A 57,671-nucleotide genomic window follows, 5' to 3' on the forward strand; every position below is an offset into this window, starting at 1 on the left:
AAAGGTTGTGCCATCCAAGGCCATGATATTTAGTCCTAGCCCCTTATCTTTCACTAATGCGTTTCTCTCCCAAGCTGCCACAGAGGTTTTAAACAAAGCGGCGAGAGGAGCTTCATCTAAACGTCGCCTAGAGTCAGTAAGTACGCTAGRTGCAACACGAGACCAAGAATCCTGAGGCTTAGGTTGGAGAGCTAGGTCAAGAGAACTGCATACTTCTTTGATTGATTTATTTCGTTGTAGTCCCATCCAAATGACGAGCCAGACGGCTTGTTGCGCTGGTAAGCGTCGCCTTCTAATGCTTGCTTTAGACGTATCAAGCAAAGCTTGTTCTATCCATTCAAGCTGAATGGCATTAACTACAGACTCGTAATTTTTACCATCCTCGATAGTCTCATGTGCCAAAAGCAGCTCTTGAGCAAACATAAAAAATCCCCACTAACTTTGTTAGTGGGGATTATCATACGATCTCAGGATCGTTCAAGTCTCTAAACCGATCAGCATTACTCCAACTGGAGAGCGTTTTTGTTTAGCTTGCGGCTTGATAACTCTGGGCGACTTTACGTTTGACCCAGGTTTCATTTATCCATAGCGACAGCATGATGATCGCACCGCCAATTGCTAGGCGGGTGAGGTCAACGTCTCGATTCCAAATCACTATGTTGACGATGAGCCCAGCAGGAACCAGCGCATTATTCATCACCGCTAGTGCGCCAGCGTTCACCATAGTCGCCCCTTTATTCCAGGCAAAGTAGCCAAAACCTGAAGCGATCAAACCTAGATAAATCAGAATGCCCCACTGCGTGTTGGTGGTTGGCATCTTGTCGATATTACCCATCAGCGCAAACGCCACCAAAGCAACACATAGAGCACCTAAGTAGAAATAACCAAAAATCGTATGCTGGGGTAAATCAACCGGTTGCTTCTCCATCAGATATTTGTAGCCCACCTGACCGATGGCAAAGCATATGTTAGCACCTTGTACAACAAGGAAGCCGATCAAGAAGTTTTCATTGATACCTGCAAACTTGATGAAGGCCGCGCCCGCCACCGCGATGACGGCAGTTACTAGGTACCAAGGTGAGAATCGACCTTTGAGTAAATCGTAAATCAAGGTGACGTAGATCGGTGTGAATACGGTGAACAGTAGAACTTCCGGTACAGAGAGTAAAAGAAAAGACTGGTAGTAGAAGCAATACATTAAACCAAGCTGGAAACCGCCCACGGTCATCAGCTTAATGATTAGCGATTTATCAACTCCTTTAAACTTAAGGAATGGAATAAACACCAAACTGGCGAGCGCAACGCGCATTAGCACAGAGAACCAAGAATCAACCTGACCAGCGAGATAAACGCCAATCAGGCTAAACGAGAACGCCCACAACAGGGTGACTGCAGATAGATAACCCATGATTAATACTCATTATCAACAACTGTTCTGCAGTCTATACCAAAACTCAGCCGCGATCAGTCTTTAAGTGGCACGACCAACATGTCGACCGGAGAGCAATTGATCAGCTGTCGGGTGGAAGACAGCAGTTTGCTCCAAAAATCCTGATGATGACCACATACCACTAAATCGATGTTGAACTCTTTGATGGTATCGCACAGCTCATTACCTAGATCACCGCTACCAACTAAGGTGTGCTTGATAGGATGATTGGCGTGCTCAGCAAAGCTCTGAAGCTGCTGCTGAGAGGCTTCGATAGCCTGATGCTGAGTTTCAGCGAGGTTAATGTCAATCAAGCCGGTATACAGTTCAGCGTAGTTGACATCAATATGAATAAACGAGACATCGGCGCCGAGAGGTTTGGCAAGGGCTACCGCTTTATCTACTAAGATTTTACTGTCTTCAGATAGGTCTACAGCAACTAAAATATGTTGATAACTCATAGTGCTACCTCCATTTAGGTATCTGATTATAGGTTAGCACTAAGGTGAGAAAATTTTTGCCGTGGTGATCTCAGATCCACATTCATTCGTCAAAGTGTTATGGTGTGGAAATGATATAGTTCATTGAAGTTCATTGAAGTTCATCGAGTTAATTAGGAGTGATAAATGCTTTCACAGGCAATGGTTGATCAATTGAATGAGCAAATTAATCTCGAATTTTTCTCATCCAATCTATACTTACAAATGAGTGCTTGGTGTGAAGACAACGGTTTTGAAGGTGCTGCTGAATTTTTACGTGCGCATGCCGTAGAAGAAATGGAGCACATGCAAAGACTATTCACTTACGTGAGCGAAACAGGCGCGATGCCAATTCTTGGGGCGATTGATGCTCCAAAACATGAGTTCGGCAGCCTAGGCGATGTCTTCCGTGAAACCTATGAGCATGAGCAGATGATTACTCAAAAAATCAATAAGCTGGCTCATTTAGCGTTTACATCTCAAGATTACTCTACTTTCAACTTCTTGCAGTGGTACGTCGCTGAGCAGCACGAGGAAGAGAAGTTGTTTAAAGGGATTTTAGACAAGCTAGAGTTAGTGGGTGAAGATGGTAAAGCACTGTTCTTCATTGACAAAGACCTAGCAGCTCTAGCGAAAGAAGGTTCATCTTCTATTATGGATGCCCCTGCTGAATAATGTTCAGCTAAAGACTTTCTAGGCAGATCGTCTTTTTCTTCTGGGCTTCGTTATAGAAGGTGTAGGGAGGAAAAGATGATCAATGCTGATACTATTCTATTCACGCTGATGCTAGTGACTCTAGTCAATATGGCTAGGTATCTAACTGCGCTGCGTTCTCTTATCTACATCATGCGTGAAGCGCATCCGCTGCTCTATCAGCAAGTCGACGGAAATGGCTTCTTTACCACTCATGGTAATGTCACTAAACAAGTGAGGCTGTTCCATTACCTGAAGAGCAAAGAGTACCACCATCATCACGATGAAGTGTTTACCGGTAAATGTGAGCGAGTGAGAGAGCTCTTTATTCTCTCGACTTCACTGCTTGGAGTGACGCTATTTGCGGCGTTCATCTTATAACGGGTGATTTGGCAAGCGCTGCATTTGCCGTTAGAATAGCGCCGAAACTGGCTAAGGATGTGCTAAACGCACATCCTTTTTTATTGGATTTTGGTTGAGAAAAGGTCATGACGGAAAAGTTTGATGTGGTCGTCATCGGTGCAGGTGCGGCTGGCTTGATGTGTGCTGCAGAAGCAGGTAAGCGTGGGCGAAAAGTGCTTGTGCTGGATCACGCTAAAAAACCGGGCCGAAAAATCCTCATCTCGGGCGGCGGTCGCTGTAATTTCACTAACTACGATGTCTCAGCCAAAAACTACTTATGTCGTAATCCACACTTCGTGAAATCAGCATTGGCCCAATACACCAACTGGGACTTTATCTCGATGATCTACAAGCATGAAATCGAGTTTGAAGAGCGTGACCATGGCCAGCTGTTCTGTGTCGGTGATTGCGACTCGAAAGACATCGTCAAAATGCTGCTGGCAGAGTGTGACTTGCCGACGGTAGAGCAACGCTATCGTCAGGATATTCACCATATTGAAAAAACCAACACGGGCTTTGAGCTTCACGCTAATACCGAGGTGATTGAATGTCAGTCATTGGTGGTGGCGACTGGCGGATTGTCGATGCCAAAACTGGGCGCGACGCCCTTTGGCTACAAAGTCGCAGAGCAATTTGGCTTGCCTGTGTTGCCGACGACAGCGGGCTTGGTGCCATTTACCTTACACAAAGAAGATAAAGAGGATTTCGCTGAGCTGTCCGGTATCGCGATTCCTGTCGAAATCACCACACAAAGCAATACAACCTTCAAAGAAGCCTTGCTGTTTACTCATCGCGGATTATCTGGACCTTCTGTCCTACAGGTCTCGTCCTACTGGAAGCCAGGCGAAGCGGTAACTGTGAATCTCGTACCGGATGCAGATATTGATACTTTGCTGATCCGCTCTTTGGAAAAGCACCCGAACCAAAGCCTGAAAAATACCTTAGCCAAAGTTTTGCCGAAGCGCTTAGTGGAAGTACTGATTGAACGTAAAGTGCTGACAGATATGCCACTCAAGCAGTTTGGCGTTCATCAGCTGAAACAGATTACCCAGCAGCTAGAAAACTGGACCATCGCGCCCAACGGAACAGAAGGCTATCGCACTGCAGAAGTAACACTAGGTGGCGTTGATACTGATCACTTGTCGTCAAAAACGATGGAATGCAAGGATGTTAAAGGCCTGTATTTCATTGGTGAAGTAATGGATGTGACAGGTTGGCTCGGAGGTTACAACTTCCAGTGGTGCTGGAGTTCAGGCTTTGTTGCTGGCCAGTGGGTATAAATTCTCACGAATAAAAAACGGAAGAGCGGGGAGCTCTTCCGTTTTTGCATATTGGCCTATGGGCAAGTTATTTAGCTGGTGTAATGGTCAACTGAGCATCACCGAAGCCAAGTGCCTCAAGTTCTTGTGCATCGAAGTTAGTGGTGACTTCGATATCACCGATTCGTTCACTCACCAGAGCTTCCGCTGAGCGTTTGACGCGGCTGCTTTGCGCTGCAGTACCAATCGGTGTGGCTTGGCCGATTTCGATCGTGCCAGCAAATTGAGATTCGGCGTAGAAATCCCCAGAGACGTAAGAGTAAAACGGACGTAGGCTGGCTCCTGTTGCGTACTGCATGTTACCTAAACCATTCTCGTTGATGGCCCAGCTCCAATCCCACCATTTGACTTCACCAGGAATATAGCGGTGGTCCCATTGATAACGGATATCTGCGGAGTTTTCGCTACCGCGTCCCATCGTAAAGGTGTGTGCTTTGTAAGGGCGGTTGTCAGGATGAGAATGCCACGCGTTGCCACCCCAGCGCAGGAAGCCATTAAATTCGACATCGTAGCTGATATCCGCGCCAAAGCGATACGGATAGGAGATGCTCGAACGGTACAACTCGACACGAATTGGGATTTCCGAATTTGCAGGTACGGTTGGTCTTGCTTGAAGCGTCACCTGCTCGCTGGTGGAGCCACCATTCGTGTTAGCGAAACTTTGATTGGCTTCTAGAGTGATGGTCAGTTTGGTGTCACCGACCAAAGGCCATTTGAAGGTGTTTTCTGTCGATACCTTCTGAGCAAAACCATAGCTGTTGGTTTTAGACCAGTTGGTAGACTCATCCACTTTCAGATCGACCACGACCTGCTGTGGAATATCACTGTTGTTGCGAGCAACTGCCGTTACGGTTTTTACCAACTGACGATCCGACTCAGTCACAGTGCCGTGCCAGAAATCACTGTCGTTAAGAGTATAGGCAAAGTTATCGACGGTGATTTTGGTTTTCTCATCACAGCGATAGCCACTGCATGAGCCGTCATTATTGCCTTGAATTACCCAGCCGTCGCCTTCACGTCTGACATCCATATCTTCGCCGACGTATTGGCTATGGTTACCGCCAACCCAAGCGTATCCGAGATAATGAGCAAGGTAGCTTAATGGACGAACAAAGTTGGAGTGATTAGTTACCAGCTCATACTGAATGTCCAGTTCATCACCTTCTGGGATGGATTTAGAAGGGTAGTTTGGAATTTCAGACAAAGCGTTGTCAGGGTAGCACCAAGTGCTGCTATTGGGGTTATCCTGCTTGATTTGACCATGGTAACCAGAGCCCATTATCACCCAGTTGTCCTTTAGTCCTGCGATTTGCCACTGACCCATGCGAGAAACAATGTAGTCCTTTTGCTCAGAGGCTTCGAATCGATCGATAGGACGGTAGCCAGAACGGCAGACATCTTCACCCAGTTGATCAAGTACTAACTGATCAGGATAAATCTTGGCTTGTGCGCCTGCAGAGAGAACGGAAAGTACCGCTGCTGATAACACATGTTTTTTCACCGTAGACATAGACGTTTCCTTTCGTGATTTTTCTTAGTTTTATGAAGTTGTGTTGTCATTGTTGGCTGCTTATCAAAGCAACAGGTTTACCTTTCCATAGTCATGTAATTTACAATACTGAAAAGAGTTGAATTTTATTTCTATTTAAATTCAATTGGTTGAATTGTGTTGTTTGTCATTTTTATGTAATGAAAATCATCGCTGATTGATGGGTGTGATCTTGCTTCGATGGGATTTAGAAAAATTGTGATGTGTTTAGGTAGGTGGAAGAACAGGAGAGCCTGTTTTGGCTAAACCATGGGAAGATAACGCTTAGGCTGGTGAGCTTTGTCGATGTTTATCGCTTAGCAAGCAGCTGAGCTCGGCCTGTTTGCCTATCACGCACAATCACGAAACGGTCAGTGGAATAAAGAATATCGATATCAAGTGTGTAAGGGTCGTCATTGAGCAAGAGGTAGGGTGAAATGGTCGCATCGTTCATCACGGGGGTTAACGTTTGTACAGAGAGCAGGTTGATGATACCAGACAGTGAAAAGCCAAACTGACGGAATGATTCCGCTTGGCCCTGAAAACGAATCACAATCGGCTGATCCATATTCTCATCTTGAAGCGAGGCCAAATGCACCACTTGGTTGTTTTCAATTCGTGTCAATCCATCAGAGCGGAAGACTCGATTGTCAGGCTGAATATGAATTTCACTGTGTTGATAGCGATTATCTTCAATACGATTTGACCAAGGTAGGCTTAAGACAGTCGAGAAGACAATCGCGGCAATCACTAGTGTTAGGTATGGGATCATAGTTGCCCCTCCTGTACAAAACGTTCAATCTGAGCCGAAACTTGTTTGAGCTGACTGGGGGCGTAGAAGATATTGATGGACTGTCGGCGCTGTTTATCTAGCCATGAGAGTTCAGAAAAGTGCTCGTTTTTCTCGATATAAACCACGCAATCACACTGGTTCTTCGATAAAAGCTGACGCAGTGGCAGGCTAAGTCGAGTTTGTGGCTCTGTAAAGACTTGTAGCTGTCCTATGGTGTGCTGAGTCAGATACTGATCACTGGGAATGTCTTCCCAACGCCATCCGTGCAGCTTGCTTAAAGCCAGAATGCCTGATGCAAACAGTAGTGCAATCGCTGCAACATAACACAGTGGCGATTTACACTCCTCAAAAGACAGCTTGAATTTAAGAGAGTGACTTGATGGTGTTGCAGTTAGGGGAGTGTTTGCTTCACGACTGGTGGTTTGTGATGGAAGAGCGGCAGGTGCATACGCAATACAATGGCCTACCAGTCGGTAACCGACTTTAGGCACCGTCACAATCGGGGACTCTTTTGCGCCCAGTTTAACGAGGGCTTGCCTCAGTGTACTAATGCTTTTCGCCAGTGAAGTCTCGCCAATATACTCGCTGCCCCAAGCATGTTGAACGATGTCGTGTTTTTTGACGACCTCAGGGGAGTGCTTGAGTAGCAGGTCAAGTACCTGCGCTTCACGATAGCCAATTTTTATGACGCGTTGCTTAGTCGAAAGCTTATTCTGAACGGAGTGGAATAGAATCATACAGCCAGCTTTTTATAGTTATTGTTGTCATCTCAATTCTTATTGAGAGGATCAATATACTATTACGACAATGCGAACGCATGAATATTTTTTGATCAATTATTCAGTTTTTCTTATTGAATTTATCGCTTATTTTTCTGCCAAGCCCTCTTGATCGGGAAGCGCGATATTGTGGCTATCCCTCTTTTGCTGAATTTCTATCCTATAGTAAATGAGGACAGAACTTGCTTAAGGAGTGGTATATGAGCTATCAAGCGCTGATCTCAAGAATTAATGAATTACCCAGAATCGAAAGTGTGCTTCAGGAATTGCTGGAGATGGTGAACAGGGAGCAAATTGATTTTGGTGAATTGGCAAAGAAAATGGCCATGGATCAGGTGTTGTTAGCGCGTGTGTTAAGGATGGCAAACTCAGCGCAATTTGGTGGTGTAAAAGGAGTGTCGAACATCAACGATGCGATTGTGCGCATTGGTGTCGGCGCGATTCGAAATTTGATTTCATCATCTATTCTCGCCTCCACCTTTCCCAAACTGGAAACTCTCAATATTAAAGATTACTGGGCCAGTACCTTTGAGGTTGCAACTGTTGCCAGTACTATCGCTAAGGACGTCAAAGTGGACCCTAATGAAGCGTTTATTGCCGGCATACTACATAATATTGGAGAGTTGATGATCCACTCCTTAGAGCCTGAAAAAGCGTTGGAGATAAGCCGTCGGGTTGCAGAAGGAGAGAATCCAGTTGAAGTGCAAAGAGAAGTGCTCGGTACGGACGCACAGCAATTGGGGGCAGCCTTAGCGGAAAGCTGGAAGTTTCCCTCAGAATTGGTTGATGCTATCGCCAATGTGAATCATCCAAGCAAGGCGGTGGAATCAAAAAGGCTCGCCTGCTTAATGTTTTTAGCTCGCGATATTGACCGTAAATGGGATTCCATGCTCAGTATAGATGAGAAGCAAGGGTATTTGAGTCGACACAAAGCCGCAGCGGCATTGCGTGTTTCTCCTGACCTCACTGGAAAAATTGATGAGGTACGAGGTCAGGGAAGTGAGATGGCTTATCAATTGTTCTAATAATGTTAACTGGTTGATTGAGTGAGATCTTTTTTGCCCAATTTGATCTGCTGGATCACCAATCCTGTAATGATCAGAAGCAAACCTATCAGAGTGGTCGGGTGAATTTCTTCACCAATAACTGTGGCAAGCAGCGCCAGAGAAATGAAAGGTGAAGCGAAAATCAGGTTGCTTATCCGCGCGGTGTTTTGTGTCAGTTTGAGTGCGCTGAGCCAAAGGACGAAAGTCACTCCCATTTCAAACAAGCCCACATAAGTCACCGCTAACCAGCCTTGTAATGAGATGCCACGCCAATGAGCGCCTTCATACACACTCAGAGCAACTGCAAACGGGATCGCCACTAAAAAGCCAAGCAAGACGCCGACGATAGGGTCTGCCTTGTTTTTGGTATTCAGGATCCAATAACTGGCCCAAAGCAACGTAGACAATAGAGCTAACCCAACACCCACGGGGCTTTCAAAACTCAGCCCCAGTATGTCACCTTTAGTAGCGATCACGATGACGCCAAAATAACTCAATGTACACGCCAGCCAATCTTGTTTGCGGATCTTCTGACCGAGGAAGATGGCTGCCATCAAGGTCAGTGTAATTGCCCAGCTATAGTTGATCGCTTGTGCCTGTGAGGCAGGAAGTAAGTCATACGCTTTGAACAGAATCACGTAGTAAGCCAGTGGATTGATCAACCCGAGTAACAAGTAATACCAAGGGTTGGCCATGAAGGTGCTTGATAGCGAAGATAGCTTACCCTGAAAAAGGCATACGGCTGTCAGAGCCACAGCTGAAACTACGCTGGCAGCGGTTAGCATTTGTATTGGAGTAAATTCTGCGAGAGTTAATTTAAAAGCGGTGGCAACGGTAGACCACAGTAAGACGGCAGACAAAGCAAAACCTAAAGCACGTCGCTCGTTCATGATGTTCCTTCATTAAACCAACACTCGAGTTGTTGGTGATTGGCGGTGAGGTGAATTAAAGAGCGCTTAGTCTAGCTGTTCGATATCTGGTCGACAAACTGGACATTTATCCAGTGGTAAAATACCATTGAAACAGTACTTGAAATAAGAGTTAAACCTTGATTATGCAATGGATTCTGGACAACCAAGCCCTACTTATTAGTGTTATAGGCAGCGCTGCAATCAGCGGGCTCGGAGTTGGTTGGTGGATCAGGCAGAAAATGCGTTTTGATCAACAACTTCTCAAACAGCAGCTTGAGTCCAATCAACAGCTCGCTAATACGCAAATTACCCAGTTAAAAAAAGAGCTTGAGCAAGCCCATCAGGAGTTGGATGAGCTGGATAGTGAGCGAGACAAAGCTGCCTATGAGTTAAAACAGTCTCATGGCAAGCTGATGGCGGTGCTGGAAAAGTTACGCTACTTCGAGGCGGTTAAGCAAGAACGTGAGCAATACGCCAAGGAGTTAAACCACAGCCGCGATCAGAAAGCGCAACTCGAAGCTCAGCTTAGAGAGCAAGAAGCGCGTCATGAGGAAGAAAACAAAGCCAATCGCGACAAACTGCAATTGTTAGAGCAGGCCGAAACTCGTCTAAAGCAACAATTTGAACACCTTGCGAATCAGTTGTTTGAGGTGAAAACTGCCAAAGTTGATCAACAAAACCGCCAGAGTCTTGAAGGTTTGCTCACCCCACTCAAAGAGCAGTTAGAAGGCTTTAAGAAGCAGGTCAACGATAGCTTTACGGTGGAAGCGAAGGAGCGCCATACCCTAGTCCATGAGCTGAAAAACCTACAACGCCTCAATGAACAGATGACGCGTGAAGCGGTTAACCTCACCCAAGCATTAAAAGGCGATAATAAACAGCAGGGTAACTGGGGTGAAGTGGTACTTGCCCGAGTATTGGCTGAGTCTGGATTACGTGAAGGGCATGAATACCAGACTCAGGTTAGCTTGCAAAATGAAGCAGGTAAGCGCTATCAGCCGGATGTGATTGTCCACTTGCCGCAAGATAAACAGGTAGTAGTTGACTCTAAAATGACGCTGGTGGCGTATGAACGTTATTTCAATGCGGAATCTAACTCTGAGCAGGAACAAGCATTAAGTGACCACTTACTATCATTAAGGTCACACATTAAAGGATTATCACAAAAAGATTATCATCAACTGAAAGGGATCCAGAGTCTCGATTACGTGCTGATGTTTATCCCTGTTGAGCCGGCGTTTCAGGTTGCTATTCAGGCTGACCCCGATCTGGTGAAGGATGCGATGGAACACAATATCATCTTAGTTAGCCCAACCACTTTACTAGTGGCATTGCGTACGATTGATAATCTATGGCGCAATGAACGACAGAATCAAAATGCACAAATCATTGCCGAGCGAGCCAGTAAACTGTATGACAAGCTGCGCCTGTTTGTGGACGATATGGAAGGTCTTGGTGCTGCGTTGGACAAGGCCAATCAGAGTTATCAAGGCGCGATGAACAAGCTTGCGACTGGTCGAGGCAATGTGATTCGTCAAGCAGAAAGCTTTAAGCAACTAGGAGTGGAGGTCAAAAAGCCAATATCGCCGAGTCTGACGGAGCTATCTCAGTATGATGGGCTCACAGAAAATAATGCGCTGAGTGAAAATGATTCTATCGCGGAAAGACATCCGGCTGAGGATAAAGTAAACTAATCGCCCCGCAGCGCTCAGCCGTATTTATTCATAGCGTTGCTCGAAGAGGAATCATCATGACGGATACAAGCGTGCAGTCGAATACAGCTTTAGAATCAAATGAAACCACGCATTTTGGTTTCACCACGGTAGCCAAAGAAGAGAAAGTCGCCAAGGTCGCAGAAGTATTCCATTCTGTGGCCGCCAAATACGACATCATGAATGACTTAATGTCCGGTGGTGTGCACCGTCTTTGGAAGCGTTTCACGATTGATTGTAGTGGAGTGCGCCCGGGTCAACGTGTGCTGGACTTAGGTGGGGGTACGGGTGATCTGACGGCGAAGTTCTCTCGCATTGTCGGTGAAAAAGGTCATGTGGTTCTGGCTGATATTAACAACTCAATGCTCAATGTGGGACGCGACAAACTGCGTGACAAAGGCATTGTGGGTAACGTGCATTACGTTCAAGCTAACGCCGAAGAACTGCCTTTTCCAGATGATTACTTTGATGCCATCACTATCAGTTTCTGTCTGCGTAATGTGACAGACAAAGACAAAGCACTGCGCTCGATGTTCCGCGTTTTAAAACCAGGTGGCCGCCTATTGGTGCTGGAATTTTCTAAGCCAGTACTCGAGCCGTTATCGAAAATTTACGATGCCTATTCTTTCCATCTGCTACCCAAAATGGGCGAGCTGGTGGTGAATGATTCGGAGAGTTACCGTTATCTGGCAGAGTCTATCCGCATGCATCCAGATCAGGAAACGCTCAAAGGCATGATGGAAGAAGCGGGTTTCGACAAGACCAACTACTACAACCTGACTGGCGGTATTGTTGCGCTGCACCGTGGTTACAAATTTTGAGGTTAGAGGATTGCTATGCCATTTGAACCTCTTGTCACTGCTGCGATTGAATCGACTCTCAATACATTGATTAACGACGACCCAGAGTTAGGGCGTCGTCTTTCCCGCCTTAAAGGTCAAGTGATTCAAGTTTACCTTAAAGAGCTTAATAAGACATTGACCTTTGTGTTTAGCCAACAAATTGATGTGTTGGCTCATTATGAAGGGGAACCGGATTGCTATCTGTCACTTAACCTTTCTGTATTACCTGAACTGCGTGAGCAATCGAATATCACCAAGCTGATCAAACAAGATAAAGTGATCTTGGAAGGGGATATTCAGCTAGCTCAGAAGTTTTCTCAGTTAATGACTGATTGTAAGCCAGACATCGAAGAGTGGCTCTCTCGTGTGACCGGGGATGTCGTAGCGCACAGCTTAGTACAAGGCGTGTCGAACCTTGGCCAGTTGGTTAAAACCAAAGCAAACAAGCACCAAAACCATTTGGCACAGGTTATTACCGAAGAGTGGAAACTGGCGCCTGCACCACTGGAAATAGCCCATTTCTGCGATCAGGTGGACGAGGTTACAAGCCAAGCCGCTCGTCTTGAAGCTAAGTTGAATCAATTACTGGAGCGCGCATGACTCCGGCAGAATTAAAACGCCTCTACCGTATTATCAAAGTTCAGCTCGAATATGGACTGGACGAGCTGTTGCCTAATCATCAGTTAACCAAAGCGCCTTTGCTTGCTCGTAAAGCCCTATTCTGGATTAAAAAACAACACGCTGACAAAGAGTTAGGTGAAAGGCTACGCCTTGCGTTGCAAGAGTTGGGGCCAGTATGGATTAAATTTGGTCAGATGATGTCGACCCGACGTGATCTCTTTCCTGCTCACATTGCCGACCCACTGGCGTTACTTCAGGATCAGGTTTCTCCTTTTGATGGCCAATTAGCTAAAGAGCAGATTGAACAGGCGTTGGGGGGACCACTGGAAAATTGGTTTAGTGATTTCGATATTACACCAATGGCGTCAGCATCCATCGCTCAGGTCCATACTGCCAAGCTCAAATCAACTAACCAAGAAGTGGTATTAAAGGTTATCCGGCCAGATATTCGTCCGGTCATTGATGCAGATCTAAAACTGATGTATCGAATGGCGCGTATAGTCGCCAAAGCTTTACCTGAAGCACGTCGTTTAAAACCCGTCGAAGTGGTGCGCGAGTATGAAAAAACCTTACTCGATGAATTAGACTTACGACGAGAGGCGGCAAACGCGATTCAGTTAAGAAGGAACTTTGAAGGCAGTGAAGAACTGTACGTTCCTGAAATAATTACTGATTTTAGTAATGAAACTGTAATGGTTTCTGAGCGAATATACGGCATCCAAGTTTCGGACATTGAAGGCTTGAAGGCCAACGGCACCAATATGAAGCTGCTGGCTGAGCGTGGCGTGAGTGTGTTCTTCACTCAAGTCTTCCGTGATAGCTTTTTCCATGCTGACATGCATCCGGGCAACGTGTTTGTAAGCCCTGAGCATCCACATAACCCAAGATGGATTGGTTTGGATTGTGGCATTGTTGGCACACTAAATAGCGAAGATAAGCGTTATTTAGCGGAAAACTTCTTGGCGTTTTTCAATCGAGATTATCGCCGTGTTGCCGAGTTGCATGTTGAGTCGGGTTGGGTTCCACGTGAAACGAACATCGACGAGTTTGAATTTGCTATCCGCGTAGTGTGTGAGCCCATTTTTGCTAAGCCGCTATGTGAGATTTCATTCGGTCATGTACTACTGAATCTGTTCAATACTGCTCGCCGTTTCAATATGGAAGTTCAGCCCCAGTTGGTGCTACTGCAAAAGACATTGCTGTACGTGGAAGGTTTAGGTCGTCAGCTTTATCCTCAGCTTGATCTTTGGCAAACCGCGAAGCCATTCCTTGAAGAGTGGATGATGAATCAGGTTGGCCCGCAAGCCGTGATAAATGCGATCAAAGATCGTGCGCCGTTTTGGGCTGAGAAGTTGCCTGAATTGCCAGAGCTTCTATATGACAGCTTACGCCAAGGCAAGATGATGAATCAGCGTATGGACCAGCTCTATCAGGGTTACCGTACTACGAAGCGTCAGCAGGCAACGGGGAAATTTTTATTTGGTGTTGGGGCCACATTAGTCGTATGCTCGGCAATATTGGTCAACAGCCCGTACGAGCAGTTATCGATGGCCACGGCTATTGGCGGTGTCACATTTTGGCTGCTCAGTTGGCGAGCTTATCGTCAATAGACGTTAAACTCTTGAAATAATTTGTTTAATAAGACCCGAGGTATAGAAAATGGGTGGTATTAGTATTTGGCAACTTTTGATTATTGCTGTCATCGTTATTCTTCTGTTTGGTACTAAGAAACTACGTGGTATCGGTGGTGATCTGGGCGGCGCAGTGAAAGGCTTCAAAAAAGCCATGAGCGATGAAGAGCCAGCAAAAAAAGATGCGGACTTCGAGCCAAAAAATATTGAACAGCAGAAAACAGACACTTCTGCTGAAACTAAGAAAGACAAAGAGCAGGCATAACACGTGTTTGATATCGGTTTCTGGGAACTGGTATTAATATCTGTCGTCGGGTTAGTGGTTCTTGGCCCTGAACGTTTGCCTCATGCTATTCGTAGTGTGTCCCGATTTGTCGGCGCGGCGAAAAAGATGGCAAACAGTGTGAAAGATGAGCTTTCACATGAACTGAAAGTTCAGGAACTGCAGGAAAATTTGCGCAAGGCTGAGAAAATGGGGATGGAAGACCTATCACCAGAGCTGAAGTCTTCTGTTGAAGAACTTAAGCAGGCCGCTCAAGATGTGCAACGCCCATATGCGAGTAAAAGCGACTCAGCACCTCAAGGTGCTGAAACGGAAGCGGATAAAGTACAATCCATTCCTGACGCCAATGACTCAGTGGCTGCTGTAGAGACTCTTGATACTCAGGCAGCGCCTCAGGCAGATAAAAAAGCCGAATAGTCTCGCATTAGGGGAGCTGCTGCTGTGCAGCTCCTTTTCGATCTTTTAGAGTAGAGGTTTTCATGTCTTCTGTTGAGCAGACACAACCTTTGATCAGCCATTTGCTGGAATTGCGTAACCGCCTGCTTCGGGCGATTGTTGCGGTGCTGGTGGTTTTTGTTGGCTTGATCTATTTTGCGAATGACATCTATGAGTTTGTCTCCGCGCCACTCGTTGAACGCCTGCCGGAAGGTGCAACGATGATTGCAACGGATGTTGCATCGCCTTTCTTTACCCCACTTAAACTGACTTTAATAGCGTCAATCTTTATTGCGGTCCCCTTTATCCTTTATCAGGTCTGGGCATTTGTTGCGCCTGGGCTATACAAACATGAACGACGGCTGATTATGCCACTGATGTTCTCCAGCTCGCTGCTGTTCTATTGTGGCGTCGCTTTCGCGTACTTCGTGGTATTCCCACTGGTGTTTGGCTTTTTCACGGCGATATCACTGGGCGGTGTAGAGTTCGCTACGGATATTTCCAGTTACCTCGATTTTGTGCTGGCGTTGTTCTTAGCGTTTGGTATTGCGTTTGAAGTGCCGGTAGCGATTATATTGTTGTGCTGGACGGGGGCGACGGATCCGAAAAGCTTAAGCGAAAAGCGCCCATACATTATCGTTGCTGCATTTATTGTCGGCATGATGCTAACGCCACCAGATATGATTTCGCAAACCTTGCTCGCGATCCCGATGTGCTTGTTGTTTGAGGTCGGCCTGTTCTTTGCGCGCTTCTATGTGCGTAAGAATGATGAACAAGAGCAGGAAGAAGCTGGAGAATAGGCGTTCAAATCAGAAAAAGGCTTGCCAAGTGGCAAGCCTTTTTTGTACTACAACTGGAATAGCTTAGTCGCGTTGGACGTGGTGATGGCATCGACTTGGTCGACACTGATGCCACGTAAATCAGCGACTCGCTGGGCAACCAAGGATGTGTATGCAGGTTCATTGCGTTTGCCACGGTGTGGCACTGGAGCTAGGTAAGGGCAGTCGGTTTCAAGAATGACATAGTCCATATCCAGCGACGGAATGACTTTGTCCATGCCACCATTTTTAAACGTCGATACACCACCCAAACCGAGGTGAAAGCCTAATCCATTGATTGCTTTGGCTTCTTCTACACTGCCACCAAAACAGTGAAATACGCCAGACAACGAGCCATCTTGTTCCTGTTCAAGCAGCTGAAGTGTTTCTTCAATAGAGTCACGGGTGTGGATGACGACAGGTAGCTTCATCTCTTTGGCCCAGTTGAGCTGGGTGACAAAGGCCATTTCCTGCTCGGCTTTGTAGGTTTTATCCCAGTAGAGGTCAATACCAATTTCGCCTACAGCAATAAAGTTGTGTTTCTCAAACCAATAGCGAATCACCTGCAGTGTCTGTTCAACATTGCCATCGACATAACATGGATGAAGGCCCATCATTGAGCGACAAACTTGCGGATAGGCTGCCTCAGTCTTTAGCATCGGCTCAATCGATTCCAGATCGATGTTTGGCAACAGGATTTTGTCTATCCCCTGAGCCAAGGCTCTCTCGACGACTTGGTCGCGGTCACTATCAAATTCGCTGGCATAAATATGGGCGTGTGTATCGATCATGGTTTGTCTCTGTAAAGCTTGCTTGGCTTGAGTATACGGCAGTGTGAGCATTTGGTCATTTCTTGCATTTTTACTGCTTGCGGCTAGCGTCATTACGCAAGAGTGATATCATGCAAATCAAGCACTTTCACCACACAAGGAGAACAGAGTGTCAGTTTCCATTCAAGGTCAGTTCCCTGGCCGTCGTATGCGTCGTATACGCAAGCATGACTTTAGTCGTCGCCTTATGGCTGAGAATCAATTAACCACAAGCGATCTGATCTACCCAATGTTTATCTTGATGGGTAAAGACCGCCGTGAAACCGTTGAGTCTATGCCTGGAATTGAGCGTCTGTCTATCGACCTGATGTTGGAAGAAGCACAGTACTTAGCAAGGCTTGGGGTTCCAGCGATTGCGTTGTTCCCTGTGGTGAATCAAGATGCCAAAAGCTTGTGCGCAGCTGAAGCCTACAACCCTGAAGGGCTAGTTCAACGCGCGGTACGTTCTTTAAAAGAGCATGTGCCAGAAATTGGTGTGATCACTGATGTGGCTCTTGACCCGTTCACGACGCACGGTCAAGACGGCATCATCGATGAAGAAGGTTATGTTCTGAACGATGCAACGACAGAAGTTCTGGTCAAACAGGCTTTGTCTCATGCGGAAGCGGGCGCTGATGTGGTTGCGCCATCAGACATGATGGATGGTCGCATTGGCGCGATTCGTGAAGCGCTGGAAGAAGCAGGCCACATCAATACTCAGATCATGGCTTACTCTGCGAAATACGCATCTTATTACTATGGACCTTTCCGTGATGCAGTCGGCTCAGCGGGTAACCTTAAGGGTGGTAACAAGAAAAACTACCAAATGGATCCGGCTAACACTGATGAAGCGGTGCACGAGGTCGCGATGGATGTCAACGAAGGTGCGGACATGGTGATGGTCAAGCCGGGTATGCCATATCTTGATGTGGTGCGTCGTGTTAAATCGGAACTGCAAGTCCCGACGTTCGCTTATCAAGTGTCTGGCGAGTATGCGATGCATAAAGCGGCATTCCAAAACGGTTGGCTTAAAGAGCGTGAGACTGTGATGGAATCACTGCTTTGCTTTAAGCGCGCAGGTGCCGACGGTATCCTGACTTACTTTGCTAAAGATGTCGCTGAGTGGTTGGCAGAAGAAAATGCTCAGCCTGCTCAGTTTCTAAAAGACGCGGAATAACTCAGCTTACACATATTCAAAGGCTGGCTTGTGCCAGCCTTTGTTGTTTTAAGGAGAACCGATGAGCGTTGAATATCGACTTGGAACACTAGAAGAATGTGTCGAGATTGTCGCGACTATCGAAGAGTTCATACATAAAGAAAGCGTAGAAAGCTTGTCCGAACGATTAGACGGCAAGCGATACCTCATTCAGGTAGCTGAAGAAAATGGCCAGCTACTTGGGTTTAAAATTGGATATGAGATTGACGAAAACACATTTTATAGCTGGTTTGGTGGGGTATCACCTCTGGCTAGAAATAAAGGGGTGGCACAGAAGCTACTCGATTATCAGGAGATCTGGGTCAAAAAACACGCTTATTCTCAACTTAAGGTGAAATCTCGTAATCAATTTCCTTCTATGTTAAGACTCTTACTGAGAAATGGTTATCTAATTGAAAAGTTTGAAGTAAAAGAGCCTTTGATCGAATCAAGAATTCATTTCGTGAAGCAGTTGTAGCACTGTCATAAAAATTAAATGAGATTTTTTCTCATTTAGGGGTTGACGAGATAAATGAGAATAATTATTATTTATCTCGTCTTAGGGAATAAGAGAAGTTCACAAGGACGTCGAGTTACCAGATTCAACTTGGAGACGGTGATGACACTGAACTTAATTGAACTTGCACTAGTTCTTTTTGACACGACATTGCTCACATTGCTTCCAGTGTAATTTATAGCTTTATGGCAAAGCTAACTATTCAATTGAATAAGCTTTGACCCCTTTTTGCTAGGCGACATCGTTAAGATGTCGCTTTTTTTATGCTTAAAATTCATCGCTGGATAAAAGGACACCAATAGTCTTTTCCACAGTCAAGGATCGTTATTGGATCGATCTTATGGTGATCGATCTAAAACATTTGTATTATATTTCAATCGCTTGTGATGTTTGATTGCAGTTTTGTGACGAAATGTTGTGATAGTGGATAAATAGTATAAACAGAGTTATCCACAGGTGGAGGTGTCGATCAGGGGATTATTAACCAAATGTGTGAGTAGTGTACACAGAGTTAAAATGGATCCACTGAAAGAGTCATGGCATCCTAAGCAGATCTTAACTTCTTGGATGCTTAAAGACTATGGCTCATATTCCAGACAACCCGTTGATTTTGATTGACGGCTCTTCTTATCTTTACCGCGCATTTCATGCTTATCCGGGCACTATGAGTAATGGGGAAATTCCAACCAATGCAGTGTACGGCGTTGTGAATATGTTGCGCAGCATGATGCGTCAATTTGCTTCCGATCACATTGCTGTGGTCTTTGATGCCAAAGGAAAAACGTTCCGCGATGAGATGTATCCCGAATACAAGGCTAATCGTCCACCTATGCCTGATGATCTTCGCTGTCAGATTGAACCACTGCACAATGTCATTCGTGCTATGGGACTGCCTTTGATCTGCGTTCCTGGTGTGGAAGCGGATGATGTGATTGGGACATTGGCTCATCAAGCATCGCAAGCGGGTATGCCGGTCTTAATCAGTACTGGTGATAAAGATATGGCCCAGCTAGTCGATGATAATGTGACTCTGATTAACACCATGACCAACGTGGTCATGGATCGAGAAGGTGTGATTGAAAAATTTGGTATTCCACCTGAGTTGATCATTGATTACCTCGCATTGATGGGCGATAAGGTCGACAACATCCCTGGCGTTCCTGGTGTAGGTGATAAAACAGCGACCGCATTACTTCAGGGAATCGGTAGCCTAGAAAAACTTTATGAGAATCTCGATGATATTGCATCCCTTGGTTTCCGTGGTTCCAAAACCATGGCGAAAAAGCTGATTGATAACAAAGACAATGCTTTCATGTCTTATGAGTTGGCAACAATCAAGCTCGATGTCGAATTGGAAGAGAACTATGACACTCTAGTGAAGAGTGTGCCGAATAAAGATGAACTCGTTAGGCTTTATGGAGAGCTAGTGTTTAAGTCTTGGCTTAACGAGTTACTTGAAGGTGGGAATGGTGTGGTTGAAGCTGATGAAAAGTCGGGAGCGTCACAGCATGATAAGGCCCCTGAGCTCAGTGTTTCGGCCATTACGATTGATCGTAGCCAATATCAAACGGTTTTAGACAAAGACACGTTTAATGCTTGGTTAGACAAACTCAAGGCTTGTGATGTTTTTGCATTTGATACGGAAACGGACAGTCTCGATTACATGGTCGCTAACCTAGTTGGTGTTTCGTTTGCGACAGAAGAAGGCGTAGCGGCATACGTACCTGTGGCGCATGATTACCTTGATGCGCCAGATCAGCTTGATCGCGACTGGGTACTAGAGCAATTGAAGCCGATTCTTGAAGATGATGCTCAGGCGAAAGTGGGTCAGAATCTAAAGTATGATGCGTCTGTCTTGGCTCGATATGATATTGAGATGAAGGGCATAAAGCATGACACTATGCTCGCGTCTTACGTGTATAACAGCGTTGGCGGCAAACATGATATGGACAGTTTGGCACTGCGCTTCCTACAACATAGCTGCATTTCTTTTGAACAGATTGCGGGTAAAGGTAAGAAACAGCTCACCTTTAACCAGATTGAACTGGAAGAGGCGTCCCCCTATGCAGCGGAAGATGCTGATGTGACGCTGCGTCTGCATCATCGCTTATCGGCCAATATTGAGCAGGATGAAAAGCTTAAGACTATTTACGAAGAGATCGAAGTCCCGCTGGTGCCAGTACTATCACGTATTGAACGCACAGGGGTGCTGATTGATGATATGAAGCTGGCGGCTCAATCTCAGGAGATAGCGCTTCGTCTCGATGAGTTAGAGCAGAAAGCGTTTGAAATTGCTGAGCAAGAATTCAACATGAACTCACCCAAGCAGCTGCAAGCTATCTTGTTTGAGAAGATGGGGTTGCCAGTGGTGAAAAAGACGCCTTCGGGCACGCCTTCCACCAACGAAGAAGTACTGCAAGAGTTAGCGCTAGACTATCCATTACCAAAATTGATTCTTGAATATCGTGGTTTAGCGAAACTCAAATCGACCTACACCGATAAATTACCGAAGATGATTAACGCTGAAACGGGGCGTGTTCATACGTCTTATCATCAGGCGGTGACTGCGACGGGGCGTCTTTCTTCGACTGACCCTAACTTACAGAATATCCCAATCCGTAATGACGAAGGGCGTCGTATTCGTCAGGCATTTGTCGCGCCGCATGGTTACAAGATAATGGCCGTCGACTATTCCCAGATTGAATTGCGTATTATGGCGCACCTTTCAGGAGATAAAGCGCTGCTGGATGCTTTCCAGCAAGGAAAAGACATTCACGCAGCCACAGCAGCTGAAATCATTGGTGTGGACATAGAGCAGGTGTCAGCTGAACAACGTCGTCGTGCGAAAGCGGTCAACTTTGGTCTTATCTATGGTATGAGTGCTTTTGGTTTGGCAAAACAGTTGGGTATTCCGCGTGGCGAAGCACAGCAATATATGGATACCTATTTTGAGCGCTACCCAGGTGTGATGCAGTACATGGAAGACACACGCAGTGCCGCGGCAGAGCAAGGGTATGTCGAAACCATCTTTGGCCGCCGTTTGCACTTGCCGGAAATAAAATCACGCAACGGTATGCGTCGTAAAGCGGCAGAACGTGCGGCGATCAACGCTCCAATGCAGGGGACGGCAGCGGACATCATCAAGAAGGCCATGTTGTTGGTTGATCGGTGGATTGAGCAAGAAGGTCAGGGTCGAGTGAAATTGCTGATGCAGGTGCACGATGAACTGGTCTTCGAAGTTCAGGAGTCAGCTTTAGCCGAAATTGAAAGTAAAGTACAAGAATTGATGGAATCAGCCGCTCAGCTTGATGTGCCTTTGATTGCGGAAGCTGGCCATGGTGATAACTGGGATCAGGCGCACTAGGCAAAAAATAGCCAAAATTCGCTAAATAACATGAGCCAGCGCCCAATCGCTGGCTTTTTTTTGATTCTAAAAAAGCCAGTGCTTATTAGTGCTTCTTGTAGTTTAATAAAATTTTAATGAAAAAAAATTACGAAAAGAGTTTTCATTTCTGACCAATTGTTGTACATTAAACGGCGTAGGGTACAGAGGTAAGATGTTCTATCTTTCAGACCTTTTGTTTCACGTTATTGGATTAGGCTGATTCAGCCGCCCCAGTCAGCATTTGACTGGGGCGTTTTTTATTGCGCCACAGAAAATTACAATAAATATCATACCCTTACTGATGTCCTTTCTTATTTGTTATGATTTGGCTGCTCAATTCTCAATATCGTACTCTTAACTCGCCTTAATCTTGTATTTGGTAACTCAGACCAATTTTGTAAGAAAACTTCAATCACACTTTTATTTTTTCAAATAGAAAATCAAATCAAGAGCTCAGAGTGTTCGTCTCATTTTATAGAGTAATTATTTATATTTTTTAATGATTTAGGTGTTAGTTGTAGGAAAGGAAAGTGATGGAGACTGAGAAGAAACCAGCCGTTGCATTGTTCTCTGCTTTGAACAATCCTATCGGCATAATAATAACTACCTCCTATTTCTCTCCCGTTGCCCCACCAGGATGGTGGGGATTTTTATTTCTGCTGATGGATATTTCTTTCGCTGCAGTGCCGAGGTACAAAAGCAGAGACAAAAAAGCCCCACTGAATAGTGAGGCTGGTATCATCCGGTAGTGCGCTTATTCTTGCTCGTCGCCTTGCTGGTCTTCAATAATCTCATCAGTCAACCGCTCTGCTGCAACGGCAGGGGCAAACCACTCATCAAGTTTGTTGCGCAGGACATCAACACCGATGCCCTTCAACGAAGAAAACGCAGCAACACTCACATCACCACCGAATCCAGCAGAATCCTTCTTGATCTTAAGTACTTGAGCTTTGCGCGCACCACTTTTCAGCTTATCTGCTTTGGTCAATAGAACCTGTACGGGGATGCCGCTGTCGACCGCCCAGAATATCAGCTGTTGATCGAGATCCTTCATTGGGTGGCGAATGTCCATCAATACGACTAAACCTTTCAGGCTTTGACGCTTTTGTAGATATTCACCGAGTGATTTTTGCCACTTCTTTTTCATTTCCAGCGGTACTTGGGCGAAGCCATAGCCTGGGAGATCGACGATGTGGCAGCCATCGGTCACTTTAAATAAATTGATCAGCTGAGTTCGACCTGGTGTCTTACTGGTTTTGGCTAAACTTTTCTGGTTAGTCAGTCGGTTAAGAGAACTTGATTTGCCCGCGTTGGAGCGTCCTGCGAACGCAACTTCGATACCTTCATCTTCAGGCATGTGACGAATATCAGGTGCACTGGTGATGAAATGGGTGTTTTGATAATGAATTTTTACGCTCACTGTTAACTCCATCTCGACTTTGTGTAGTCGATTGATTACTTTTTTGTGAAATTGTGTAAAATAACCGTGCTCGGCATAAGGTCGCCTATTGTACCATGAGTGGCAACTCGGAGTGGTACTGGAAGCTTGATAATTATAATGGAATGTCATGAAGAAATTAGCGCTAATCTTGAGTCTTTTAGCCAGCTGCTCTGTATGGGCCCAAGGCAGTATTGAAGCTGGTAAAGCAAAATCCCAAACCTGTGTTGCTTGTCATGGTGCTGATGGCAACAGTCAATTGGCCATGTACCCTAAGTTAGCAGGTCAGCATGCTAAGTATATTGAGAAGCAGCTGAAAGATCTGAAACTAGGTATGACAAGTGGTGGTAAGCAGGGTCGTGTTGATCCGGTGATGGGCGGTATGGCAATGCCACTGTCTGAGCAAGATATGAAAGATCTTGCAGCTTACTACGCATCTCTACCAATTTCTCACAACACGACGCCTGAAAACGTGGTGGAACAAGGCAAAACTCTATATACGGCGGGTGATGCGACACGTGGTCTGACAGCATGTATTGCCTGTCATGGTCCTCGCGGTAACGGTACTGAGCTTTCAGGTTTCCCTAAAATTTCAGGTCAGCACGCTGATTATATCAAAGCTCAGCTAATGAAATTCCGCGATGGCTCTCGTGCTAATGATATGAATGGCATGATGCAAGATATCGCGAAGAAACTGACAGACGAAGATATAGAGACTTTGTCTAAATATGTTGGTGGCCTACACTAAGCCCTATTAAATACTGCCCGAGCAATGTTGTATTGAAAAAGCCCAGACGAGAGTCTGGGCTTTTTCGTATGATGCATATCACAACGACTTTTCTTCAGTGTGGTTCGATCTTCCCCAAAGGTTTGTAAGAGATCGCCCATTTATCGTATTGCTCTTTTCTCGTTGTCTTCTGTAACTATCTGAAAAATAATAGAAGAGGAGCGGTGGACAAAAAAAAGCCGATTTTTTTCTTCAAGTGGATTGTTCAAAATCCATCAATCGTTAAAGTGTGTTCATCGGCAGGGCGCTGATAAAGGAATTTAGGCCATGATGGTCTCCAAGGACGCAAGCGAAGGATGCTTGGAGGTCTATAAAGGAGTTAGGTAAGCAGGAAGCTTACTGGATAGGGATGGTCACCTCGTCTAATGGTTTAGACAGCGAAAAGGATCAGGCTAAGGATTAGCCCAGTTACGGGAAGTAAACGGAAAGCCAAAATTCACTAGGATGGTGAAAAACGACACCTTTTGCAGGGAAAGCGCCAAAAACAAATGGAAATTTGATGCACGATAATATGTGCAACACAGTTTCGCCGAAAGGCATTTTTAGAAAGCGATAGAGTGATCTATCGCTTTTTTTATATCTCAAATCCACCAACTTCCGTCTCTCGCCAACTCGGTTCCTATATTCCATCGATAAGATTATTGGTCAGAGAGGGAAAATTTCATTAAATTGGTGATTATTTGCCCAATGGCACTCCACTCTACAGCTACTTTCTGGTATGTTTCGCATCCCTGTTTGAGGATGTCAGCATGCACCACTGCCCACTTTGTCATTACCCAGAATCGCATCATTACTTTGAAGATAAGCGTCGAGCCTATCTCCAATGTCAGCAATGCGAACTGGTATTTGTCAATCCAGAGCAAAGGCTGGATGCAAAGGCTGAAAAAGCCCACTATGATCTGCATGAGAACGATCCAAATGATGCTGGCTATCGTACCTTTTTATCTCGGGTAGCCAACCCCATATTGGAACGTATTGAGCCTAGCTCAACAGGGTTAGATTTTGGTTGTGGTCCTGGACCGACTCTCTCTTTGATGATGGAAGAGCAGGGGCACAACATGTCATTGTATGACCTCTATTATCACCCCAATACCGAGGTGCTAGAGCGTACATATGACTTTATGACTGCCACTGAGGTGATTGAGCACTTGTATCATCCGGATCAGGTATGGCAGCAATGGTTGAATTTAGTTAAGCCAGGTGGCTGGATTGGTCTGATGACCAAGATGGTCATTGATGTCGAAGCGTTTGCCAAATGGCACTATAAAAATGACCCTACGCATGTGGTCTTTTTTAGCCGCAATACGTTTAAGTACTTGGCAGAGCGGGATCAGCTCAAGCTTGAATTTATTGGTAATGATGTAATTTTACTGAGGAAAACCCAGTAATGAGCCGTAGTAAGAAAGTAAGATCGGGCGGTAATGGTGACGTAATTGTTGTCCGTAATCGCACGGAAGCTGACGTCGAAGGACGTCTACGTAAGAAAGAGAAAAAACGCAAAGGCCTAAAAACGGGCGGTCGTAACTCTGAAGCGAAGCAGAATAAACAGCAGACAGCTGGACAAAAGCGCGACCCACGTTTAGGCAGCAAGAAGAAAATTCCTCTTGTGGTTGAAGCGGTGAAGAAGCCAACCAAAGCAGAACGTCGAGTCAATGCAGAACAAGAGCTAGAGATGCTGGAAAATGATGCCCAGCTGAATGTCTTGCTTGATCGCCTTGATAATGGTGAAAGCTTAGGCGCAGGCCTACAGAAATACGTCGATGAGAAATTGGCGCGTATTGAAGTGCTGATGAAGCAACTCGGCCTCTATGAAGAGGAAGAAGAGCCAGAAATCGTTGAGGAGCCGAGCGCACCTGTGTCGAAAAAGGTGAGTAAGAAAGCTTCATCAGAAGATGAACTGCTGTCGCAGTTCGAAGATCTGGATTTGAACCAGTTTAAAGGGTAGGAAAATTGTGAATGTAACCTTGTTAGCCATTGCTGGTGGAGTCATTATTCTCGGCTTAGCGTTCTATGCGGGTTACCTTCTGCTCCAGCTAAAGAAGCAAAAGGAATTGCAGGAACAGCATACGAAGCTGGCTATTGATAAGCGCAACGCCAACATTTTTGAAAGTGTTCATGTGCTTTGTTTAGCCGGTATTCAAGGCCAGTGTGATTTGTCGGAAATCAGTATTCGCTTATACAACATCATGGACTATGTTCAGGGTGAAGATCGGGTGGATTTTGATACAGAGTTCCCAGCGACATCGGAGCTTTATCATCTTGTCAAAGACATGCCACGTGGTGAAGATCGCCAACAAATGGCGAAGAAAGATCGCATGAAGCAAAACTTAGAGCGCCATAAAGCGGAATCTCGTTTGCAAGATGCGATCATCGACGAGCTCAAGCTGCTGCAGAAAAAAGTTCAGCCTTTAAACAACCAGATCAACATTCAGATGATCTAGATTGATACTTTAGTCACTCGATCACTTACACTTATGGGTGAGTGATCGAGTTATCAATTCTGACTATTGTTACTCAAAAAGCGCTATGCCACCCGGCGACCCGCCTCTGCGTGTGGCAAAATAGCCCCCAAAATATAACGGTTAATCACACCGGATACGCATTACAGCACTAACGGAAGTACACCATGTCTCAGCAAGTCGTCGCAAGCCAACAAATAGTATGGGATCAAGCCATCCTTAATAAATACAACTATTCTGGTCCGCGTTATACGTCTTACCCAACCGCGTTGGAGTTTCACGAAGCGTTCACTATTGCCGACTACGACATGGCGTGTACTGAATACCCGGAGCGTCCGCTGTCGCTCTACATCCATATTCCGTTTTGTCACAAGCTTTGCTACTACTGCGGTTGTAATAAGGTCATTACGCGTCATGCACATAAAGCTGATGAGTATCTCGATGTACTGGAGCAGGAAATCCTGACACGAGCCTCCTTACTGCATGGACGTAAAGTGACTCAGTTGCATTTTGGTGGTGGTACACCCACATTTCTGACCAAGACCCAAATCAGCCGTTTGATGAATATTCTACGAGCGGAATTTAGCTTTGAAGCCAGCGCAGAAATCAGTATTGAAGTCGACCCTCGTGAGATCGAACTGGATATGCTTGATCATCTGCGTGAAGAAGGTTTTAACCGTTTAAGTATTGGTGTTCAAGACTTTAATAAAGAAGTGCAAAAGCTGGTCAACCGCGAGCAAGATGAAGAGTTCATTTTCGCTATGGTTGAGCGAGCGAAACTGCTTGGTTTCCGTTCGACTAACCTTGATTTGATTTATGGCTTACCGAAACAGACTAAAGCGCGCTTCGCTGAAACATTGAATCGGGTTTTGGAGATGCAGCCAGGGCGTTTGTCTATTTTTAACTATGCTCATATGCCGCAGCTGTTCGCTGCTCAGCGTAAGATTAAAGATGAAGACCTGCCACAAGCGGAAGAAAAAATGGCCATTCTTCAGGATACTATTGCGACGTTGACCAATGCTGGTTACCAGTTTATCGGTATGGACCACTTCGCAAAGCCTGATGATGAACTGGCGGTCGCTCAGCGCGAAGGAGTTTTGCATCGCAATTTCCAAGGTTATACCACTCAAGGTGAATGTGACTTGGTTGGTTTTGGGGTTTCCGCTATTTCAATGATCGGCGATGCCTATGCGCAAAACCAGAAAGAGTTGAAAAAGTATTACTCTCAGGTTAATGAACATCGCCATGCTCTATGGAAAGGTGTTGCTCTTGATAGTGATGACTTACTTCGACGTGAAGTGATTAAACAACTTATCTGCAATTTTAAACTCGATAAAGCGGCAGTAGAAGTAGAGTTTGATATTCAGTTTAGTCAATACTTCAACGAAGACTTGGAATTGCTGCAAACCTTTATAGATGATGGACTTGTTGAAGTAGACGATAAGGAAATTCGCGTGACATTACGTGGTCGTCTACTGATTCGTAATATCTGTATGTGTTTTGATAAATACCTCCGAGCGAAGGCGCGTCAGCAGCAATTCTCGCGAGTGATTTAATCGTCGCAGTTGCCTCGATAACCACGAACAATAAAGCCACCGAGAACGGTGGCTTTATTGTTTCTTCGGGTAGCTGTTAGGGTGCGATATAGGCGTCTTGAGCAACCTCCCATAGTGCTTTGACCAGCGGATTATCTAGCTGCGAGCGTTTGCAGCAGACCCCTAACTTGAAAGGCTTGATTGATGCGACCTTGAGCCTTTGAATCTTCTCTTTAACTGGGCTGTTGTTGATCACCACGTCCGGCGCAATACCCACGCCACAACCTAGTGCGACCATACTGACTATCGCCTCATGACCGGAGACTTGCGCATAGATGTTGGGTTTGATTCTCATCGCTTTAAACCAAGTATTGGCGCGGTCTCGTGCGGTACCTGATTCCGGCACGATGAAAGGAACGGACGCCCAGTCAGGTTTGTCCTTTTGCAGCGCTTCAGCAAAGTTGCTCACGCCGACAGGGGCGATCACCGAAAGAGGAATTTCACTAATGGTTTCAAATTTGAGTTTGGCAGGCAGCACTTCCGGTTGGGCGGAGATTGCCACGTCCACTTCATCATTAAGGACTTTGTTTATCGCTTGAGCCGGATCGCCTGTAGACAGTTTAAACTCAATAAACGGATGCTGAAGGCGAAACTCTGACAACAGCTCAGGCAGGTGGCTGTAGCTGGCTGTCACCGAGCAAAATAGGCGAATCTCACCTTTTAATTCTTCTTCGTGCCCTTGAATCTGCGCATTGAAGTTTTGCCATTCTCCGAGAATCTTTAAAGCCACAGGCAAAAGTTTTTTTGCCGCTGGGGTCAATTCAACGCTGCGGTTGTCCCGTACGAACAATTCTTGCCCAGTTTCTGCTTCCAACTTTTGTACCTGACGACTGAGCGCAGAAGGGCTGATGTGCATAGCAGAAGCCGTTTTGGCGAAGCTTTTACTATCACACAGATGAATGAACAGTTGCAGACTTTTAATGTTCATGAAATAAGTGTTTCCTTGTTGCATTTTTTGCAATAACTAATTGTGAATATATCACTTTAAGCAACTCGATGTCTGATTTAGTATCGAGGCATTCGGTAATGAAACGCCGACCTAAACGGATAAATTCTCAAAGGAGAGCCCTAACATGGCTAACTATTTCAATACATTAAACCTACGTGAGCAGCTAGATCAGCTTGGCCGTTGTCGCTTTATGGACCGCAGTGAATTCGCTACAGAAGCGGATTACCTGAAAGGTAAGAAAGTGGTTATCGTTGGTTGTGGTGCACAAGGTTTGAACCAAGGTTTGAACATGCGTGACTCAGGCCTGGATGTAGCTTATGCACTGCGTCAGGCAGCGATTGATGAGCAACGCCAGTCTTTCAAAAACGCGAAAGAAAATGGTTTTGAAGTAGGTAGCTACGAGACGCTTATTCCTCAAGCTGATCTCGTGATCAACCTAACGCCAGACAAGCAGCACACGAATGTGGTTGAGACGGTAATGCCGCTGATGAAAGAAGGCGCAGCACTAGGTTACTCACACGGCTTTAACATTGTTGAAGAAGGCATGCAGATCCGTAAAGACCTAACCGTCGTGATGGTTGCACCTAAGTGCCCGGGTACTGAAGTACGTGAAGAGTACAAGCGTGGCTTCGGCGTTCCTACGCTAATCGCAGTCCACCCAGAGAACGATCCAAAAGGTGAGGGTTGGGATATCGCCAAAGCTTGGGCTGCTGGTACTGGTGGTCACCGCGCAGGTTGTCTAGAGTCTTCATTCGTTGCTGAAGTGAAATCTGACCTAGTGGGCGAGCAAACTATTCTATGTGGCATGTTACAAGCAGGTTCAATCGTTTCTTACGAGAAGATGGTTGCTGAAGGTATTGATCCAAGTTATGCGGGTAAACTGATTCAGTACGGTTGGGAAACCATCACGGAAGCATTGAAGTTTGGTGGTATCACACACATGATGGATCGCCTATCAAACCCGGCGAAAATCAAAGCGTTCGAGCTTTCTGAAGAGCTGAAAGAGTTGATGCGTCCGCTTTACAACAAGCACATGGATGACGTAATCACAGGCCATTTCTCTAGCACTATGATGGCTGACTGGGCAAATGATGATGCGAACCTACTAGGCTGGCGCGCAGAGACAGGCGAAACAGCGTTTGAAAACTACCCTGCAGGTGATGTGGAGATCTCAGAGCAAGAGTACTTCGACAACGGTATCCTTCTAGTTGCAATGGTGCGTGCGGGTGTTGAGCTAGCATTCGAAGCAATGACAGCGTCAGGTATCATTGATGAGTCAGCGTACTATGAGTCACTACACGAGCTACCACTCATCGCAAATACAGTCGCGCGTAAGCGTCTGTACGAAATGAACGTTGTTATCTCTGATACGGCTGAATACGGTAACTACCTATTTGCTAATGTCGCTACACCACTACTGCGCGAGAAGTTCATGCCTTCTATTGGCACTGACGTGATTGGTAAAGGTTTAGGTGAGACTTCTAACCAAGTAGACAATGCAACGCTAATCGCAGTCAACGATGCAATCCGTAACCACCCTGTTGAGTACATTGGTGAAGAGTTACGTGGATACATGACGGATATGAAGAATATCGCGGTAGGCGGTTAATCTTCTTCGCTAAGATGAGTAAAGAACTCCAGACAGACTGGAGTGATAAATACAAAATATAAACACAACACTTAATGAAAAGGCTTGGTCGCCGTTGACCAAGCCTTTTTTATTTTCCATAAGCTAGGTATGCACTGAGGGATAGAATAAGTTTGAGAAAATAAAAAGGGCTGACGCAGTACGCCAACCCTCCATATTTCATCGCTATCAGCTTTTACTTATCTGCTAGTTTCTCTTCTAGATCGGCTAGCTTCTTTTCCATTTCAGTCAGCTTCTGGCGAGTGCGAAGGAGTACCTGAGTCTGAACATCAAACTCTTCGCGACTAACGACATCCAGCTTATTCAGCTGACCTTGGATAACTTGACGAACTTTCTGATCAACATCTGCACCAAGTTCTTTTACTGGCGCGGGCATGGAATCATGAATCTGTTTAGCAATTTGCTCTAGTTTCTTTGGGTCAAACATGTGACGAGAACTCCTGTATCTTTGTGTATATTCTATGTAATTGGTACGGGAAAGTCGCTATTTGGATAACAAAAATTCGATGTGGTCAGCGGTCAATCTAAACCAATAAAAAAGGCCACCGAAGTGGCCTTTAGTTAACGCGGAGCTTAGCTGTTGTCGGCTAACTCACGTTGTGCGGCTTTTGCTTCATCAACACGAGCCAATTTCTCTAAGTCTTTATCTTCAACAAAGACTGGAAGTGGCTTGTGCTTCTCAGCTAAGTAGCTATAGATAACTGGCAGTACGAACAGGGTAAACAGAGTACCGATCGCTAGACCAGCCACGATAACAATACCGATACTGAAGCGCTGAGCGGCACCAGCACCTGTTGCGTACATCAGTGGGATCAGACCTGCAATCATCGCTGCAGTTGTCATTAGGATAGGGCGTAGACGAACCTTCGCCGCTTCCATGACCGCTTCTGTCTTGCTCAATTTATTGTGTAGCTGCTCTTCTTTGGCCACCTCACAGATCAAGATGCCGTGCTTGGTGATCAGGCCTACCAAGGTGATCAGGCCAACCTGAGAGTAGATGTTCATCGAGGCAGCTCCCCAAGCCAGAGCAATCAAGGCACCACATACCGCCAATGGAACGGAAACCATGATAACAATTGGGTCTTTAAGAGATTCAAACTGAATCGCCAGAACCAAGAAGATGATAGCCAGTGCTAAGCCAAACGTTGCGTACAGTGCACTACCTTCCGTAACATATTGGCGAGCTTCACCCATGTAGTCGTGGTTGTAACCATTTGGCAGCTTGTTGCTTGCCAACTCTTCCAACCAGTTTACCGCGTCACCCATTGCTGTCCCTGGTGCAGGTACAGCACCGATGGTCGCTGAGTTTAGCTGGTTGAAGTGTGGTAGCGAACGTGGCTCCGCGACAACATCGATAGTAATCAGGCTACCAAGTGGAACCGCGCGGTTATCTGCGGCACGCACGTAGTAGTTATTCATCGACTCAGGGTTAAGACGCCACTTACGCTCTACCTGTGGAATGACTTCGTAGGAGCGGCCGTTAAGGTCGATACGGTTTACATAGCCATCGGACATCATGGTACTCAACGTAGTACCAATATCTTGCATTGTTACGCCGTATGCGCCCGCTTTGTCTTTATCAATGTTGATCTTCATCGTTGCTGAGTCGTAGTTGAGGTCCAGCTCAGAGTAGACAAACATTGGGTTAGACGACACCTCGCCAAGCACATCTGAGGCAATAGCGAATAAGCTCTCAAACGCATTAGGTGTGGTGATAACGAACTGTACTGGCAGACCGGAACCGGCACCTGGTAGTTCTGGCATCTGGAATGCAGTTACCGCCATGCCTGGAACGTTTTTCACAAGGCCTGTCACGCGATCAGCTACTTCAGACTGGCTTGCTTCACGCTCACTCCAAGGCACCATAGAGGCGATACCAAACGCTTGGTTTGAGTTAGGCACACCAGTAAACACCTGTGCGTAAGCCACTTCTGGTTGATCAGACAGAATTCGGTTTACGTCGTTCATGGTGTTTTGCATGAAGTCGAGGTTAGCGTTTGATGGAGCCGTGCCCATCAGCATCACCACCCCTTTATCTTCCGATGGCGCCAGTTCGCTTGGAATGAATTTGAACAGCATCGGTAGGCTGGCAAAAACAATCACAGCGAAACCAAGTACTACAGGGCGATGTTTCATGACCGCACCCAGCATGCGTTCATAACGGTTGGTCATGCCATCCAGCACATTATGGACTTTTTGTTCGAATTTGCTTGGGGTTTCATTGGCCTTGAGCATTTTCGAACACATCATAGGTGACAGAGTCAGAGCGACGATACCGGAAACGAATACTGAGCCTGCGAGGGTCAAAGCGAACTCTTTAAACAGTGAGCCTGTGATGCCCCCCATTAAGGCTATTGGCGCATACACCGCACCCAGTGTTAGGGTCATAGCGATAACCGGAACAGCAATTTCACGTGTACCAATAATCGCAGCACGGAAAGGCGACTCACCGAGCTTGATGTGTCGGTCGACGTTCTCTAGAACAACGATCGCATCATCCACCACCAGACCGATGGCCAATACCATGGCGAGTAGTGTCATCAGGTTCCATGAGAAGCCCATCGCTTGCATTACCATCGCCACACCAATCAGTGAAAGAGGGATAGTGACGATAGGGATCATTACCGCACGGAAAGAACCGAGGAATAGGGTAATGACGATCAATACAATCAGTGCTGCTTCCGCGATGGTCTTAATAACCTCGTTGATCGATTCATTGATAGCAATGGTCGAGTCATACATCACGTTCATATTGATGTTACTCGGCAGGTTACGCTCTAGTTGAGGTAACAGGTCAAGCACATCAGCCGCAATGTTGATTGGGTTGGCACTTGGTGCTGCGTTGATCGCAACTACTACCGCCTCTTTGCCGTTGGCACTTGCACGGTAAACATCATGGCTCTTCTCAAGCGTTACCTTAGCGATATCACTCAGACGAGTAACATCACCTTCATCAGAGCTTACGACAAGGTTCTTCAGCTCTTCTACGTTTGATACCTGAGTATCTGCACTACCGTTATACAGAACGAACTCGCCTACAGCCTGACCAGCTGCTGACTGATAGTTGTTGGCACTTAGCACGTTCATGACATCGGTAGCGGTTTTGCCCAGCGCGGCCATTTTGGCCGGGTCTAGCCAAATACGCAGGGCGTATTTCATGCCACCGTAGAGGTCAACCTTAGAGACACCATTTACAGTGAACAGCTGTGGGTTGATTACACGCTCTAGATAGTCAGTGATCTGGCTCGATGAAAGTTCATCACTGGTAAAGCCGATATAGAGTACTGCGGTAGTCGAGCCCGTAGACATGGTCACGGTTGGGTCTTCGGCTTCTTTGGGAAGCTGAGATCGAACCGAGTTGGTCTTAGCCAGAATGTCAGATAGGGCTGCATTCGGGTCAGTGTTCAACTTCATGTTAACGGTAATGGTCGATGTACCGAGTACCGACGATGATGTCATATAGTCGATATTATCGGCTTGAGCTACGGCCTGTTCCAGAGGCTGAGTAATAAAGCCTTGGATCAGATCGGCACTGGCACCGTAGTAACTGGTTGTCACCGTAACTACAGTGTTTGTCATTTCAGGGTATTCACGGACCTGCATTTTGAATACTGCTTGTAAACCAAGCAGGGCTATCAAAAAGCTGATCGATACCGCTAAAACTGGACGTTTAATAAAAACATCAGTAAAGCGCATGAGGCCTCCAATTACAGCATTGGTGTTTCAGCTGGTGGAGTAGTTGCATCGCTTTCTACTACACGAACTTTCGCGTCATTGCTCAAACGAACCTGACCAGATGTCACAACCACATCACCAGGCTTCACGCCATCTAGGATATGAGCAATGTCTTTCACGCGTTCACCCACTTTAACCACTTGCTGTTTAACGCGTTTCTCACCATCTTTCTCGGAAATGATGTACACATTGTCACCGTAAAGAGTGAAGGTGATAGCCGTTTGTGGCAGAGTCACCTGATTTTCCAAGGTTGGCAGAATGATATTGGCACGAGCGAACATACCGCTACGTAACTTGCCATCGCTGTTTGGAATATCCGCTTGAACCTGAATCAAACCACTTTGAATATTCACCGCAGGTTCTATTGCTGTGATTGAGCCTTCGAATGGTGTTTCAGGGTAAGCATCGACGAAGATATCAACTTGTTGACCAAGCTGGATGCGTGAGATGTCTGTCTGAGGCACAGTGAAGCGTAGGCGCATGACGCTGGTATCTTCAAGACGAACAATATCAGTACCGGCTTGTAGGTATTGGCCTAGGTAAACGTTACGAATACCTACCACGCCTGAAAAAGGTGCCTTGATGTCACGGCGGTCAATCGTTGCTTTAAGGCTTTCGATATCGGCTTTTAGCGAGAAGTAGTTTGCTTCTGCCTCATCATATGCTTCTTTCGATACAGAGCCTTTTTTGTATAGGCCTTGGTAACGTTTGTATTTCGCTTGAGCAGCAGGCAGTTTTGCCTGTGAGCTCTTCAGGTCAGCTTTTTCCACCTTAGAATCCAGCAGAACAAGAGGCTGGCCTTCTTCAACCGTAGTACCTGAATCGAACGTGATTTTATCAATCACACCTGCTGTTTCATTGGCGATAGTGACACCTTGATTCGGCTCGATGAAGCCGATCGCTTCGATCACAGGTACCCAATCAACCGGCTTCACTTCCGTTACAGTAACCGGAAACTCAGGCTCTGGGCGATTAGCCAAATATTCGGCTATCTTTTGTTGTTTGAATAGATTGAAGCCTATCACGCTGCCAAACAGCAGTATTGCGATAAGCAACATAAAGAAAGTCCACTTTTTCATTCTGATCAGAACTCCAAGTTAGTGTTGAATGATTGCATCCCAACTGGCTTCGATTGCGGCTTCTAAGGCTGCTTCATCCAGGTGGTAGTATCCCAAAGCATGTTTTCTCGCCAGTGCGACACTGGCTTCAAAACTCAGCCCTGAAAGAATCTCATTGTCGAGAGGTTTAAAGATCCCTTGCTCTTTTCCTTGCTTAAACAACCGATCCACTTGGGCAAACATTTGTCGCTCAAGTTCCCGAGTCTTTTTCTTATTTGCACAGGGAAGAGATTCATATTGAACGCGACTACTCAGGGTTTCCATATCTGAACTGGCTAAATTCCATATGTTTAACCACATAGTGCGATAGCGTACTTTCAAGGGCATATCGTCATTGACACCAGATTGGACGGCAGATGCAATCCGCTCGGCGACGTTCAAACGTACTTCATCTAGGAGATGCTCTTTATCTGAGAAATAACGATAGATAGTGCCTGCAGCCACACCCGCTTCTTTGGCCAGCTTATGCATCGACAGGCCTTGAAAACCGGACTCTGCAATCAGCTTTTCGGCTGCAGTGAGGATCTGTTCTTGCTTATCTATTGCAGTGTTACTAGACATAGTTTCACTACCCAATGAATGAACGTTCATTCATTATAGCCTAATAGCTGTACACTAGTGCAATAAAATATTTGGTTAATTATGTAAATTTATAGGTAATGAGATCATTTTAGCTGGCACTAGTCGGTGTCGATTAAGCATAGCAATCGATCTGTTGCAGCATTATTATAGGCGCCAAAGAATTTGACCTCAGAGATCTTTATGAAGCTGAACCCCAATCAAGACCAAGCTGTAAAATATGTATCAGGACCTTGTCTGGTTTTGGCGGGAGCGGGATCTGGCAAAACTCGCGTTATTACTAATAAGATTGCGTATTTGGTTCAGCAGTGTGGTTATAAGGCGCGCAATATTGCTGCGGTGACGTTTACTAATAAAGCAGCACGTGAAATGAAAGAGCGTGTCGGCCAGACGTTAGGTAAAAACGAATCGAAAGGCTTGATGGTTTCGACTTTCCATACTTTGGGCCTCAACATTATCAAACGAGAATATAAGTCGCTGGGGTTAAAGGCGGGCTTTTCTTTGTTTGATGATCAAGACCAGTTAGCGCTACTGAAAGAGCTGACGGAGAAGCAGTTGGATGGCGATAAAGATTTATTGCGTCAATTGCTCAGTACGATTTCTAACTGGAAAAATGACATGCTGACCCCTGATGAAGCCAAAGCGCGCGCGCAGGGTGAGCAACAGCAACTGTTTGCGTTCTGCTTTGAAATGTATCAAAAGCAGATGAAAGCCTATAACGCCCTCGATTTTGATGATCTGATCGCTTTACCAGTTCTGCTGCTGCGTACCAATGAAGAAGTCCGTCAGCGTTGGCAAAACCGCATTCGTTATTTGCTCGTTGACGAGTACCAAGATACTAACACCAGCCAATATGAGCTGGTGAAATTGATTGTCGGTGAGCGTGGCCGCCTAACGGTTGTGGGAGATGATGACCAGTCGATTTATTCTTGGCGTGGTGCCAAACCTCAGAACTTGGTCTTACTTGGTGAAGACTATCCGAATCTTCGTCTGATCAAACTGGAGCAAAACTATCGCTCAACCAGCCGCATTCTGCGTGCTGCCAATATTCTCATCGCCAACAACCCACACGTGTATGAAAAGTCACTGTTTTCTGAAATACCCGATGGTGAAAAGCTCAAGGTGTTACTGGCTAAAGATGAAGAACATGAAGCGGAGCGGGTGACCGGTGAGCTGATCGCCCATAAGTTTCTTAATCGTACTGATTATCGCGACTATGCCATTTTATATCGTGGTAACCACCAATCTCGTCTGATTGAAAAATCTCTGATGCAGAACCGAGTGTCCTATAAGCTCTCAGGCGGCACCTCGTTTTTTGCCCGCTCGGAAATCAAAGACATCATGGCGTACCTGCGCGTGTTGGTGAATCCTGATGATGACAATGCGTTTTTACGTATTGTGAATACGCCACGGCGTGAAATTGGCCCGGTAACCTTGGAAAAACTGGGCAGTTACGCCAATATGCGTGGTAAAAGCCTGTTTGAGTGCAGTTTTGAGATAGGGCTGGAACAGCATCTCACTGGGCGAGGGCTAGAGAACCTACGCCGTTTTACTCAGTGGTTAGTGAAAATAGCAGACCAAAGCGAGCGTGGTGATACGGTGGAAGCGGTACGTTCATTGGTTCGTGATATCAATTATGAAGATTGGCTGTATGAAACCTCTGCCAGTCCCAAAGCGGCAGAGATGCGGATGAAAAACGTTTCTGATCTGTACTCCTGGATTGTCGCAGATCTGGAGGGAGACAATTACGATCAGGAAGAAAAGAGCCTTAAAGAAGTCGTTCAGCGCCTGACACTGCGTGACATGATGGAGCGAGGGGAAGAAGATGAGGACAGTGATGCTGTTCAACTAATGACGCTACATGCTTCGAAAGGTCTTGAATTCCCTTATGTGTATTTGATTGGTGCGGAAGAAGGTATTTTGCCTCACCAAAACAGTATAGATGAAGACAATGTTGAAGAAGAGCGCCGTCTGATGTACGTAGGGATCACCCGTGCACAGCGCGAGTTGACCTTTACCATGTGTAAAGAGCGTCGCCAATTTGGCGAATTAATTAAACCGACCCAAAGTCGATTCCTAGATGAATTACCGTTTGATGATGTAGAGTGGGAAGTGAATAAAAAGCCCCAGACCCAAGAAGAACGAATGGCAAAAGGGCAGGCACATATCGCTAATATTCGAGCGATGTTTAATAAAGATTGATGTACTGTTTATAGAAGGCAGTAATGAAAAGGGCTTGGTGAAAACCAAGCCCTTTTTCGAATCGCTTCTTATATAAAGACGAATTACAGGCCGGCAATCATGTGCTCAATTGCCGCAACGATTTCATCGTCTGAACAATCCATACAGGACCCTTTCGCTGGCATAGCATTAAAGCCGTTGATAGCGTGGTCTTTCAGCACGTCTTTGCCCTGTGCAATTCGCGGACCCCAGTCACCAGCATCACCGGTTTTTGGTGCGCCACTAACGCCTGATGCGTGGCAAGCAATACAGAAGGTGCCATACACGGTCGCGCCATCACGTGGACCGGTTGGCTCTGCTTTGACTGGTTCTGAACCTGCAAGGTACACATCACCGACAGGTTTAATGCGCTCTGCAATCGCATCATAGTCTTCTTGGCTAACATTAGCTGCAAAAGAGGCGCTAGAAAAAGTGATCGCAGCGACCAAAGCGGTTAAGATTTTTCGAGACATATCCATTAAACTCACTTTACATTCCTGAAGGTAAGTTCGTGCTTACCTATTATTAGAGTGTGGTTTGATCCACAGCGTTTTGCTGTTAAATCAATGTAAATATTGGGTGATTATATCCTGATAACTTGTTGCAATAAACAACAAGTTACCCGCTTCCATGGGGTTATCTAATGGGAAATAGGGGTTTATCACACTTTAATTGCCCAAAAAGGCGCCAAACGATAAAAAAAGTTTAAAAAGTACTAGACGGCCTAGTGTGATATACGTATTATTCCACTCCGCCGATAGGGCATGCGCCCGTAGCTCAGCTGGATAGAGCGTTGGCCTCCGGAGCCAAAGGTCGAAGGTTCGAATCCTTTCGGGCGCGCCATCCGGACGCTTACTAAGGTAAGTTAAATTGGCAGTATAATGGTGGCTATAGCTCAGTTGGTAGAGCCCTGGATTGTGATTCCAGTTGTCGCGGGTTCAAGTCCCGTTAGCCACCCCATTATTTTGGTGGCATTGTCTCCATTCTTGAATCATTCGAGATAAAACATAAGTCGGTGAATAGCGCAGCTTGGTAGCGCATCTGGTTTGGGACCAGAGGGTCGGGGGTTCGAATCCCTCTTCACCGACCACTCTTTCGTTTATGGCTTTTAAGAGCGGTAAACATCAAAATTTTGATGGTGGCTATAGCTCAGTTGGTAGAGCCCTGGATTGTGATTCCAGTTGTCGCGGGTTCAAGTCCCGTTAGCCACCCCATTACTCAGGTGGCATTGCTTCCTTTCTTGACTCTATTCAAGATAAATATAAGTCGGCGAATAGCATTATTTGTATCGCATCTCGGCTCTTGGAATAAGCGGGACCAGAGGGTCTATAACGTAAACCAAGTAAAAAAAAATTCATCGTCGGTGAATAGCGCAGCTTGGTAGCGCATCTGGTTTGGGACCAGAGGGTCGGGGGTTCGAATCCCTCTTCACCGACCACTATTGAAAGCCTCGACAGTAATGTCGGGGCTTTTTTGCATTGAATACTCATCATTAAGTCTACTAACGGGCTCAAGCCTCTTTCCGCTTTAGTATCCCTCTTTTCTGCTCTCCAATGGTTTAATCCAGAGGTACATACAATGCCACGCTTTCATGGTCCCAACAGGTTTGAATGAGCCCGAACATGAATGGCGCATAGATTGTTAAACATGGTTATACAAAAGCTTTCTTGGTAACGCTTGAATAAAGAGCGCTCAGTTATATGTGCTGATTATGCATTTAATAGTTACGCATAATCGTGTGGTGATACTTGCTGTTTGGTGTGAAAGTAACCATAGTCATTTAGTCTGTCTTTTTGGTTTTAATCTGGTTCTATATTTGGTTGATTTTCATTTTTGTGGAGTTTAGGTCTAACAAATAAATTTTATCTGACCTAATGTTTTTATTTTGTTAAAGGGTTGGCTGGTCTTTTTTGTGAATTAATATTCATCGTTTTTTATGGCTAAAGGTTTTAAGTTATAACTGATCTGCTTATTAATCTTACTCTGAGGCTGAGGTTTGCGTACAGGTATGACCAACCGATGATCTAGCTTGATTGCATATTTATTTTCATAAGCTGCTTGGTTTTTGTTCGAACTCGACTTTTTATCCTATGTTTGTTGCTTTTCTGTGAATTTTTTGCCAAATTGATGACCTTGTAAATTGCCAGAACGATATACCCAATTCGCTTTTTGGATTGGGTGACGAGCTGGCTTGAATGGATTCACTTTTCAGACAGGGCAGAAAGCTGCCAAAGCAGTAGAGGTCTGGTTAATGTCACTCTTAGAAGTTAAAAATCTTCGTATTGAATACCCGTCGCGTCATGGTGTGCATGCAGCGGTTAAATCGTTATCGCTCAATATTGAGCGAGGCGAAATCGTGGGTGTGGTTGGGGAATCTGGTGCGGGTAAGTCAACAGTTGGTAATGCTGTGATCGATTTGCTTAGCCCTCCTGGCCGTATCGCCAGTGGTGATGTCTATTTGGACGGTGAGTTGATCTCCGGTTTATCGGCTGAAGAGATGCGACAAGTTCGAGGCTCAAAAATTGGGTTTATTTTTCAAGATCCAATGACTTCCCTTAACCCGCTATTTACGGTTGAGCACCAGCTGAAAGAGACTATTCACGCCAACATGAATGTGTCAGATGAAGAAGCTTATCAGCGTGCCTTATCTTTAATGCAGCAAGTCGGTATTCCACAGCCAGAAAATCGCCTTAAGCAGTACCCTCACCAATTCTCAGGTGGTATGCGCCAACGTGTTGTTATTGCTATTGCGCTTGCCGGTGAGCCTGATTTGATCATCGCTGACGAACCGACCACGGCGTTGGACGTCTCTATTCAAGACCAAATTCTGAGCCTGATCCGCGAATTGTGTATCAAGAATAATGTTGGTTGTATGTTGGTCACCCACGATATGGGCGTGGTTTCTAATGTCACGGATCGTGTTGCGGTCATGTATCGAGGCGACTTAGTTGAGTTTGGCCCGACAGCAAAAGTATTAGGCGATCCTGACCATTCATATACTCGCAGCTTGATTTCTGCTGTTCCTCGCTCAGATATGAAGCTTGAGCGTTTCCCTCTGGTGAGTTACATCGAAGAAGCTCATGAGATGGCGCCTTTGGATGTGAAAAATCATTGGCTAGGCCAAAGTCAGGATCATCGTGAATACACAGGTTCATTGTTGACCGTAGAGAATGTCAATCTTCGCTTTACCACCAAGGATTCATTGTTTGAAAGCCGTCGTGAGTACGTGCAGGCATCGAACAATGTCAGCTTTGAAGTTTTCGAAGGGGAAACCTTCGGTTTGGTGGGTGAATCGGGCTCGGGTAAGTCAACCATTGCACGTGTGATTGCGGGTCTGTATCAGCCAAACTCGGGCAAGGTTACTTTTGAAGGTATTGATCTGACTTCGCTAAAATCTGAAAAAGAGCGTCGTCCACTTCGTCGTCAGATGCAGATGGTGTTTCAGAACCCATACACATCTATGAACCCACGGATGAAGATCTTTGACATCATTGCTGAGCCAATCCGTTTCCATAAGCTAACCCGCGATGAAACGGAAACCAGACAGATCGTCAACGATCTGCTTGATCACGTTGGTTTGGGAAAGATGGCTGGTGTGAAGTATCCACATGAATTCTCAGGTGGTCAGCGTCAGCGCATTTCGATTGCGCGTGCTCTAGCGACTCGTCCACGTCTTCTGATTTGTGATGAACCAACGTCCGCACTGGATGTATCGGTTCAGGCACAAATTCTTAACCTATTAAAAGACTTACAAGATGAGTTAAATCTCACCATGTTGTTTATCAGTCACGATCTCCCTGTGATTCGCCAAATGTGCGATCGAGTGGGTGTGATGCAAATGGGAACACTATTGGAAGTTGCGCCAACCGAGCAGCTGTTCAATTCACCACAGCATGAATACAGTCAACAACTGATTTCCTTAATGCCTGAATTTACAGGTTTAAGAGAAGAAGTAAAAACGGCGTAAGTCGTAGACATTACCCAGATGTACTTGGGTGACCAAACAGAAGCAAACACAACAACTAGGGATGAATCCCGCATAAGGAGTTATGCAATGAAAACCATGAAAAGCAAACTAGCAGTGGCTTTAATGGCAGCTGGCTTGAGCTTTAGCGCAGCAGCAGCAGATATCACAGTGGCTTACGATGCTGACCCAGTATCTCTGGACCCGCATGAGCAGCTATCAGGCGGTACTCTGCAAATGTCTCACATGGTGTTTGATCCACTAGTTCGTTACACACAAAAGTTTGATTTTGAACCTCGCCTAGCTGAGAAATGGGAGCGTGTTGATGACACAACTTTCCGCTTCCAATTGCGTAAAGGCGTGAAGTTCCACTCTGGTAACGAACTGACGGCTGACGACGTAGTTTGGACGTTTGACCGTCTGAAAGACTCTCCTGACTTCAAAGCTATCTTCGAACCATACGAGAAGATGGTAAAAGTAGACGACTATACGGTTGAGCTAATCTCGAAAGGGGCTTACCCACTAGTTCTACAAACGGCAACTTACATCTTCCCGATGGACAGCAAGTTCTACTCTGGTAAGACAGAAGATGGCAAAGACAAAGCGGAAGTGGTGAAGCACGGTAACTCGTTCGCTTCAACGAACGTTTCTGGTACTGGTCCGTTTATCGTTACTCAGCGTGAGCAAGGTGTAAAAGTCACATTTGAGCGTTTTGGTGATTACTGGGACAAAGACACAGGTAACGTAGATAAGCTAACGCTTGTACCAATCAAAGAAGACGCGACACGTGTTGCCGCGCTACTTTCTGGTGATGTAGACATGATTGCACCGGTGGCGCCAAACGATCACAAGCGTGTCAAAGGGGCGAAGAACGTAGACCTAGTGACATTACCAGGTACACGTATCATCACGTTCCAAATGAACCAAAACAGTAATGAAGCACTGAAAGATGTTCGTGTTCGCCAGGCGATTGTTCACGCGATCAACAACGAAGGCATTGTGAAGAAAATCATGAAAGGCTTTGCCACGGTTGCTGGTCAGCAAGGCCCAGAAGGTTACGCTGGTTACCAAGCAGACCTAGTGCCACGCTATGACCTGAAGAAAGCCAAAGAGCTGATGAAGGAAGCGGGTTACGAGAAAGGCTTCACGCTAACAATGATGGCGCCAAATAACCGCTACGTAAACGATGCGAAAATTGCTCAGGCTGCGGCGGCCATGCTGTCTAAGATCGGTATCAAAGTGGATCTGAAGACTATGCCTAAAGCGCAATACTGGCCAGAGTTCGACAAGTGTGCGGCTGACATGCTGATGATTGGTTGGCACTCAGATACAGAAGATTCAGCGAACTTCTCTGAGTTCCTAACCATGACGCGTGATGAAGCAACAGGTAAAGGCCAATACAACTGTGGTCACTACTCGAACCCAGAAGTGGATAAGTTGGTTAACGCGTCAAACGTAGAAACGGACCCAGCTAAGCGTGCAGAGATGCTTCAGAAAGTAGAAGCAACGCTGTACAACGAAGCGGCGTTTGTTCCTCTACACTGGCAGAACCTTGCTTGGGGTGCAAAATCTAACGTTGATATCGCGCCAATCGTGAACGCGATGAACTTCCCTTACTTCGGTGACTTGGTGGTGAAATAACCCCTCACAGAATTAAGTTGGAATATTGGCACCCTTTTCGGGTGCCAATACTTAATTTTTTGGTGCTTAGCTTTGTTTCAGTCGGGTTAGGTGCCATTTTTCAGACTGAAAGTGCGATCAGATGAGTTTTTCTGGTTTAGCAGACTGAAATCTACGGAAAGTTAAAGGGGCAAGGAATGTTTTCGTTTCTGGTCAAGCGCCTGTTTCAGGCACTGATAGTGATGTTTGTGATCAGTTTGGTGGCGTTTGCCATTCAGGATAATCTGGGTGACCCGTTGCGTGAGCTTGTTGGTCAATCGGTTTCTGAAGCGGAGCGTCAAGCTCTCCGTGATGAGCTCGGCCTTAACGATCCCTTCATTACGAAATACACTCGCTTTGTTGGCGCTGCGCTACAAGGTGACTTAGGGACTTCTTATTTCTTCAAGCGTCCAGCGGTTGAAGTAATTCTCGATAAATTGGTGGCGACACTAGAATTGGTGTTTGGTGCCACAGTGATCATCATTGTTTGTTCAATTCCTCTCGGCGTTTACTCGGCAATTCACCCGAAAAGTATCTTTACCAAAGTGGTGATGGCGTTCAGTAGTATCGGGATCTCTATTCCGGTCTTTTTGACCGCGATAATGTTGATGTATGTCTTCTCAATTGAACTTGGCTGGCTACCTTCCTATGGTCGGGGAGAAACTGCCAATGTGTTCGGCTGGGAATCTGGCTACTTTACTCTTGATGGCCTTGCACACTTAATCCTGCCATGTATTGCGCTGGCGTCTATTATGCTGCCACTTTTCATCCGTCTGGTTCGTTCTGAAATGCTGGAAGTGCTGAGCTCTGAGTACATTAAATTTGGTAAGGCTAAAGGCCTTGCTCTTAATAAAATCTATTACCAGCATGCCCTGAAAAATACCATGTTGCCTGTGTTGACGGTTGGTGGTGTACAAATCGGTACTATGGTGGCCTACACCATTCTGACAGAAACTGTGTTCCAGTGGCCGGGTACTGGTTTCCTTTTCCTAGAAGCCATCAACCGTGTGGATACGCCGCTGATCACCGCCTACGTAATTTTCGTTGGTCTGATTTTCGTTGTCACTAACACCATTGTGGATTTGCTATACGGTATCATCAACCCGACTGTTAACCTGACAAGCAAAGGAGCATAATCATGAGTCAAACAGTAGCTGCTCCTTCTCGTTGGGAGCGTTTCAAACAATCGGATTTTCTTTATTATTTCAAACGCGACAAGGTGGCGATGGCCAGCTTTACCGTGTTTATGTTATTCCTCGTAATGGCACTTGCTGCGCCAGTGTTGTCGCCAACTGACCCGTATGATCTCGCGTCTATCGATATCATGGACTCAGAATTGCCACCTTCTTGGATGGAAGACGGTGACGAGCGATTTGTGCTTGGTACCGATGAGCAAGGTCGTGACATCCTTTCAACCATACTTTACGGTTCTCGCTTGTCATTGACGATTGGCTTTTTGGCGGTCGGCTTACAATTGATACTAGGTATCGTGATTGGCCTGTCGGCGGGTTACTTCGGTGGCCGTATCGATAGCTTCCTGATGCGCTTTGCTGATGTCCAGTTGTCATTCTCTACGATGATGGTGGCGATCATAGTGTCAGCTATTTTCAAAGCCAGCTTCGGTAGTGACTTTTACGCCCAGTATGCGGTAATTATGCTGGTGGTGATCATCGGTGTAGCTGAATGGCCGCAGTATGCGCGAACTATTCGTGCTTCGGTTTTGGCGGAGAAGAAGAAAGAATACGTGGAAGCTGCACGAGTCATGGGCTTTAAAGCTCCTCGTATCATGTTCCGCCATATTCTGCCGAACTGTTTGTCGCCTATCTTGGTTATCTCGACGGTTCAGGTGGCAAACGCCATCATGTCAGAAGCGGCACTTTCTTTCCTTGGCTTAGGCCTTCCGGTAGATCAACCATCACTTGGCGCTCTGATCAGTATCGGCTTTAACTACATCTTCTCAGGAGCTTGGTGGATTACGGCTTTCCCAGGTGTCGTTCTGGTGACACTAGTGTTGGTTATCAATCTATTGGGTGACTGGCTACGTGATGTATTTAACCCGAAAATCTACAAAGGGTGATCCAAGCCTAAGATTTGGTTATAAAAACCTCACTACACTAAGAGCCGTAACATGTTACGGCTCTTTTTTTGCATCTGAATTTTTTCAGTAGTGAGTCGTCAATAATGCACTCTATCGTTTAGAGTATGGACATCGAATTTAAGGTTTGAATGAAGAATATGGGAACGAGAATGGCCGTTACATTTAGGCGACCTTTAATCGCACTTATGAGCATTGCGGTATTCGCTTTACCAATGCAGTCTGCTCCGGCCTATGCGGAAGAATTTTTGTGTGATGCAACTCAGGCCTCTAGCGACACCTTGCCTTTGCTCGATGCTGCTTGCCCGATTGGTAAGGGGATGTGGGGAAAACAAAAACCAAAAGGTCAGGCGTCTTATTTCTGGATTCAGTGTGGTGTGTATGGCAAGCCTCTGGCTTTGCCTGAAGCGAAGAAAATATATCAACACATCAGTGCGGATGTATGGGCTAAGCCAGAGGGGAAGGCGTATCGTTGTTTGATTGGCCCGTATAAAGCTTTTTCTGAAGCAAAGTCCGATCTGGCTAAAGTCAAAAAATTACCGGATTACAAAGAAGCTTTTATTCGTGAAATCGTGAAAGGTGCACCAACGGCCAAAGCTGTCCCAGTTACTAAGTCGGCGGCCAAGCCACCTACTAAAGTGGCACAGCAAAAAACAACGGTTCTTCCTGCACCAAGTAAACCTGAGCCTAAAGCTTTAGCCCAAGCGAAGCCGGAACAACCGCGAGACCAAGGGGTGGCGATTCGTCAGCACGCCACCATAAACGGTGTCGAGTATAAGGTGCCGTATAGCATGTTTGGTAACGATCAGTTCTATATGGAACATGAACTGCCTTGGAATCGCATGGATTATGAAATGGCTTATAAGACTTGCTATCGAATGGGAATGCGTTTGGCGACGGAAAAAGAGTGGCAAGCCTTGCTCAATGCTGACGTTATGTCACGAGATAAATGGCCAATGCATTTGCCCTACTGGGGCGCAGATCGAATTGGTTTATTCTACAGTGGTAAAGTTAATCACCTGAAGGGCACATCTTTGCTGAATGTGATGTGTGTGAAATAGCAATCAACCAGTAGCTAAGTGGGTGACTGGTTTTTTTCTTCACTCTCTTTAATTAAGTCGAGGTATTTCTTCTCGACAAAGTCTTTCTCTTTGGTGATATGGTGCAGTTGCTGCTGCACAGCTTCAAGTTGGGTTCGCACTTCAGCGATGTCGCCTTTCTCAGCCGCTTTCTTCTTATACGTCTCTATGATGCCGAGCAATTGTTGTCTTTCTTGCTGATAGTCTTGTTCGAGCTTATTGAAGCCGCCAGCTTCACTGATCTGGACATACTCTTGCTCAAGCTGCTCGAACTGTTTCTCTAGTTGCTCTTTTTCTTGTTGCAGGCTCTCTACGGTATCCGATTGCTTCAGGAGTTTGTTCTTGGCTTTTCTTAGCCCTTTAATGCTGCGGTTGAGGTCACCTTTGAGTTTTTTTATCAATTGATGTGATTTACTCAGTTTTTGGTTGAGGTCTTCGATGGATTCCTGATCTTGAGCACTTAGCCCTCCTTCATTAGCCGATTTGATTTGCGATACTTGTGCCTCTAATGCTTGCTGAATAATGATCAGGTCATTCAGTGTGTCACTATTTTCTGCGGTGTAGTTCAAGGCACTGTCAACCGACTGTTGGCACAGTTCATAGGTATTGCGGTCCATATTTTGGCCATGAACGACCTCTCGCGCAAAATGGCGAAACTCACGCAGTATCAAAAGTAATATCACAAACCAGACTAGCAGAATAAAAAGACCCATATCGATCGCTAGGGCGACGAGGTTCTCTGCTGTGAGAAGAGGTGCTAAATCCATGAACTCATTCCATGTTTTTTGAATCCTATTAGAGTCTAAGTTTAGTTGTCATCACAAATTGTGCCTATAATTTAGACAGCCCCCAGCTAGAGTAGAATGCGATTTGTGAAGATCCTGATTGTCGATGACAGTAAAGCCACATTAGAAATTGTTCGGCGAGCGCTGGAAAATTTTGGTTATCGCCGTTTGTCGATCCAGAAAACAGACAGTGCTCTGGATGCCTTAGAGCAAGCTAAGCAATGGCAACCAGAGATTGTGCTCACCGATTGGTATATGCCGGATATGACAGGGTTGACCTTAATTCAAGAAATCAAAAAGCTGGGGTTGGACATCAAGATGGGCATGATCACCACCGTTGATGATCAGTTGCAAATCAATCAAGCCAAGGCGGCTGGCGCCAGTTTTGTACTGTCTAAACCTTTCGATGATAAAGAGCTGCATCGCAAACTTTTGCCGTTGGTTCAGGGGGCAGAAGAAAGCGAGCGGGCATTGGAAAACATTAACGATGTGCAAAAAGAGCTCGCGCTGCCTAAATTGTCTCAGTTGGAAAAGCTGATGAAGCGAGAGGTGAGTGACCGCTTAGTGTTGAATAATATTCGTCAGCAGTCGTTTGATGAAAGCAAAATCCCGTGCCTGCTTGCCGTGTACGAGGATGGCGAAACGCAAAGGCCGCGCGCGGTGGCTATTCTCGACATCTATGCGATTTGCGTTTTCTCTCGCAGTAATTCAGCCATCAGCAAGCAAGATCTCCAACGTGCCATTCATAGTAAATTGGTGAGTAAAGATATTCTCGATACTTGCCAACAGGTATTGGAGAAATCTGCACTGGCGTTTCTGGATAGTAATTCACGTAAAAGCCTGAGATTGAAAAATGTCAGTTTTATACCTTCCGCATTTGAAAAACTTGAGGCCTTGTACAGCAAAGAAGCTGACAAGAGGGTCGACTTTTCTTGTCAGCTTGAAGATATGGCACAAGGCAAAGTGACCTTGATCGGTTTTTAACGCCTAGGTCAGTCTCTCGCAGGTTGGTTAACGTAAATCGGGTTAGAGTAGAACCACAAGTCTTTCCAAGCCATCGCGGCAATATCTGATTGATCCTTATGGAGATCAGAGATTGGATTACCTTGCTCATCTACGTAATTTTCCGTACCTTTTGGCGTGTTTGAACCTCGCAGGCGTAGATAATAAGGATTATCTTGTGCGGGGATTGTAAAGCTCAGTGATACTGTGTTGCCTTCTCTTAACCAGCTTTCGGTTCCGCTTTCGAAGCTCTGGATGACTTTGGCCAGATCTGTGTATGGCTGGTCATACATTTCATCACCGGGTAGCAATACCTGATTGGTAATCGTACCCATAATGACATCGACGAACTCTACGTTTACATCATCGCCGTTATGGTTCTTGTCTGGCATGATGAATTGAATATTTACTGTTGCTGGCAGAGTATGATCAATGGCTTGGCTTCGGCCCATCTCAACTTTTTTGCCATTTTGAGTCATATGGAAATCTAGGTCGGTGATCAGGTCACCATGTGTAGCAAAAGATTTACCGCTTTTAATTGCGTTAATAATACCCTGTGGAGACTCTTCAGTGAGGTACAAGTGGGTTTTGCTGTACTCGCCGGGCCAAAAGTCTTTGAGCATGCTATGAAAGTCACTGCCGACGAAAATCGAGAACTGATGACCTTCTGATAATAAAGCATCCCATGCTCCGCCCACTTTCGCTGTCATATAATCAAAACCGCCATAAGTTGTACCATGGTAGGCTTTGTAGTGTTCACCTTGGGTATTTGTCATCATGATCGGCGTGACCGTTTCATATGAGCCTCGCGCCTCAGGATTACGTTGGTGTCCCGGTGCTCCTTCCATACCAGCAAAGACATCGGGGCCTGTGGCTAACATTTCACGGATAATTTCAATACGATACTCATGCTTTCGAGATGGGTGGTTTAATGTGAAGAAACTGTTTGTTGGGTGGTTTTGTTGCAAGTAAGCTACGCCGTCCAGCATATTTTGCTTGTCGGCTCCACCCTCGGATTGGTCATTAGGGTTGCCCTTAAAGTAATGGTTATGGAAGCTGTTGAGTTCTGCAGAAGTATAATAGCCCTCATCGATAAACAGCGTGGTATGCTCATCCACGTATGGGGCGGTCCATTCCATGCCTTTTAATAGCAGCTTATCGCTAGCGAGTTCCTGTTGACGATAATTGTTCAGATGCTCCAGCATGATATTGGAGTTAAACGCATACTCGCGTTCGTGCTTGGCGTATTCAAAGTTGTCTTTGGCGTAGTCGTGGTTGTGAGGCTCTTGCTGATCTTTCCAGTCTACGATAAATGAGCCTCGGCGAGCCATACGCCACATATTGTCTGAGGAGATTTCAAAACTCTTAAAGCCACCGTGATCGGTCGAAATTAAATAGTCCATTCCGTACTTGTTGTAGCCAATATCCAGCACAGATGTAATTAAGTTATGACCATCAGACGCAGTGGAGTGGATGTGCATATCACCGGTTACCCATCGACCTGAAGGTGCTGGACCAGGTGTTGGGCCGGGTGCTGGGTCTATTTTCGCTTCTTCATCTTCACAGCCTGATAGTAGGGCGAGTGGTAAAAGGAGAGAGGCAGTATGCTTGCGGATTATCATCGTGACTCGTCGGTATTGGTTATCAAAAGCCGCGAGTCTATTTTTGGAATATTAAGGTGAGGTTACGAATATATTTCAACACTCAGACTCATGCTGAATCATCCTTAACATCCGATTAGGGGATAGTGATTAACCATTTTTTGGGGTTATGGCGCGATTACACAGATAGTTGTCATTAATAAAAAGTGCTGATGTGCATTATCCCTCCATACGTATACCTTATTGTTTTAATTGATATTAATGTCAATTTTGGGTGGTGCCGCCATTGGGTTGTTATGTGATTTATCTGTTTTTATCTTAATTAGTGTTAGTGAGTCGAAGTCAGGGCTTTTTTGGTAGTAAAACCCAATGCATAAGGTATGATGCGCATATTGTTTTTTACTGATAACGTTAACAAACCATGGATGTACGTAACGCTGATATGGAAGCGATGTGCCATGTATTCAAACGCTATGTCGAATATATGGGGGTTGATCAGACGGTGTCTTTTTCTCGGGTGGATACACAACTTGAGCAAGTTAAGACGGTCTCGACCAACTACTCATGGCATCTAGCCTATTGGGGTGACGAGTTATATAAGAACCTGCATTCACGCTTAAAACCGGGTATTAACTTGTGGAATAGCCAAGGCGCCCAAAACTTCCGTGAATCAGCGCAAGCGAGCCATAATCGCGTCGATATAGTCACCAACCAAGGTTCGCAGTACGACATCCTTTCGATTTCTTTGCCTATCACGCCTTTACCCTGTGACGTGGTCAGTCAAGCGATTGCGTTCCGTCCTAAGGTCAATCATCTTGCTCTTGAGTGTTGGAGTGACAAACCTATCCAGATCCCGATTGATAGTTTGTCAGTCACTAATACCGCTCAGTCGAATTATGACGAAGAGAAGCCGTATGTGTTTGGTAACCTGACGCTGACACGGGATGAACTGACCAGCGTACGTTACTTTCTCGAGATGAAAACCTTTCAAGAAGTGGCTGTACTTCGCGGCTGTCAAGAAGCGGAAGAAGCGCACCGAATCTATACCATCAAGTGCAAACTTGGCTGTGAGAATCAGCCCGATTCGGTATTTTTTAGAAAACTGGTGGAACACGGAGTGACCGTCGCATGTCTGGACAGTTTCATCACGTATCGCTAACGGTCAGCGACTTAGTTGCCAGCCAAGATTTCTATGCATTGTTTGGTTACCAGCTTGAACGACGTTATCGGGATGAGCAGGTCACCATTCATATGTTGGAAAACCAAGGCTCGAGAATCGAGCTTTTTCATTTTTGTGGGGATGTTTCAGCCCCAGTTCCTGAATCATTGATCGCGTTAAAAAGAGTGGGCATCACTCACTTCGCTTTACGTGTCAATGATCTTGAAGCCTTTCATAGAAAATTATCGGAAGTCACCAACATCACTACTATTTACAACGCTAGGCTAGGTCGTTTCCGTTACTTTTTCTGTTCAGACCCCGATGGAAATCAATTAGAACTTATAGAGGAGTAAAACAGAATGTCACTCACCTGGAAACAGCGCACCAGTGCTGTCCTTGGTAATGCCATGGAGTTTTATGATATCGCTGTATTCGCATCGATATCTATGTACATTTCCCAGCTATTTGCCACCCAAGGCATTGAACACTCAGAGCTGGTGGTGTGGGGCGTATTTGCCCTGCGATTTTTGATCCGACCTTTTGGTGGCGTCGTGATAGGTCGTTACGCCGACAAATATGGCCGTAAGCGTGCGCTGGTTTTTTGTAATTTGCTGACTGGTCTAGCAACTGTCTCGATGGCGTTTGTCCCTGTGGATACTGTTGGCCAGTATGTGGTGGTGGTGTTTTTATTCTTCCAAATGATTCAAGCGTTTAGCTTTGGTGGCGAATACCCAACCCTAATCAATTACCTTCTGTACGATGCGAAGAAATCAGAACGCTCACGTGTGAGCAGCTTGATTGTTGCGAGTTCCATTGTTGGTGTCATCATTTCTCTCCTTATCGTAGCAGGCTTAGAACACTATTTAACGGCGGAAGAGATGAGCGCTTGGGGCTGGCGAGTACCGCTGCTAGTGGGTGTTGCGAATATCATGGTAAGCCTGTATTTGCGCTTGTCTCTACCAGAATTACCGAAAGCTGAAGCGGTGGCGAGTAAGTCTAGTCGTCAGATTGTGGCCAAAGTGTTTTGTATCTCCATTCTCGGTGCGGTGGTGTTTTATGTGCAGAACCTAGCCAGTGGTATCTTGGGTAAAGCAATGGGTATTGAGAACCTGGCGCTGATCAACTCGTCAGTACTGGTGGTATTGCTGTTCGTATTTTCCTTTGTTGTCGACAAACGCTCTTCACCTCAGCAAGCGTTCAAAGTCGGAGCGCTGTTTATGCTGTTTGCAGCGGTCCCCTTGTTTGCGCTGCTTGGTTCCAGCGAATTTATCTGGCAAGCGTTAGCAGTGTTGGGGATCAGTGCTTTAGCCGCGATTATTTTGGGTAACCTCGCCGCACTCCTATGGCAGCAATCCGCTAACCAAACCACCAGCTTAGGTATTGGTTACAACATTGCCTTGTCTATTTTTGGTGGTTTGACGCCGCTGATTGTGACAGAAGCGATGTCGTTCAGTTCTGCCTATGTCGGGGTTTATGTGGCGATAGCGACATTGCCGGGGCTTACGGTGTTGTATCGCTTCAGTGCTGCGGTGCACCAAGAGCCCATTCAGTCGGCATAGCAATTCAACGGTTTTAATAAAGGCTTTAAGGCGATGTACTTAGAGCCTTTGTTTTAAGCGATAGCTTTGAATTGAACCGTTTAAAGTGAATAAGACGACAACCAAAAATTGAAGGTTGAACACAAGAAATTGGAAGATTTTCCAATTTTTCGTAATTGATGAGACGTAAAAAACTCTAACCTTTTGAATATATTAGAATATTAAAGTGGGCGTACTTTTTGCTTGGTTTGCGCTCCAGCCTTGAGGTTAGCCTTGTTCCAATGACAGAGTAAAAAGATGAGTAAAAGCCTGCCACTACCCCCTAAAACGTCAATGTTTTGGGTTGACCATGCCTATTCTTGTGAAGAGGCGACGGCTGCCTATGAAGCGGATGGCAATTTGTTGTCGTTCGCTGAGGTATCCGAGAATCCGTCTGATGATGTTGCAGGCTCTCCGCCTAAGCACAGTATGTTCTGGGAAGGGGGGACGGAAAAAATTGAGCCGCCTGTCCAAAAAGAGCCGGAGCCGCGCAAGTTTACCAAGCCAAAAACATCAAGCGAAGCGGCGCCCGCTCACTTTGTTCCCGTGCGCTACGCCTTGGACCAGTTAGAGTCTGAAGACACACAATCATTTGGCCTGCCGGAACATTGGCGCGGTCAAGGGCCTGCACGGTTGAACACACTCAGTTACACCCTAAGGCAGCTAAGAGATGGCTGGCTGTATGTCTACGATGCCAAACAAAAAACGCTGGATGAGTATGAGGTGAAAGGTGCTCAATTCACCTATTACAAACTAAGTGAAAGTGAAGACCCACAATCATCGCAGCGGGGTAGCCCTCAAAAAACTTCTCCCTTCCTCAGTTATTCTGAGGACAGTGTGCTGTCACTGTGTTTTTCAGAGCACCGTTGGACATGGACCATGTACTTAAAGGTTCTGGACAATGCAAGCTCCCACATTGGTCGGATGCAAACCGTTGTGCTTATGCCTAATGACCACCAGCGTCATATCAGCCCGATTGAGAACCTCACCGAGGTGGCTGACATTGAAGCGTCTGCCATAGAAGATGGGCGCTTTGCACAGTCCTGCGTGGTAACGATGGCCGATGATGCCTCTAGCACTATCAAGCCAGTTGCGGTTGAAAGCGACATCACCGGTGCGTTACCTGAAGATGAGGCGGCTTATTTTGTCGCGGTCACAGATCATGCCGCAGATGTCCGAGATATGGCGATCCATTTTGCCAGCATTGCTAGCCCTTATCGGCTGTTTACCGAGCAATACGCCAGCCAATGGCAATTGATGCAGACGGCGATGCAATTGTGTTTGTTTGGGGCCAGCGACAAGATCGATTTTCCCTACCGCGTTAGAAGCAAGAGTCAGCAACTCGAGTTTTATCAAAAGATGGGGGAGTATTATGACAATCTTGGTATGTTGGAGCTCACCCAGCAATCGCAAGGTCCTATCGTAAAAGGAATGCCTTCGACGTTTTCACAAGGGGATATTGACTATTACCAACACCAGACCACGTTAGTGGCGGAGTCGATTCAAAAAGAATTTGGTATTTCAGCCTCACAATTTGGTCGCTACGAGCAGTGGATAGCTACGGATCGCTGGCGTAGGCAGCTGAATTGGCAACAAATGCTCAGTGAAATGCAAGCGTTATCTGAGCAGAAGGAAGCGATGTTAGCTCAGGTTGTAGCCGCTAAGCAGGATTTTATCGCCGCACTGGAAGCATTGTCGCCACACCACCTTGAGCAGATATTCGATTTATACAGCGAAGAGACGCAATGGAGCCTTAGCCAGCTTCACCTTGAAGCAGTCGAGTCTTTCAGTTTGGTGATAGAAGAAGACGATAGAGGCTGGGCGGAAAGTCAGTGGTCAAAACCCACCAGTATGTTGCCACTTTATACAGCGGGCTTCAGCCGAAGCATCTATAAAAAGCTGGAAGGGGCGTTACCGTCGCCACTTGAGGTCAATAGTGAATCTCAAGAAGGCATCATGGAGCATGTATCGGCGTGGAGCAATCGCACTGGTATGTATGCCAAAATCATCGACTTTATGTCGAACCCCAACAGTTCGGAGACCATGATCCTTAAAGATCTAGCGCAAGGCTTCCAAGAGTTGGATAAAATCTTTAAGGCCGCGGCGAGCGCGGCAATGCGGGGTGTGGCTGAGTTTTCATTGAGCTATAGTGCTCAGGCCTCTTCGCTACTGATGGCTACTCTTTCTAAGCCCATGCAGCGCCACCATTTCCACTGGCGTGCTGCCTTCGCTGAAATCGTCGCCCATGCCACTGCTGTGACTATACCTAATGACTATGCGGCCAAGTTTGCAGATTGGCGTGAGCGTATGAATCAATCTCACAAAGAGTTAAAACTGGTCAACCAAGAGCTTGCTGCCCAACGCAGTAACAAGGTATCAAGCAAACAGCGCCAAGCCTTGCTGGACAAAAAACGTCACCTACAAAAAGTGGTCAATGCCAATGCCTTGGGGTATCCGCAGCGGATTGTGCTGGAAGGTAACCTAGTGCAGCGCACATTAGAGTTGCAGCGCAAGATCTTGAACAATCAAGTCAAAAATCTGCATACCTTATTTGAAAATGTCGGGGGCCTAAGTTTTCTGGCTTTTCTCTTTAACGCCATCGCGCTCGGGGATGCAATCATGACGATTGAAGAAACCGGGCTGATGTCAGAGGATGACTTTCTTGATGTGCAACAAAAGCTGTTTTATGTCGCAGCAGCATGGACTGGGATACGGACAGGGGCGCTATGGAATAATGTAAAAACAGAAGGCCAGCTTAGAACTCACTCGATGAAGTCATTGCAACAGTTGGTAGATAAAAAGGCAGAAGGTTTTACAGGCTTAGCGGTTGATGATCTTAAAAGGTTTAATAAGTGGTTAGCCATCACCGCAAGCTTTGGTATGTTAGCTTCTGGGATTGAAGCCTATCGCTCTTTCGAGAAAATAGATCAAGTCCATGGCAGTGAGAAAGTTTTGGAAGTGATTAACTTATCTGCCTTGGTCGGTATGTCAGTAATTGGAGCAGTGCAAGCCTTTGGTGGTTCAACGGGGCTGCTTTCTGTCAACCTCATTTTTGGTGGGCCAGTAACAGCTACGCTTTTAGCCCTGACCGTTACGTATATCTGGGTCAACTCCGCTCTTAGTGGGTTAAAGCAGGATCAATATCAAAAGTGGCTGGATCGCTTACCTTGGGGTTATCATCCTGAACGAGCGCGTTGGAGCCAAGCTGCGACGCTAGCAGAGCGAGAACAGCAGGATCGTCAACTGGTTCAAGAGGCCTTATTTGATCTGCACAGTATTGTTCAGCAGCCTACGGTATATCATAAGCCGATTGAGCAAGTGCAAGCCTTCAATAGGTATACTCATAAAACGTTGGTAGGGGTTGAAGTGCATATTCAGCTGCCCAATTCGGTGGCTAAGCAAGGGGTAATACTGCGCACCAATACCCAAGCCAGTGCAGAAGAGCTTACTGCTGGGCGTTGGTACCCAAATGCGGAGATAGAGAGCTTAGCCGCCAGCGCGACCCAAGATAAAAGCGTGTACAGTGTGACGCTACCAGTCAGTGACAATATGCAGTATTTGGCACTGCAAATCAGCTACCCAAGCGAGGAAGGGGAGCGTCACTACTGGTTGCAACATGCGATTAAACAGACCGCTTCTTACAGTGTGATTTCAGAGAGCAGCAAACAAGCGGTCATCATTAAGACGCTAAGCGATACGCAAGGCGAAACCGTGTTACAGGAGTAACCCTTGGCTTATTTACCCTTTTATATAACTCCAGAAGAGTTTACTGAGAAGCAAAAGCAGCAAGAGCAGGAGATTGCCTCTGGTTGCAATCAGATAAGTTGGCATAAATACGATATTGAAGAGTCTTTTCGTTATTTGTACTTGTGTTACGGACTGGTTCCTCTTGTTCCTCTTTTTATTCTTACTTATGTGTTATTTGATCGTGATGAGATATTTTTAAATGTCATGATGATTGGTCTATCCATATTGATGTCAGGTGTATGTTACTTAACGTTTGGCCTTGACTATCGTTATGACTATACACTTTCAGATAGAGGGTTAGTGGTAAAAAAACGGCGTAATATGCCACGATGGGTCAACACTGCTGCGCAAGTGATGGCATGGTTTGGAGCGGTTTTTTGTGTCGTTATGGTTGCCACAGTCGGCCCTATGGTTCTTGCCGGTGCGGGCGGGTTGATTTTACTCTCTTTTGGTATGCTCAAACGCCAGCCGGATGAAGAAGCCGAAGTACGAATTGGGCATAGTGAAGACTGGTTATTTGCTTACTACAATAAAAAACGTAAAGTTATACAGTTTTTTCATAAGTTTGATCTGTGCTTTTATCGTGATACGGATAGAACAAAGGTCTTCCGCTCCAACAGTAGAGGTGACAGCTATCTATTTTTTAGATCTCAGAATGAATTGGAAGGTATGTTAGAGAGGCTATCTAATCAGTACCAACTAGAATGTATCGAGGTTGTTGATCATAAAGAAATATTTACGGCCAAGGTTGAACCGAAGTTGGCAGGGATTCCCACCCGTTATCTTGAGTTTTCAAAGGCAGAGCTAGACAGTATTAAAGCGAGAAAAGAACCACCACCAAGATGGAA

At 45.9% G+C, this 57,671-nt stretch carries 49 protein-coding genes and 5 tRNA genes (1 of these 54 running past the window's edge); 37 read left to right on the top strand and 17 right to left on the bottom strand.

What is annotated here, in order from left to right; genetic code table 11:
• The 3 genes from L1D15_RS19810 to uspA all read right to left on the bottom strand — a co-directional run.
• Nucleotides 1-423: transposase domain-containing protein (locus L1D15_RS19810; RefSeq protein ID WP_239876790.1), on the bottom strand; the 423-nt coding region annotated here is incomplete at its 3' end.
• A gap of 103 nt (nt 424-526) precedes the next feature.
• On the bottom strand, nt 527-1,408 hold the full coding sequence (locus L1D15_RS19815) for a carboxylate/amino acid/amine transporter (RefSeq protein WP_239876791.1): 882 nt from the start codon (nt 1,406-1,408) through the stop codon (nt 527-529).
• Between the two features lie 56 nt (nt 1,409-1,464).
• Nucleotides 1,465-1,890, bottom strand: a complete 426-nt coding sequence (uspA, locus tag L1D15_RS19820) for a universal stress protein UspA (RefSeq protein WP_239838757.1) — start codon at nt 1,888-1,890, stop codon at nt 1,465-1,467.
• Between the two features lie 165 nt (nt 1,891-2,055).
• Here uspA and ftnA point away from each other — a divergent pair, with 165 nt between their 5' ends.
• The 3 genes from ftnA (at nt 2,056) to L1D15_RS19835 (ending at nt 4,283) form a co-directional block, all read left to right on the top strand.
• Entirely contained in the window at nt 2,056-2,583 is a 528-nt protein-coding gene (ftnA, locus tag L1D15_RS19825) for a non-heme ferritin (RefSeq protein ID WP_239838756.1), read from the top strand.
• 75 nt (nt 2,584-2,658) lie between these two features.
• Entirely contained in the window at nt 2,659-2,982 is a 324-nt protein-coding gene (gene uspB, locus L1D15_RS19830; protein WP_239838755.1) for a universal stress protein UspB, read from the top strand.
• Between the two features lie 107 nt (nt 2,983-3,089).
• Nucleotides 3,090-4,283: an NAD(P)/FAD-dependent oxidoreductase gene (locus L1D15_RS19835; RefSeq protein WP_239876792.1), complete on the top strand. Its 1,194-nt coding sequence runs from the start codon at nt 3,090-3,092 to the stop codon at nt 4,281-4,283.
• 67 nt (nt 4,284-4,350) lie between these two features.
• On the opposite strand, the gene L1D15_RS19840 is transcribed toward L1D15_RS19835, so the two are convergent.
• The 3 genes from L1D15_RS19840 to L1D15_RS19850 form a co-directional block, all read right to left on the bottom strand.
• The gene (locus tag L1D15_RS19840) at nt 4,351-5,832 is read right to left on the bottom strand and encodes an aerolysin family beta-barrel pore-forming toxin (protein ID WP_239838753.1); all 1,482 of its coding nucleotides are present in this window, start codon (nt 5,830-5,832) and stop codon (nt 4,351-4,353) included.
• A gap of 328 nt (nt 5,833-6,160) precedes the next feature.
• Complete coding sequence (locus tag L1D15_RS19845; protein ID WP_239876793.1) at nt 6,161-6,622, bottom strand: hypothetical protein; 462 nt, start codon at nt 6,620-6,622, stop codon at nt 6,161-6,163.
• The gene (locus tag L1D15_RS19850; protein WP_239876794.1) at nt 6,619-7,380 is read right to left on the bottom strand and encodes a winged helix-turn-helix domain-containing protein; all 762 of its coding nucleotides are present in this window, start codon (nt 7,378-7,380) and stop codon (nt 6,619-6,621) included. The genes L1D15_RS19845 and L1D15_RS19850 overlap by 4 nt, the downstream gene beginning before the upstream one ends.
• Nucleotides 7,381-7,622: 242 nt before the next feature.
• Here L1D15_RS19850 and L1D15_RS19855 point away from each other — a divergent pair, with 242 nt between their 5' ends.
• Entirely contained in the window at nt 7,623-8,447 is an 825-nt protein-coding gene (locus L1D15_RS19855; RefSeq protein WP_239876795.1) for an HDOD domain-containing protein, read from the top strand.
• Between the two features lie 5 nt (nt 8,448-8,452).
• Here L1D15_RS19855 and L1D15_RS19860 read toward each other — a convergent pair whose 3' ends face one another.
• Entirely contained in the window at nt 8,453-9,358 is a 906-nt protein-coding gene (locus L1D15_RS19860; protein ID WP_239876796.1) for a DMT family transporter, read from the bottom strand.
• A gap of 164 nt (nt 9,359-9,522) precedes the next feature.
• Between L1D15_RS19860 and rmuC the strand changes: the two genes are divergently transcribed.
• The 7 genes from rmuC (at nt 9,523) to tatC (ending at nt 15,703) form a co-directional block, all read left to right on the top strand.
• Nucleotides 9,523-11,073 carry a DNA recombination protein RmuC gene (gene rmuC / locus L1D15_RS19865; protein WP_239876797.1) on the top strand — a complete coding sequence of 517 codons (1,551 nt, stop codon included), beginning with the start codon at nt 9,523-9,525 and terminating at the stop codon, nt 11,071-11,073.
• A gap of 56 nt (nt 11,074-11,129) precedes the next feature.
• Complete coding sequence (gene ubiE, locus L1D15_RS19870) at nt 11,130-11,912, top strand: bifunctional demethylmenaquinone methyltransferase/2-methoxy-6-polyprenyl-1,4-benzoquinol methylase UbiE (RefSeq protein ID WP_239876798.1); 783 nt, start codon at nt 11,130-11,132, stop codon at nt 11,910-11,912.
• Between the two features lie 15 nt (nt 11,913-11,927).
• A complete protein-coding gene (locus L1D15_RS19875; RefSeq protein WP_239876799.1) occupies nt 11,928-12,533 on the top strand; it encodes an SCP2 domain-containing protein in 606 nt (201 codons plus the stop codon).
• The gene (gene ubiB, locus L1D15_RS19880; RefSeq protein ID WP_239876800.1) at nt 12,530-14,164 is read left to right on the top strand and encodes a ubiquinone biosynthesis regulatory protein kinase UbiB; all 1,635 of its coding nucleotides are present in this window, start codon (nt 12,530-12,532) and stop codon (nt 14,162-14,164) included. The genes L1D15_RS19875 and ubiB overlap by 4 nt, the downstream gene beginning before the upstream one ends.
• Before the next feature lie 49 nt (nt 14,165-14,213).
• Nucleotides 14,214-14,450 (top strand): Sec-independent protein translocase subunit TatA, encoded by a 237-nt coding sequence (gene tatA / locus L1D15_RS19885; protein WP_239870047.1) that lies wholly within the window; start codon nt 14,214-14,216, stop codon nt 14,448-14,450.
• 3 nt (nt 14,451-14,453) lie between these two features.
• On the top strand, nt 14,454-14,885 hold the full coding sequence (gene tatB / locus L1D15_RS19890; RefSeq protein WP_239876801.1) for a Sec-independent protein translocase protein TatB: 432 nt from the start codon (nt 14,454-14,456) through the stop codon (nt 14,883-14,885).
• Nucleotides 14,886-14,947: 62 nt separating this feature from the next.
• Nucleotides 14,948-15,703 carry a twin-arginine translocase subunit TatC gene (tatC, locus tag L1D15_RS19895; RefSeq protein ID WP_239870007.1) on the top strand — a complete coding sequence of 252 codons (756 nt, stop codon included), beginning with the start codon at nt 14,948-14,950 and terminating at the stop codon, nt 15,701-15,703.
• Between the two features lie 47 nt (nt 15,704-15,750).
• Here tatC and L1D15_RS19900 read toward each other — a convergent pair whose 3' ends face one another.
• On the bottom strand, nt 15,751-16,512 hold the full coding sequence (locus L1D15_RS19900; protein ID WP_239876848.1) for a TatD family hydrolase: 762 nt from the start codon (nt 16,510-16,512) through the stop codon (nt 15,751-15,753).
• Between the two features lie 148 nt (nt 16,513-16,660).
• Here L1D15_RS19900 and hemB point away from each other — a divergent pair, with 148 nt between their 5' ends.
• From hemB to polA, 3 genes are all read left to right on the top strand, one after another.
• Entirely contained in the window at nt 16,661-17,707 is a 1,047-nt protein-coding gene (gene hemB, locus L1D15_RS19905; RefSeq protein ID WP_239838740.1) for a porphobilinogen synthase, read from the top strand.
• Nucleotides 17,708-17,768: 61 nt separating this feature from the next.
• The gene (locus tag L1D15_RS19910) at nt 17,769-18,203 is read left to right on the top strand and encodes a GNAT family N-acetyltransferase (protein WP_239869986.1); all 435 of its coding nucleotides are present in this window, start codon (nt 17,769-17,771) and stop codon (nt 18,201-18,203) included.
• 619 nt (nt 18,204-18,822) lie between these two features.
• A complete protein-coding gene (polA, locus tag L1D15_RS19915; protein ID WP_239876802.1) occupies nt 18,823-21,606 on the top strand; it encodes a DNA polymerase I in 2,784 nt (927 codons plus the stop codon).
• 775 nt (nt 21,607-22,381) lie between these two features.
• Here the strand turns inward: polA and yihA are convergent.
• Nucleotides 22,382-23,047: a ribosome biogenesis GTP-binding protein YihA/YsxC gene (yihA, locus tag L1D15_RS19920; protein WP_239876803.1), complete on the bottom strand. Its 666-nt coding sequence runs from the start codon at nt 23,045-23,047 to the stop codon at nt 22,382-22,384.
• 148 nt (nt 23,048-23,195) lie between these two features.
• Between yihA and L1D15_RS19925 the strand changes: the two genes are divergently transcribed.
• The 5 genes from L1D15_RS19925 (at nt 23,196) to hemN (ending at nt 27,867) form a co-directional block, all read left to right on the top strand.
• Nucleotides 23,196-23,813 carry a c-type cytochrome gene (locus L1D15_RS19925; RefSeq protein WP_239869951.1) on the top strand — a complete coding sequence of 206 codons (618 nt, stop codon included), beginning with the start codon at nt 23,196-23,198 and terminating at the stop codon, nt 23,811-23,813.
• Nucleotides 23,814-24,601: 788 nt separating this feature from the next.
• Nucleotides 24,602-25,240, top strand: coding sequence for a class I SAM-dependent methyltransferase (locus L1D15_RS19930; protein ID WP_239869933.1), 639 nt, complete (start codon nt 24,602-24,604; stop codon nt 25,238-25,240).
• On the top strand, nt 25,240-25,797 hold the full coding sequence (gene yihI, locus L1D15_RS19935; protein ID WP_239869914.1) for a Der GTPase-activating protein YihI: 558 nt from the start codon (nt 25,240-25,242) through the stop codon (nt 25,795-25,797). Before L1D15_RS19930 ends, yihI begins: the two co-directional genes overlap by 1 nt.
• Before the next feature lie 7 nt (nt 25,798-25,804).
• Nucleotides 25,805-26,293: a DUF2489 domain-containing protein gene (locus tag L1D15_RS19940; RefSeq protein WP_239876804.1), complete on the top strand. Its 489-nt coding sequence runs from the start codon at nt 25,805-25,807 to the stop codon at nt 26,291-26,293.
• A 185-nt stretch (nt 26,294-26,478) separates the two neighbouring features.
• Nucleotides 26,479-27,867 carry an oxygen-independent coproporphyrinogen III oxidase gene (gene hemN / locus L1D15_RS19945; RefSeq protein ID WP_239876805.1) on the top strand — a complete coding sequence of 463 codons (1,389 nt, stop codon included), beginning with the start codon at nt 26,479-26,481 and terminating at the stop codon, nt 27,865-27,867.
• A gap of 76 nt (nt 27,868-27,943) precedes the next feature.
• On the opposite strand, the gene ilvY is transcribed toward hemN, so the two are convergent.
• Nucleotides 27,944-28,834: an HTH-type transcriptional activator IlvY gene (ilvY, locus tag L1D15_RS19950; protein ID WP_239876806.1), complete on the bottom strand. Its 891-nt coding sequence runs from the start codon at nt 28,832-28,834 to the stop codon at nt 27,944-27,946.
• 145 nt (nt 28,835-28,979) lie between these two features.
• Between ilvY and ilvC the strand changes: the two genes are divergently transcribed.
• Nucleotides 28,980-30,464: a ketol-acid reductoisomerase gene (gene ilvC / locus L1D15_RS19955; RefSeq protein WP_239876807.1), complete on the top strand. Its 1,485-nt coding sequence runs from the start codon at nt 28,980-28,982 to the stop codon at nt 30,462-30,464.
• Nucleotides 30,465-30,678: 214 nt separating this feature from the next.
• Here the strand turns inward: ilvC and L1D15_RS19960 are convergent, their stop codons facing one another.
• The 4 genes from L1D15_RS19960 to L1D15_RS19975 all read right to left on the bottom strand — a co-directional run bounded on the left by L1D15_RS19960 (nt 30,679) and on the right by L1D15_RS19975 (nt 35,917).
• On the bottom strand, nt 30,679-30,930 hold the full coding sequence (locus L1D15_RS19960; RefSeq protein WP_004745538.1) for an accessory factor UbiK family protein: 252 nt from the start codon (nt 30,928-30,930) through the stop codon (nt 30,679-30,681).
• A 146-nt stretch (nt 30,931-31,076) separates the two neighbouring features.
• Nucleotides 31,077-34,199 carry a multidrug efflux RND transporter permease subunit gene (locus L1D15_RS19965; protein ID WP_239869876.1) on the bottom strand — a complete coding sequence of 1,041 codons (3,123 nt, stop codon included), beginning with the start codon at nt 34,197-34,199 and terminating at the stop codon, nt 31,077-31,079.
• An 11-nt stretch (nt 34,200-34,210) separates the two neighbouring features.
• The gene (locus tag L1D15_RS19970; RefSeq protein ID WP_239876808.1) at nt 34,211-35,317 is read right to left on the bottom strand and encodes an efflux RND transporter periplasmic adaptor subunit; all 1,107 of its coding nucleotides are present in this window, start codon (nt 35,315-35,317) and stop codon (nt 34,211-34,213) included.
• A gap of 18 nt (nt 35,318-35,335) precedes the next feature.
• Nucleotides 35,336-35,917, bottom strand: a complete 582-nt coding sequence (locus tag L1D15_RS19975) for a TetR/AcrR family transcriptional regulator (RefSeq protein WP_239876809.1) — start codon at nt 35,915-35,917, stop codon at nt 35,336-35,338.
• Between the two features lie 201 nt (nt 35,918-36,118).
• Between L1D15_RS19975 and rep the strand changes: the two genes are divergently transcribed.
• Nucleotides 36,119-38,137, top strand: a complete 2,019-nt coding sequence (rep, locus tag L1D15_RS19980; RefSeq protein WP_239876810.1) for a DNA helicase Rep — start codon at nt 36,119-36,121, stop codon at nt 38,135-38,137.
• A gap of 83 nt (nt 38,138-38,220) precedes the next feature.
• On the opposite strand, the gene L1D15_RS19985 is transcribed toward rep, so the two are convergent.
• Complete coding sequence (locus L1D15_RS19985) at nt 38,221-38,634, bottom strand: cytochrome c5 family protein (RefSeq protein ID WP_239838775.1); 414 nt, start codon at nt 38,632-38,634, stop codon at nt 38,221-38,223.
• Nucleotides 38,635-38,921: 287 nt separating this feature from the next.
• Here L1D15_RS19985 and L1D15_RS19990 point away from each other — a divergent pair.
• The 10 genes from L1D15_RS19990 to L1D15_RS20035 all read left to right on the top strand — a co-directional run bounded on the left by L1D15_RS19990 (nt 38,922) and on the right by L1D15_RS20035 (nt 46,934).
• Nucleotides 38,922-38,998: transfer RNA gene (locus L1D15_RS19990), tRNA-Arg, on the top strand.
• Between the two features lie 41 nt (nt 38,999-39,039).
• Nucleotides 39,040-39,115 (top strand) — tRNA-His (locus L1D15_RS19995).
• Between the two features lie 53 nt (nt 39,116-39,168).
• Nucleotides 39,169-39,245 (top strand) — tRNA-Pro (locus L1D15_RS20000).
• Nucleotides 39,246-39,293: 48 nt separating this feature from the next.
• Nucleotides 39,294-39,369: transfer RNA gene (locus L1D15_RS20005), tRNA-His, on the top strand.
• Between the two features lie 147 nt (nt 39,370-39,516).
• A tRNA-Pro gene (locus L1D15_RS20010) sits at nt 39,517-39,593 on the top strand.
• An 813-nt stretch (nt 39,594-40,406) separates the two neighbouring features.
• Entirely contained in the window at nt 40,407-42,122 is a 1,716-nt protein-coding gene (locus L1D15_RS20015) for an ABC transporter ATP-binding protein (protein WP_239876811.1), read from the top strand.
• An 87-nt stretch (nt 42,123-42,209) separates the two neighbouring features.
• Nucleotides 42,210-43,760, top strand: a complete 1,551-nt coding sequence (locus tag L1D15_RS20020; protein ID WP_239869838.1) for an ABC transporter substrate-binding protein — start codon at nt 42,210-42,212, stop codon at nt 43,758-43,760.
• A 176-nt stretch (nt 43,761-43,936) separates the two neighbouring features.
• A complete protein-coding gene (locus L1D15_RS20025; protein ID WP_239876812.1) occupies nt 43,937-44,914 on the top strand; it encodes an ABC transporter permease in 978 nt (325 codons plus the stop codon).
• Nucleotides 44,915-44,916: 2 nt separating this feature from the next.
• Nucleotides 44,917-45,855: an ABC transporter permease gene (locus tag L1D15_RS20030; protein ID WP_239838722.1), complete on the top strand. Its 939-nt coding sequence runs from the start codon at nt 44,917-44,919 to the stop codon at nt 45,853-45,855.
• Between the two features lie 170 nt (nt 45,856-46,025).
• Nucleotides 46,026-46,934, top strand: a complete 909-nt coding sequence (locus tag L1D15_RS20035; RefSeq protein WP_239876813.1) for an SPOR domain-containing protein — start codon at nt 46,026-46,028, stop codon at nt 46,932-46,934.
• Nucleotides 46,935-46,948: 14 nt separating this feature from the next.
• On the opposite strand, the gene L1D15_RS20040 is transcribed toward L1D15_RS20035, so the two are convergent.
• The gene (locus L1D15_RS20040; RefSeq protein WP_239876814.1) at nt 46,949-47,719 is read right to left on the bottom strand and encodes a chromosome partitioning protein ParA; all 771 of its coding nucleotides are present in this window, start codon (nt 47,717-47,719) and stop codon (nt 46,949-46,951) included.
• Nucleotides 47,720-47,824: 105 nt separating this feature from the next.
• Here L1D15_RS20040 and L1D15_RS20045 point away from each other — a divergent pair, with 105 nt between their 5' ends.
• Nucleotides 47,825-48,721 carry a response regulator gene (locus L1D15_RS20045; protein ID WP_239838774.1) on the top strand — a complete coding sequence of 299 codons (897 nt, stop codon included), beginning with the start codon at nt 47,825-47,827 and terminating at the stop codon, nt 48,719-48,721.
• A gap of 8 nt (nt 48,722-48,729) precedes the next feature.
• Here L1D15_RS20045 and L1D15_RS20050 read toward each other — a convergent pair whose 3' ends face one another.
• Complete coding sequence (locus L1D15_RS20050; RefSeq protein WP_239876815.1) at nt 48,730-50,361, bottom strand: hypothetical protein; 1,632 nt, start codon at nt 50,359-50,361, stop codon at nt 48,730-48,732.
• Nucleotides 50,362-50,761: 400 nt separating this feature from the next.
• Between L1D15_RS20050 and L1D15_RS20055 the strand changes: the two genes are divergently transcribed.
• From L1D15_RS20055 to L1D15_RS20075, 5 genes are all read left to right on the top strand, one after another.
• On the top strand, nt 50,762-51,499 hold the full coding sequence (locus L1D15_RS20055; protein ID WP_239876816.1) for a hypothetical protein: 738 nt from the start codon (nt 50,762-50,764) through the stop codon (nt 51,497-51,499).
• Complete coding sequence (locus L1D15_RS20060) at nt 51,469-51,852, top strand: VOC family protein (protein ID WP_239876817.1); 384 nt, start codon at nt 51,469-51,471, stop codon at nt 51,850-51,852. The genes L1D15_RS20055 and L1D15_RS20060 overlap by 31 nt, the downstream gene beginning before the upstream one ends.
• 6 nt (nt 51,853-51,858) lie before the next feature.
• Nucleotides 51,859-53,058, top strand: coding sequence for an MFS transporter (locus tag L1D15_RS20065; RefSeq protein ID WP_239876818.1), 1,200 nt, complete (start codon nt 51,859-51,861; stop codon nt 53,056-53,058).
• A gap of 276 nt (nt 53,059-53,334) precedes the next feature.
• Complete coding sequence (locus tag L1D15_RS20070) at nt 53,335-56,802, top strand: T6SS effector BTH_I2691 family protein (protein ID WP_239876819.1); 3,468 nt, start codon at nt 53,335-53,337, stop codon at nt 56,800-56,802.
• Between the two features lie 3 nt (nt 56,803-56,805).
• On the top strand, nt 56,806-57,671 hold the 5' portion of the coding sequence (locus tag L1D15_RS20075; protein ID WP_239876820.1) for a hypothetical protein. Its footprint extends 79 nt past the window's final position; only the first 866 of its 945 coding nucleotides appear in the window; its start codon is at nt 56,806-56,808; the stop codon falls past the right edge of the window.

Origin of the sequence: Vibrio sp. Isolate25 (assembly GCF_022398025.1) — a bacterium.
Classification (GTDB): domain Bacteria; phylum Pseudomonadota; class Gammaproteobacteria; order Enterobacterales; family Vibrionaceae; genus Vibrio; species Vibrio coralliilyticus_A.

Bases quoted from the DNA above. Each gene is read 5' to 3' on its own strand.
- L1D15_RS19815 (WP_239876791.1), bottom strand. From the start codon at position 1,408: ATGGGTTATCTATCTGCAGTCACCCTGTTGTGGGCGTTCTCGTTTAGC.
- uspA (WP_239838757.1), bottom strand. From the start codon at position 1,890: ATGAGTTATCAACATATTTTAGTTGCTGTAGACCTATCTGAAGACAGT.
- ftnA (WP_239838756.1), top strand. From the start codon at position 2,056: ATGCTTTCACAGGCAATGGTTGATCAATTGAATGAGCAAATTAATCTC.
- uspB (WP_239838755.1), top strand. From the start codon at position 2,659: ATGATCAATGCTGATACTATTCTATTCACGCTGATGCTAGTGACTCTA.
- L1D15_RS19835 (WP_239876792.1), top strand. From the start codon at position 3,090: ATGACGGAAAAGTTTGATGTGGTCGTCATCGGTGCAGGTGCGGCTGGC.
- L1D15_RS19840 (WP_239838753.1), bottom strand. From the start codon at position 5,832: ATGTCTACGGTGAAAAAACATGTGTTATCAGCAGCGGTACTTTCCGTT.
- L1D15_RS19845 (WP_239876793.1), bottom strand. From the start codon at position 6,622: ATGATCCCATACCTAACACTAGTGATTGCCGCGATTGTCTTCTCGACT.
- L1D15_RS19850 (WP_239876794.1), bottom strand. From the start codon at position 7,380: ATGATTCTATTCCACTCCGTTCAGAATAAGCTTTCGACTAAGCAACGC.
- L1D15_RS19855 (WP_239876795.1), top strand. From the start codon at position 7,623: ATGAGCTATCAAGCGCTGATCTCAAGAATTAATGAATTACCCAGAATC.
- L1D15_RS19860 (WP_239876796.1), bottom strand. From the start codon at position 9,358: ATGAACGAGCGACGTGCTTTAGGTTTTGCTTTGTCTGCCGTCTTACTG.
- rmuC (WP_239876797.1), top strand. From the start codon at position 9,523: ATGCAATGGATTCTGGACAACCAAGCCCTACTTATTAGTGTTATAGGC.
- ubiE (WP_239876798.1), top strand. From the start codon at position 11,130: ATGACGGATACAAGCGTGCAGTCGAATACAGCTTTAGAATCAAATGAA.
- L1D15_RS19875 (WP_239876799.1), top strand. From the start codon at position 11,928: ATGCCATTTGAACCTCTTGTCACTGCTGCGATTGAATCGACTCTCAAT.
- ubiB (WP_239876800.1), top strand. From the start codon at position 12,530: ATGACTCCGGCAGAATTAAAACGCCTCTACCGTATTATCAAAGTTCAG.
- tatA (WP_239870047.1), top strand. From the start codon at position 14,214: ATGGGTGGTATTAGTATTTGGCAACTTTTGATTATTGCTGTCATCGTT.
- tatC (WP_239870007.1), top strand. From the start codon at position 14,948: ATGTCTTCTGTTGAGCAGACACAACCTTTGATCAGCCATTTGCTGGAA.
- L1D15_RS19900 (WP_239876848.1), bottom strand. From the start codon at position 16,512: ATGATCGATACACACGCCCATATTTATGCCAGCGAATTTGATAGTGAC.
- L1D15_RS19910 (WP_239869986.1), top strand. From the start codon at position 17,769: ATGAGCGTTGAATATCGACTTGGAACACTAGAAGAATGTGTCGAGATT.
- polA (WP_239876802.1), top strand. From the start codon at position 18,823: ATGGCTCATATTCCAGACAACCCGTTGATTTTGATTGACGGCTCTTCT.
- L1D15_RS19925 (WP_239869951.1), top strand. From the start codon at position 23,196: ATGAAGAAATTAGCGCTAATCTTGAGTCTTTTAGCCAGCTGCTCTGTA.
- L1D15_RS19930 (WP_239869933.1), top strand. From the start codon at position 24,602: ATGCACCACTGCCCACTTTGTCATTACCCAGAATCGCATCATTACTTT.
- yihI (WP_239869914.1), top strand. From the start codon at position 25,240: ATGAGCCGTAGTAAGAAAGTAAGATCGGGCGGTAATGGTGACGTAATT.
- hemN (WP_239876805.1), top strand. From the start codon at position 26,479: ATGTCTCAGCAAGTCGTCGCAAGCCAACAAATAGTATGGGATCAAGCC.
- ilvY (WP_239876806.1), bottom strand. From the start codon at position 28,834: ATGAACATTAAAAGTCTGCAACTGTTCATTCATCTGTGTGATAGTAAA.
- ilvC (WP_239876807.1), top strand. From the start codon at position 28,980: ATGGCTAACTATTTCAATACATTAAACCTACGTGAGCAGCTAGATCAG.
- L1D15_RS19960 (WP_004745538.1), bottom strand. From the start codon at position 30,930: ATGTTTGACCCAAAGAAACTAGAGCAAATTGCTAAACAGATTCATGAT.
- L1D15_RS19965 (WP_239869876.1), bottom strand. From the start codon at position 34,199: ATGCGCTTTACTGATGTTTTTATTAAACGTCCAGTTTTAGCGGTATCG.
- L1D15_RS19970 (WP_239876808.1), bottom strand. From the start codon at position 35,317: ATGAAAAAGTGGACTTTCTTTATGTTGCTTATCGCAATACTGCTGTTT.
- L1D15_RS19975 (WP_239876809.1), bottom strand. From the start codon at position 35,917: ATGTCTAGTAACACTGCAATAGATAAGCAAGAACAGATCCTCACTGCA.
- rep (WP_239876810.1), top strand. From the start codon at position 36,119: ATGAAGCTGAACCCCAATCAAGACCAAGCTGTAAAATATGTATCAGGA.
- L1D15_RS19985 (WP_239838775.1), bottom strand. From the start codon at position 38,634: ATGGATATGTCTCGAAAAATCTTAACCGCTTTGGTCGCTGCGATCACT.
- L1D15_RS20015 (WP_239876811.1), top strand. From the start codon at position 40,407: ATGTCACTCTTAGAAGTTAAAAATCTTCGTATTGAATACCCGTCGCGT.
- L1D15_RS20020 (WP_239869838.1), top strand. From the start codon at position 42,210: ATGAAAACCATGAAAAGCAAACTAGCAGTGGCTTTAATGGCAGCTGGC.
- L1D15_RS20025 (WP_239876812.1), top strand. From the start codon at position 43,937: ATGTTTTCGTTTCTGGTCAAGCGCCTGTTTCAGGCACTGATAGTGATG.
- L1D15_RS20030 (WP_239838722.1), top strand. From the start codon at position 44,917: ATGAGTCAAACAGTAGCTGCTCCTTCTCGTTGGGAGCGTTTCAAACAA.
- L1D15_RS20035 (WP_239876813.1), top strand. From the start codon at position 46,026: ATGGCCGTTACATTTAGGCGACCTTTAATCGCACTTATGAGCATTGCG.
- L1D15_RS20040 (WP_239876814.1), bottom strand. From the start codon at position 47,719: ATGGATTTAGCACCTCTTCTCACAGCAGAGAACCTCGTCGCCCTAGCG.
- L1D15_RS20050 (WP_239876815.1), bottom strand. From the start codon at position 50,361: ATGATAATCCGCAAGCATACTGCCTCTCTCCTTTTACCACTCGCCCTA.
- L1D15_RS20055 (WP_239876816.1), top strand. From the start codon at position 50,762: ATGGATGTACGTAACGCTGATATGGAAGCGATGTGCCATGTATTCAAA.
- L1D15_RS20060 (WP_239876817.1), top strand. From the start codon at position 51,469: ATGTCTGGACAGTTTCATCACGTATCGCTAACGGTCAGCGACTTAGTT.
- L1D15_RS20065 (WP_239876818.1), top strand. From the start codon at position 51,859: ATGTCACTCACCTGGAAACAGCGCACCAGTGCTGTCCTTGGTAATGCC.
- L1D15_RS20070 (WP_239876819.1), top strand. From the start codon at position 53,335: ATGAGTAAAAGCCTGCCACTACCCCCTAAAACGTCAATGTTTTGGGTT.